Below are 54,377 nucleotides of genomic sequence, written 5' to 3'. Positions count from 1 at the left end.
CGAGGTCATGGACCCGCTGACCGTCAAGGTCACTTTGTCCGCACCGAACGGGAATTTCCTGTTCAATATGGCTTGGGGCGACGCAGTGATTGTCGCGCCCGAGAGTATCGACAACATCAAGACCAACCCGGTCGGAACCGGGGCCTATACCTTTGGCGACTGGGTGCAGGGCGACAGCATCACGGTGAATCGCAACCCGAATTATTGGGGCGATCAGCCCAGCCTTGAGACCGCAACGTTCAAGTTCATCTCGGACCCCACCGCAGCCTTCGCTGCAATGATGGCCGAGGATGTGGACGTGTTCGACAACTTCCCGGCGCCCGAGAACCTTCCGCAATTCGAGGCCGACCCCCGTTTTCAAGTGCTGGTCGGTTCGACCGAGGGCGAAACGATCCTGTCCACCAACAATAAGAAAGCACCATTCGACGACATAAGGGTACGGCAGGCTATGGCCCATGCGATCGACCGTCAGGCAATTATCGACGGCGCGATGTTTGGCTATGGAACCCCCATCGGCACCCATTTTGCGCCGCACAATCCGGCCTATGTCGATCTGACCGGCAATTCGGCCTATGACCCCAAGAAAGCTGCGCAGCTTCTGGCTGATGCTGGCTATGCCGACGGGTTCGAGACCACGCTGCATCTACCGCCCCCCTCATACGCCCGTCGCGGCGGTGAGATCATCGCCGCGCAGCTGGCGGAGGTTGGGATTAAGGCCGAGATCATCAATGTTGAATGGGCGCAATGGTTGGAATCGGTGTTCAAGGGCAAGGATTTCGGCCTGACTATCGTCAGCCATACAGAGCCAATGGATATCGGCATCTACGCGCGGCCTGACTATTACTTCCAATATGACAGCAGCGATTTTCAAGCGTTGATGGAGCTGTTGAACGAAACGACCGACCCGGATGAGCGGACCAAACTGATGGGAGACGCGCAGCGCCTGATTGCCACTGATTTCGTCAATGGCTACCTGTTCCAGCTGGCCAAGCTGGGTGTCGCCAAAGCAGGTGTTCAGGGCCTGTGGGAGAACGCGCCCACGGCTGCGATTGACCTGACGCAGATCAGCTGGTCCGAGTGATCAAAGCTGGGGTCGTGTCGCGCGACCCCGGTTCCCGTAAGGTCAAGGCAAACGATACCATGACGTTTTTCCGAGTTTTTCTGCTGTGTGTGTTGACACTGTGGGGACTGCCCTCAGCGACAGTTGCTCAGAATGCACTGAGCAGCCGGCTGGATGCACTGGTTGGGACCCCTGAAAACCCGTTGAACGTGGGTGTCGGGATCAAGATCGACCAGATCACCAGCGTGGATCAAAAAGCAGAGAACTATGGGGCAGTGGTCGTTCTTCGGTTCGAGTGGACGGATCCTCTGCTGGCGTTTGACGCAGAGCAGACAGGGCGGGACATTCGGGTCTTCAACCCGCCCGATCTGGCGGACCACGCGGCCGCGATCGGGTCCGTCATGCCGGCTTTTGTGATCCATAATCAGCAATCCAACAAATGGATTCACGAGGCCGCCGCCTCGCTGCGCAGTGACGGGCGGGTGGTATATGTCGAGAAATCCTCGCTCACCTTGCAGGCGCCTCACTTCGATTTCCGTAAGTACCCGTTCGACACGCAGGATTTCTATTTCGAGGTCGTTTCGGTCTTTCCCTCGGATTACGTGACGTATTACCCGCTGGAAAATTACTCGGGTCTGGGCGATCTGCTGGGCGAGGAAGAATGGGTTCTGGGCAGCGCGCGAATGGTGAAAACCCAGGTTCAGGGTCTGTCGGGGCGTGATAGCGATCAACTGGCGCTGGCCTTTCAGGGTAGCAGGCATCAAACCTACTACATGATCCGGGTGTTCATGCCCATGCTGGTACTCGTTGCAGTTGGCTGGGCGCTGTTCTTTCTGGACGAATACCGCAAACGGATCGAGATCGCAGGGGGCAACCTGCTGGTCTTTGTTGCTTTCAACTGGGCGATTTCTGCTGATCTGCCCAAGCTGGGCTATCTGACCTTTCTGGATTTCGTTCTGCAATGGATGTTCCTGATGACCGGGGCGCTGATCGTGTTCAACGTCGCCTTGCGCAGACTCAAAGTCGCCGGGCACGAAGACACGGCGCGCAAGCTTGATAATTACGCCGTTAAATGGATCTATCCGCTGGGCTATGCCGCGATCGTCGGCTACGCGGTTTCTGCTTATTTGCTGATACCTTAGACGCTGGACCAACGCCGCCTGTGACCCTAACGTGCGATCTATGCTGCGCTACGCTCTCAAACGCCTGATATCGCTGATGATCAGCCTGGCCGTTGCCTCGGTCGTGATCTTCGCAGTGATCGAGGTCGCACCGGGCGATCCTGCATCCTTCATGCTGGGCGTCAACGCGCAGGAGGACACGCTGGCCGCGTTGCGGGCCGAGCTGGGCTTGGATGGCTCAAAGCTTGAGCGCTACTTCAACTGGATCGGCGGAATGCTGGTGGGTGATTTCGGCACCTCCTATACCTATCGCACACCAGTTTCGCAGATGATTGCGGATCGGCTGTGGGTGTCTTTGCCGCTGGCGCTATACGCGTTGATCCTGTCGACGCTGATCGCGTTCCCCGCCGGGATTTACGCCGCCGCACGCCGGGGCAAACCGGGCGATCTGACGGTGATGGGGGCAACGCAGCTGGGCATCGCGGTGCCGAATTTCTGGTTTGCCATGATGCTGGTGCTGATCTTCGCCATCAACCTGCGCTGGTTCAACGCCGGAGGGTTCGCAGGCTGGGATCAGGGGCTTTGGACCGGGCTGCACTCGCTGACGCTGCCCGCCATCGCGCTGGCTTTGCCGCAAGCCGCGATTCTGGCGCGGGTGATGCGGTCATCTCTGCTGGACATTCTGGGCGAGGATTTCATGCGCACCGCCCGCGCGAAAGGCCTGTCGCGCCGTCAGGCCCTGTGGCGTCACGGCGTCCGCAACGCGCTGATCCCGGTGCTGACCATCATTGGGCTGCAGTTTTCATTCCTCTTGGCCGGGTCGATCATTATCGAGCAAGTCTTCTATCTGCCCGGACTGGGGCGTTTGGTGTTTCAGGCGATCTCGGCCCGTGATCTGATCGTGGTGGAATCGGTGGTCATGTTGCTGGTTTTCGCCGTCATCACCGTGAATTTTCTGGTCGATCTGGCTTATGCCGCCGTCGATCCCCGCCTCAGGAGCCGGACATGAGCCGCAACCTGATCCTTGGCGCGTTGCTGTCCTCGTTGGTTCTGCTGGCGGCTTTGGTGTCCTTTGTCTGGACACCTTACGACCACGCCGCGTTGGATATTCCCGGCAAGCTCAAGACGCCAAGCGCACAGAACTGGTTCGGGACGGATCATTTCGGGCGCGACATGTTCTCGATGATCATGGTGGGCGCGCGCACGTCGATTGCGGTTGCTCTGGTTGCCGTGGGGATCGGTATGGCGTTGGGCGTGCCATTGGGCCTGACGGCGGCGGCGCGCAAGGGGTCGTGGCTGGATGAGGTGATCATGCGCGGCAATGATCTGGTCTTTGCCTTCCCATCGCTGGTCATTGCGATCCTGATCACAGCCGTATTCGGTGCCGGGGCCATAAACGCCATCATCGCCATCGGCATCTTCAACATCCCCGTCTTCGCCCGCATCACCCGTGGCGCGGCGCTGTCCTTGTGGGAGCGCGAGTTCATCCTCGCCGCCCGTGTCTCGGGCAAGGGTGCTGCGCGGATATCGGCAGAACATATCCTGCCCAATGTCGCCAATCTGCTGATCGTACAGGGCACCATCCAGTTCTCGCTGGGGATACTGGCCGAAGCCGGGTTGTCCTATGTCGGCCTTGGTGCGCAACCGCCCACGCCCAGCTGGGGTCGTATGCTGGCCGATGCGCAGACAATGGTCAGTTTTGCCCCGCATTTGGCTCTAATTCCAGGGCTGGCGATCATTGTCACGGTGCTGGGCCTGAACCTGCTGGGCGACGGGCTGCGCGATTGGCTGGACCCCCGGATCAGGGTGGCGCGCGCATGAGTTTGCTTGAGGTCGAAAACCTGTCGCTGTCCATCCACGGGACGCCGATCCTGAAGCAGGTCAACCTGTCCATTGATCCCGGCCAGATCGTCGCCGTGACAGGTGAAAGCGGCTCGGGCAAGTCGATGACCGCTTTGGCCGTGATGCAACTGTTGCCCAACGGGGCGCAGACGCTGGGCGAGATCCGGCTGGAAGGGCGCGACGTGCTGACCACTCCCGAAGTCGAGATGTGTGCCCTGCGTGGTGCCAAGATCGGGATGGTGTTTCAAGAGCCGATGACAGCCCTGAACCCGGTGAAGACCATCGGCGATCAGGTCATGGAAACGATCCTGATCCATAAGGCCATGCCTGCCACGCAGGCTCTGGACCGCGCGAAAGAAGTGTTGCGCCGCGTGGGCCTTCCCCCGGACCGCTTTCCCCTGTCTCGCTATCCGCATGAGTTGTCGGGCGGGCAACGCCAGCGCGTTGTCATTGCCATGGCCATTGCCTTGCGGCCCAAGCTGCTGATCGCGGATGAGCCGACAACCGCGCTGGACGTGACTACGCAGGCACAAATCCTCGATCTGCTGAAAGGGTTGGTGCGTGAATATGGCATGGGCCTGCTGATGATCACCCATGATCTGGCCGTGGTCGCTGACATGGCAGACCAGATCGTGGTGATGCGGCACGGCGAGGTCGTGGAAGTGGGCCCCACCGACGATCTGCTGCGCAACATGCAGCACCCTTATACCCGTATGCTGTTTGAGGCCTCGGATCATCAGGTGGCCTTGCCCGACACAGCGGGAGATCGCCCGTTGCTAGAGGTCACCCAGGTCGTCCGCGACTATCGCTTGCCGCGCAAGGGTCTGTTCGACAAGCCGGGCCACCACCGCGCGGTGGATCAGGTCAGCTTTACGCTTAATCGTGGTGAACGGCTGGGTTTGGTCGGTGAGTCCGGATGTGGAAAATCGACCCTAACGCGAGCTATTCTGGGCCTGGAAGAGGTGCAAGCAGGGGAAATCCGTCTGGATGGCGCACCCGTTTTCACCGGCCATAAACCGAACCCTGCGGTGCGTCGTAAAATGCAGGTGGTGTTTCAGGACCCCTATGGCAGCTTTAACCCCCGCCACAAAGTCGCGCGTTTGATCACTGAGCCGTTTCACTTGCTGGACACGCCGCCCACCGGTTCAGAACGTCAGGACCGCATTGCCGAGATGCTGACCGCCGTGGGCCTCAGCCCCGATGACGCAGGGAAATACATCCACGAATTCTCGGGCGGGCAGCGTCAGCGTATCGCCATCGCCCGCGCCCTGATCATCCGCCCCGAATTGATCCTGTTTGATGAGGCCGTCTCGGCCCTTGATGTCTCGGTCCGCGCGCAAATCCTCGATCTGCTGGCCGAGTTGTGCGCCGCTTACGACCTGACCTATCTGTTCATAAGCCACGACCTGAGCGTCGTGCGCACGATCACTGATCGGGTGATGGTCATGCAGGCGGGCAAGATCGTGGAACAGGGCAAGACCGAGCAGGTCTTTGCCAATCCGCAGCACGCCTATACCCGCACCCTGATCGACGCCGCGCCGGTGCTGCCGGATATCGGGGCGCTTGCTGGCTGAAATGTCTGATTAGAGCCTGAATGGAGAGAAACATGCCCAATCCGCTTTGGTTCAACCCCGCACTGTGTTTGATCGGTGGAGAGTGGATCGCGCCCTCTGCTGGCGTCGATCTGCCTTTGATCAACCCCTCGGACGGTACGGAAATCTGTCGCATCGCGCGGGGGGATGCGTCCGATATCGACGCGGCGGTCGCAGCCGCGCAGGCGGCACTGGATGGGGATTGGGGCCGCAAAACCGCACTGGAACGCGGGCGCATCCTGACGCGATTGGGTCAGTTGGTGCTTAAACGCGTGGACGATCTGGCCGCGTTGGAGGCAATGGATGTGGGCAAACCGCTGACCCAGGCGCGCGCGGATGCGGTGGCCTTGGCGCGGTATTGCGAATTCTACGGCGGTGCAGCGGATAAGGTGATGGGCGAGACGATTCCCTATCTGGACGGCTACACCGTTTATACCCTGCGTGAACCCCATGGGGTAACGGGACATATCGTGCCGTGGAACTACCCGATGCAGATCATCGGGCGTTCGGTCGGGGCGGCACTGGCGATGGGCAATGCCTGCGTGCTGAAACCAGCCGAGGAGGCGTGTCTGACCGCGCTGGCCTTTGCGCATCTGGCCCAACAAGCGGGTTTGCCGGCTGGTGCGCTAAACGTTGTGCCGGGTTTAGGGGCCGAGGCCGGGGCTGCGCTTTCGGCGCATCCGGGCGTCCACCATATCTCGTTCACAGGGTCAGTCGCGACAGGGGCCTTGGTGCAGCAGGCGGCGGGGCGCAACGTGGTGCCTATAACGTTGGAATTGGGCGGAAAATCCCCGCAGCTGGTGTTTGATGACGCCGATCTGGACGCGGCCCTGCCGTTTCTGGTGAATGCGGGTATTCAGAACGCGGGGCAGACCTGTTCGGCCTCGTCCCGCATTCTGGTGCAGCGTGGGGTTTATAGCCAAGTCAAGGCGCGCATGATTGCGGCCTATGCTGATCTGACCGTTGGGCCGGCGGCACAGGATCTGCGAGTGGGGCCGTTGATCTCGGCCCGTCAAAAAGAGATCGTTGAGGGGTTTCTGGCCAAGGGCAAAGACTTGACCATCGTGGCGCAGGGACAGATCGTGGAGGACGCCCCGACGCAAGGCGCGTATGTGCAGCCCACATTATTCGCCGATGTGCCGCCTGATCATACGTTGGCGCAGGAGGAGATTTTCGGCCCGGTGCAGGTGCTCATCCCTTTCGACACCGAGGACGAAGCCGCCCAGATCGCCAACAGTACCGACTATGGGCTTGTCGCCAGCATCTGGACCCGCGACGGCGCGCGGCAGATGCGTTTGGCAAAACGGCTGCATGCGGGGCAGGTTTTCGTCAACAACTACGGGGCTGGCGGCGGGGTCGAGCTGCCCTTTGGTGGCGTCGGTAAATCTGGCCATGGCCGCGAAAAAGGTTTCGAGGCGCTATACGGCTTTTCACAACTTAAGACCGTGGCGACTTACCATGGTTAGGGTCTAAACGATGACCTCGATCGCTTTTTGCGTGCCAACGCCGAAGACGCGTTTGTAACGTTCGATCTCGTCCGCCGGTCCCATCGCCTTTTCAGGGTTGTCCGACAATTTCACCGTCGGACGGCCATTGGCCGAGACCGCTTTGCACACCAGCGAAAACGGCGCCAGTGCGTCATTCGGGACCAGCCCGCGGAAATCGTTGGTCAGCAATGTACCCCAACCAAAGGACACTTTTGTCCGTCCGGCGAATTGGTCATGCAGCTCTCGGATCTTGTCCACATCCAGCCCATCCGAGAAGATCACGCGTTTTTCACGTGGGTCCTCGCCGCGTGATTTCCACCAGTTGATCGCGGTTTCCGCCCCCGTTGCCGGGTCGCCACTATCGACACGGATACCAGTCCAGCCTGCAAGCCAGTCGGGCGCACTGTCCAGAAAGCCCTGTGTTCCATAGGTGTCCGGCAAAATGATGCGCAAGTTGCCGTCATGTTCTTCATGCCAGTCGCTGAGAACATCATACGGAGCCTGCGCCAGTTCCGCGTCCGTATCGGCCAGCGCGGAATAGACCATGGGAAGTTCATGCGCGTTGGTGCCGATGGCTTCAACCTCGCGCCGCATGGCGATCAGGCAGTTCGAGGTGCCGGAAAATGCAGACCCTAATCCTTCGATCATGGCTTGTACGCACCAGTCCTGCCACAGGAACGAATGACGCCGCCGGGTGCCGAAATCCGCAATGCCCAGCCCATCAATATCACGCAGTTGCTCAATCTTTTCCCAAACGCGGGTCATTGCGCGGGCATAGAGCACCTGCAGCTCGAACCGGCGCATGTCGTTCAGCACGGCGCGCGAGCGTAGCTCCATCAGTACGGCAAGCGCGGGAATTTCCCACAGCATGACCTCGTGCCATTTGCCCTCGAACGTCAGCTCGTACTGATCGCCCTTGCGTTCCAGATGATAGGGGGGCAGGCGCAGATTCTCGAACCACTCCATGAAATCGGACCGGAACATCTGTCGTTTGCCGTAGAACATATTGCCCCGCAGCCACGTGCTTTCGCCGCGGCTGAGGCTGAGTGAGCGGATATGATCCAGCTGTTCGCGCAGTTCGCCCTCGTCGATGAGCTTGGCCAAAGGGATGTGATTCGACCGATTGATCAGCGAAAACACAACATCCGTTTGGGGCCGATTTCGAAACACTGACTGGCACATCAGCAGTTTGTAGAAATCTGTGTCGATTAAAGACCGTACAATCGGGTCAATCTGCCATTTATGATTGTACACACGTGCCGCAATATCGACCATGAGGAACTCCTGCGATTTCCGTTGTTAGATCAATCGGTGTGTGGAATGGCAAGAGTCGCTGGTTTGGTGACAATGACAATGTCAGGTCACAAAGCGAGCATATTGTGTGTTCTTTTCACCGGTTAGTGAGAAGAGAGGTCGAAGGACGAGGTTAAGTTGGTGAATGGTTCTCGAGTACGATTTTGACATTGTGGTCGTCGATCCGGGGGAAGGGGATTCAGATTCGGGCCCGGATGGTTTTTCGAAGAAACCAGTGCTGCGTGCGATGTTTCGCAGTGTGAAGACTGCGGATGCTCTGAGGGCGGCCTCTCCAAAAATTCGCAAGATTTTTCAGGATGCAGGCTTTGGTCTGGATGCAACCGGCAGCGATCTTGTGCACGGTCTATACCGGCCAAGGGATGAGGCTGAACGGGAGCGGATCCTACGCGCTCTGTTTGCCAATATTCGCAAGAGGGGCGTTCAGGGCGAATATTGCGGCGAGTTCGATTTCCGAAAGTTCCTTCGGGACATTAAAAACGCCCGTCCGCGCAATGGTCAGCGCCGTACAGTTGCGGACTGGACGCCAAACCCTCGGTACAAATCCCCTGCATCGCCCGAACGCCGTACCTTGCCGGGACGGATCGGCGTGGCGCTGGGGCTGGCCGTAATTCTGTTTGTTATTGTCAAATACCTGGCCGAGCGCGGCGCGACCCCTTAGGACAGTGTTACACCGGCGTCACGCATCGCGGCTTCAGCCGTCGCCAGTGAACCATCCAGATCAATAGCGCGGCAAACGTCCAACCGAACTGTGACCTCGAATCCCAGCCGGGCTGCGTCCACGGCCGAGAAGTGTACACAGAAGTCTGTTGCCAACCCTACCATCGTCAGTTTTCGTATGCCGCGCGTGTTCAGGTATCCTTCCAACCCTGTTGGGGTGGTCTTGTCGTTTTCGAAAAAGGCAGAATAGCTATCGATAGTTGGGCGGAACCCCTTGCGGATGATCAGGTCCGCATCTGTGCGCAGATTGGGGTGAAACATGGCGCCGTGCGTATCTTGCACGCAATGATCGGGCCATAGAACCTGCGGACCATAGGGCATTTCGGTCATGTCATAGGGGTTTTTCCCCGCATGAGAACTGGCGAAAGAAGAATGCCCGGCCGGGTGCCAGTCCTGCGTCAGGATCACGGCGTCGAAGTCGTCCATCATCGCGTTGATAGGGGCCACGATGTGGTCGCCTCCGGGCACGGCCAGTGCGCCGCCGGGGCAGAAATCGTTCTGGACGTCGATTACGATCAGGGCATGGGTCATCGCGATCTCCTTTTTGCTATCGGTAAGGGCGCGGGCAGGGGGCGTCAATCCGGTCCCTTGCGACTCTGCGCGCGTGAGGCTAGACCGCGCGCATGTATACCATCGCTGCTCTCTATCACTTCACCCGTTTCGCCGATCACGCCGCCTTGCGCGAACCCCTGTTGGACCTTTGCCGCGCGCAAGCGGTCAAAGGTACGCTGCTGCTGGCGCAAGAGGGCATCAACGGCACCATCGCTGGCCCCCGCGCCGGGATTAACGCTGTGCTGGCCCATATCAAGGCGCTGCCGGGTTGTGCCGATCTGGAGTGGAAAGAGGCCACCGCCGATCATCCGCCTTTTGGAAAGATGAAGGTGCGGCTGAAGAAAGAGATTGTGACTATGGGCCAGCCGGATGTCGATCCGCGTGCCCGCGTCGGCAATTACGTCGAGCCTGAGGAATGGAATGACCTGATCCGCTCGGACGATGTGGTGGTGATCGACACGCGCAACGATTACGAGGTGGCGATTGGTACGTTTGAGGGCGCAATAGACCCTGAAACAGCCAGTTTCCGCGAATTCCCGGCGTGGTGGGAAGAAAACAAGGAGCGCTTCCACAACAAGCGCGTGGCCATGTTCTGCACCGGCGGTATCCGCTGTGAGAAATCCACCAACTTCCTGCTGGGGCAAGGGGTCGAGGATGTCTATCACCTCAAGGGCGGTATCCTGCGTTACCTTGAGGAAATGCCCGCCGAGGACAGCACCTGGCAAGGTGAGTGCTTTGTGTTCGACAACCGCGTTTCTGTGGGGCATGGGCTGGTCGAGGGGCCTCATAACCTGTGCCACGGCTGCCGCCGCCCGATCCTGCCCGAGGATATGAAACGGCCCGAATACGAACACGGCGTTGCGTGCCACCAATGCGTGGATGAGACCTCGGAAGCGGACAAAATGCGCTTCCGCGAGCGGCAAAAGCAGATAGGTCTAGCACGTTCGCGCGGGCAGGAACATCTGGGCGCAGAATAAGCCAATTCCGGTTGCAGGCCCCGGTGCAAACCGGGATGATCACACGCAGACCCTGTGACCGGAGGCCCAATGTCCCGCAAACCCACCACTCTGGCGGAATGGAAATCAACCCTGTTGGCGGCGGGTGGCATGGTTGTTGCCAGTTTCGTCGCGTGGTTCGGCCTGTCCCGCCTGAGCGAAGCCACCGCAGGCGATACGATCGGAACCCTCGCCTCGGTCGGGTTGCTGCTGTGGATCGTGTCGCAGTCCTGGTTCTACATGACCCAAGTGAAATCGCCGCGTCGTGTGCTGTTCTTGATGGGCGTTTCCTTTATTCAGGTCGTCCCGTTCCTGTTCGCCGCCGTCTATGGTGCGTTCGGCTATAAAGACAACTGCGTGGTCGGTGCCAGCGGACCGGGGGACATCCTGTATTTCTCATATGTCACCTTCACCACCGTTGGATATGGCGACATGGCCCCGACCGGCCTGTGCCGCGCGTTGGCCGTGTCCGAAGCGGTGACAGGCTACATCCTGCTGGGCCTCTTCGTCGCCGCTGCCGTGGCACTTTATGCCCGAAATCACTCGGATTAGAGCCTATTTGTTGGTGTCAATCCACCGAGACATCATGTGCTTGTCGCGGAAACACTCAGACGGTATCGGCCTGCGTTTGGAACGCGAGATCCGTTCAGCAAAAGCGACCTGTTTGCCAGTGGGGTAATTGGCAAATGGCGACGGGTCATCCTGTTTATGCGCCGAAATCCACTGGGACATGGCCCTGCGGTCGCGTTGTGCCTCGACCGGGATTTCAAGCGCCGATTGCTGGGCAATCGCGCGCGCATAACGCATCTGCCGGTCTGTGACGGGCAGCATGTGATAATCGTTGCTGGGTGCGTCGTACCAGCTTTGACGGGCAGCGTTGGCCATAGCTCGAATACCTCCGTTCCACCTCAGACATCACGATGGAACAAATATAGAACATTTTAGGAACTTTTTCAAGATTTCCGCTGATCCACACGGTTTGCACCGCGTTTCAAACCAGCCTGTCCCGTCGCGTTTCGACCTGTTCGGCACGTATTTTCGTGCTTCCTGAGTTAATCAAAGAATCAGTGCGTTTCATTTCAAGACACAAACGCTCACGACATCGCGTGTTTGGTGTCACCAAGCAATGATCCGCCGGTGCGGTGTTTGTTTCCGGCGCTTTGATTGTCGTTACCGACATTTTGCGTCGGGAACAGAGCATCAGTAGCCTCTGACCTGTGGCTGACTTTCGTGCAAGCTCTGTAGGAGGTGCGCCAATGAAAACCCATGCTCAGGCCGTTGTCATCGGAGGGGGTCTGGTCGGCTGCTCGATCCTGTATCACCTGGCCAAGCTGGGCTGGACCGACGTGATCTTGCTGGAACGCGATGAGTTGACCAGTGGATCCACGTGGCACGCGGCGGCCAATATCCACGGGCTGCACGACAACAACAACATCACCCGTATCCAGCACTATACGATGAACCTGTATAAGCAGCTGGAGGCTGAAACCGGGCAGGGCTGTGGCGTGTTTCAATCCGGCTCGCTCTATTTGGCGCAGACCAAGGATCGCGAACACCAACTGCGCCTGCAAGAAGCCAAGGCGCGTTTCTACGGTCTTAACTTCCACGAGATCAGCCGCGAAAAGGCCATGGAACTGCACCCTCTGGCGCAATTCGATGATATCCGCTGTATCATGTTCGAACCCGATGGTGGCAATGTTGACCCCTCGGGCGTGACCCATGCCTATGCGGCCGGAGCACGCGCGATGGGTGCCAGTATTGAGCGGTTTTGCCCTGTGTTAGGCGCTGAACAGCAACCAGACGGATCATGGATCGTACGTACCGCAAAGGGTGATATACATACGCAATGGGTGGTGAATGCCGGCGGGCTGTGGGGGCGTGAGGTGGCCGCATTGGCGGGTATTGAACTGCCCCTGCAACCAACCGAACATCAGTATTTCGTCACCGAAGCGATTGATGAAGTCGCCGCGTTAGGCCGTCGCCTACCGTCCATCGCCGACCGGGATGGCGAGTACTACTTCCGGCAAGAAGGCAACGGTTTGCTGATCGGGGCCTATGAGAAAGACATGCGGTTTTGGGCCGAAAACGGCACGCCGCTGGATTTCGCCCATGATCTGTTCCCCGACGATTTGGATCGCATCATGGAGAACGTCATCCGCGCAACTGACCGTGTACCAGTAGCCGCGACCGCCGGTGTAAAGCGGGTGATCAATGGCCCGATGATCTGGTCGCCGGATTCGAACGCGATCTGGGGACCGGTGCCCGAGCTGCAGAACTATTTCTGTTGCACCGGAATCATCCCCGGATTTTCGCAATCGGGCGGGCTTGGCCTGCTGTCGGCGCAATGGATGATCGAGGGCGAGCCACAATACGACATGTTTGCCTGGGATCTGGCGCGGTTTGGCGACTGGGCCGACAAGGCCTTCACAAAAGCGCGGGTGCAGGACGTTTACACGCACCGCTTCGCTATTCACTTCCCGAACGAAGAACGCAGCGCGGGCCGCCCCGCCCGTGTGCGCCCAGCCTATCAGATGCAAAAGAACATGGGCTGTGTCTTTGGCCTGAACTGCGGGTGGGAGCACCCCCTCTGGTTCGCCGATCAGCCTGGTGTGATCGAGACTGCCGGCTTCACCCGCCAGAATTGGTGGGAACCGGTTGGCCGCGAGGTCCAGATGCTGCGGGACAATGTGGGTGTGATCGACATCTCGAACTTCGCCAACTACGTGATCAAGGGGTTGGGGGCGCACGATTGGCTGGATCGTCTTGTTGCCAACCGGGTACCGACCGAGGTTGGACGCTCCTGCCTGACGCCTCTGATCTCGGTGCGTGGTGGCGTGGCGGGCGACTTTACCATTACCAAAGTCGCAGATGACGAATACATGATGATCGGTTCAGGCATGGCCGAGCGGTACCACCAGCGGTTCTTCAACATGGTTGATCTGCCAGAAGGCACCAGTTTCGAGGTTGCCACAAACCGCATCGCTGGCTTCAACGTTGCCGGCCCCAGATCGCGCGATCTGTTGCAACGGCTGACGAATGCAGACCTGTCTAACGAGGGGTTCCGTTTCATGCGGTCTCGTCAAATCGAGGTGGCGGGCGTTCCGTGTTTAGCCATCCGTGTCAGCTTTACCGGGGATCTGGGATGGGAGCTGCACTGTGCCGAAAAGGATCAAGTTAGGCTCTATACTGCGCTTTTAGACGCTGCAAACGATCTTGGCGGAGGCCCTGTTGGTGGTCGCGCGCTGGGGTCTTTGCGCATCGAAAAAGGGTATGGGTCGTGGGGTCGCGAGTATTCACAGGAATATTGGCCGCACGAGGTCGGCCTGTCAGGATTGATCAAATTGGATAAGGACTTCCTGAACAAAAGCGCCTATCTCGCGATCAAGGACACTCCGCCCCGAGAAGTACTGTCGATCTTTGAGATTGATGCCAAGACAGCCGATGCGTCGGGGGGAGAGCCCATTTTCACGCCTGACGGGCGCCCGGTCGGGCGCGTCACATCGGGTGCTTATGGGTATTCCGTCGGCAAGTCGCTCGCCATTGGATATGTGAACCCCGAGGCTGCGCAACCCGGCGACAAGGTCGAGGTATTCATTCTGGGCACTCGACACAGCGCAACTGTCTTGGCAGAGCCTCCGTTCGATCCGTCCGGGCTTCGATTGCGCGGCGTCCATCAACCCGCTGCAGAGCCCGCCGAATGACCAATGCTTTCACCCGTGTTGCTGAGTTTACCTTGGACCGGCCAGCGGCGGATATGCCAGAGTCCGCCAAGGAAGCGGCTGCGCTGATGATGCTGGATACGATGGGTATCCTGATCGCGTCCGCCCAGATGGAGGCTGGTGGGATCGCGCGGGATACCGCAGCGCTGCTCTATGCCAGTTCCGATCCTGGTTTCAGCGCGCGGATGATGTTTGACGGGCGGACCGTAAGCCTGGCCGGCGCGGCCTATGCTGCTGCAACGCAGATTGACAATCTGGACGGCCATGACGGCTACAACCCTACCAAAGGGCATATCGGCGTGGTGGTTTTACCGGCTCTGGTCGCTCTGGCTGAGCATTGCCCGGACCTGACCGGCCCCGAAGCACTGGCAGCCGTCATCACAGGGTACGAGGTTGCCGGGCGTGCCGGTATGTCACTGCACGCATCTGTCAGTGATTATCACACATCGGGCGCCTGGAATGCGTTAGGCGTCGTGGCCATGGCATCCCGGTTGCGCCGCCATTCTCGCGAACAGATGCGACACGCCATGGGTATTGCCGAATATCACGGCCCGCGCAGTCAAATGATGCGCGAAATTGCGAACCCTACCATGTTGCATGATGGCTCGGGCTGGGGCGCATTGGTCGGGCTCTCTGCCGCCGTTCTGGCCGAACGCGGTTTTACGGGCGCTCCAGCGATCACAGTCGAGGCCGAGCCGGCCGCGCAGTACTGGGCTGACCTGGGCCAGTTCTGGCAAGTCGAGCATCAATACGTGAAGCCTTACCCTATCTGCAGATGGGCCCACGCTGCCATTGACGCGGTGCGAATGCTGATGCTGAACAATGCACTACCGGCGGATCAGATCAAAACGGTGCAAATCAACAGCTTTCATGAAGCCGCCCGTTTATTCGCAGGAATGCCCGATACGACGTCTCAGGCACAATACTCGCTGCCTTTTGCGGTGGCTGTTCAGGCTATTTACGGGCGGATCGGGGTCGAACACATTTCTGGCGCGGGTCTGTGCGATCCAAAAGTCGCCGCCTTCATCACCCGTATTGAGGTATCCGAGGATCAACGTCATTCCCTGCGGTTTCCCGAAGGACGTTGGGCGGATGTGCGTATTACTACAACTGACGGCCGTGTCTTGGCGTCGGGCGACGTTCACGCGCGAGGCGGGCCCGAAGATCCGTTCAGCCGCGCAGATGTGATCGCAAAGTTCAAAGACTTTGCCATGCCTGCGATCGGTGCCGAGCGCGCAGAAACCATCGTTGCCGCTATTTTGGGCTGGACGGGTGAGTCTTCACGGTTTTCCGATCTAAGCTCGCAACTTTTTGCACCTGCTTATAGAAAAGCACAGTAAATTTTAGAGACTCAAAGAGTTAGTCTTTCAACGTTTCAAGAAGCGTTGAGATATTTTCCCGTGTGTCCGCACTGTCCTGCAAAAGGCCCTCTGCATCTGCCAAGGGTTTTCCGGGGCGTCGTTCAGGCGAACTGGTGAGAGTCTGCGTCAAGTCGTTGACTGTTCCATATTTGGCTTCAAGCTCTTTGGTGATTGCGTCGGATTGACCAGCGAGCCAGAATAACCTGTTGGCTTCGTCATGGTCGTTAGCATCGCCCAAAAGTTGTCCCGCTTGTACGAAATCCCCGATGTCCTGCAAGGCCCGCGTCTTAAGAGCCAACGCGTCTTGGGATATGTCTCCCTCCAACTCCAGCAAAGCTTGATGTGGACGTCCCTGCAGTATCGATGAATGCGCCCTGAGCCTTGCTCTTTTGGACCTAAAAGACGTGTCCTGAGGCCGGTTCGCTAGCGCAAATGCCCGGCTGGCGAACCCAAGTTCTACCAACCGCTCTGCGACAGAGACAGCGGTTTCCGTGGTCAAAACCTTCGAGACATTGCCGGATAGGCCGATTGTATGGCGCAGAAATGTTATGTCATCGGACCGCTCAACCAGAATTTGCACAACGCGGTTAACGGCCCCCTCGTGGTCTTGCCCTTTGGGTACATGCAGTGCGGTGTCCATCGCCTGATCGAAATCATTACTTAGGCTTAGTGCAACCGCATGCGCACGCTGTAACATTGGATGCATCTCGGACTCGCGATACTCTATCTCAAAGGCCGCAGCCAAACCCAATTCCTTGGGCGAAACCGCACCGCGTTCAGACCAACGTTTTTCAATAAGGCGCGCCAACGAAAGGGGCGCTTCGGAACCCGCATCTTCCGCTTCGATTGCTTCTTTCAGACGGAGCTCTGTTTCTTGACCGTCGCCTTCCGCCTTAGCTATCGCTGCTTTAGCTATGGACGTATCGGCGCTGCTGGCGTTCTCAACCCGATCAACGGATCGAAGCACCCGTCTTGCGGCTTCCAATTGGCCGCCTTCCACCATAATTTCCGACAGTCTGGGGCCAATTTGCTTGCGCAAATGATCAGGTAGACGAGCAAATGCATGTTCGATTGACGGCAGTTGCGCATCTTTTGCTAGTACGTCTTCCGACAATACAGACCAAAAGGCTGCGTCACTGTCGCATCGCTGTTGCCCCTGAAACGGGTTCGGCTTATCCACCGAGCGTTCGTCAAGAATCTGGGCGATTGTTGCAATCATTTGCCGTTCGCTTTCGTCAGGCGTCGCAAGGTCCAACACGGCGAGCGCCTCAACGCCAAACCCGTGATAGGCATAGAGCCTTGCAAGCCCTAACGCGCGTGCGCGATCGACGCGGTCAAATTCATGAAACAGAGCGGCGCGGGCGCTTGCCACTTGTTTCGAGAACGGTCGCAGGTCAGACCAGGTGTCAAACCCAATCTCGGCATTGGTAATGCAGGACGGCTGACGTTCAAGTTCAATGAGATCTGGGCCAAGCAGATCGTTCAATTCGTCAAGAATTGAGGTGACGTTGATATTCGCCTCCAGATCTGAAGGCAGAAGAGGCGCGTTTTGGAATCCGGTTGATCTTGGGCCAGCAGGAGTAAGGTTCAGATCGACGATAGAACGATCTGCACCTTGCAGCAGTTTTGTGGATAGCTGATTTTCAAATTGCCGCGCGTTCAAATTAAGCAAGGGAAGCGCCACCACCTCGGTTTTCTGGACTGTCTCAAGCGGGTTTTCCTGCACAGCCGCTTTGGGGAGCAAAGGCGGTGGGATATCTTCGCTGAGCGGTGGAAGGGAGGCAGCGGGCGCAATGTCCACCACGATCATCGTGTCTTTGTAAAGAAACGAGGACGCCACACAGTCGCAACCAAATTGCAACTCTAGCGCATCCCCCGGTTTCTTTTGTGATAATGCCGACAGGCGGTTTTGCGTTAAACGACGGAACACAGACCCAGTTTCGAAGGTCACGTCATCGAGTGCCACGTTGAGGCGGGCACCATTTTTCGTTTGAGCCAGAATCCAGCCGGTATCTGGCGGGATCTGTACAACCAATCGGGTATAACCGTCATGTTCACCCGTCCGGACGGTCAATTCCTCGGCGGAAACGGCTTGAGCCGCCCCAAGCAAGATGGCCGCTATGCCCCAGGACTTTTTCATGCGGCTGCCTGCTTAAGCTCTTTCAGCGCCTCTTCAAGTTCCGAGAAGCCGGGGCGGTTATGCGTCGGTGTATTCTGTCGGCCAACCTCGATACACATCGCAGCATTATGGTTGTGTAAATTGGCGACCAGAACTTCTTTGATCAATTGGTAGAAATGGTTGTCCTCTTCAACCACGGCCTTCAGCTTGCCAGCGAAAGGTCCGACCAAACCATAAGCCAGAAAAACCCCTAGAAACGTACCGACCAGAGCACCACCGATCAACTTACCCAATACCTCGGGTGGTTGGTCAATCGAACCCATTGTCTTGATAACACCCAGAACGGCAGCAACGATACCCAACGCGGGCAGGCCATCGGCCACCGTTTGCAAAGCATGGCTGGAATGCATGGCGTGATGGAAATTCGCCTCCATCCGCTTTTCCAGAACTTCCTCGACCTGATGCGGATCGTCGTAATTCATCGACGCGGATCGCATTGTGTCGCAAATCAGATCAACGGCTTCCTTATCCGACTGGATCTTGGGATAGGCGGAAAAAAGAGACGAATTCTCTGGATCTTCAATGTGCTGTTCGACCTCGACCGGGTTCGCCTTGGCAATACGGATCATCGAAAACAGAAGACAAAGCAGATCGCGATAGTCTTCGGGTTTCCACTTGGGACCTTTGAAAACCTTGCCCATATCCTTGATGGTGTGTTTCACGGCGCTCATGTCGTTGCTGATCAAAAAGGCGCCCACGGCCGCGCCTCCGATCATCATCATCTCGAATGGCAATGACTTAAGGATGATCGTCATTTTGCCGCCCGCAGCCAAATAGCCGCCGAACACCATGGCGAAAATGACGACGATTCCGATTATTCCGATCATGTGGGCTCTCCGACGAAGTCAAATGCGGGATTAAAGGACATAGAGTTTATTCCTGAGGGGCGGCAGCATTTCGCCCCGCCATGATGACGCTGATTGTATAGGCCACCTCGGGGCTGAGCCCGGCAAGGACGCCGGCAGCCGCGTCCGGCGGCATGCGTGACAAAAAACCTGCTGCGAAACCCGGATCCATTGTCTCAAACAAGGCTGCTGCGTCTTTCGGTTTCATGCTTTGGTACACATCGGTCAGCCGCGTCAGATCGGTCTCTGCTGCTTTTTGGGCATAGGACAACGTTTCCCGAAGGCTCGTTTCGGCGTCCTGTAACGCAACAAGGCGTGTCTCGATCGCCTGATCAGCGATAGCGAGGGCTCTTTCCTTTTCCAAAATCGCCGCCTCACGCTCTTTTAATGCTTGTTCGCGGCGCAACAAAGCAGTCAGCAATTCTCGGGTTTTGGGATGGTCGTCCATCACCGGCTTCGCGGCAGTGACCGACGGCTCAGCGGCCTTGGCCAAGGCAGGTCCGGCTTCAAGTCCCACGCGGATTGCTGCAGACCCGACCATCAACAACGAGATCACTGTAAGAACGCCGCCTTTGGGCCGATTTGAAGCCTTGCGAGTCATGCCGTTCCCTCACCGATTTTGCGCGTATGTCGCATAAACATGAGACCCATCGCGCGTTTGGGCTCGGGCTTTTCTGTCAGCTCGGTCGTGGATTCGGGTTCTGTTGGAACCTCGTCCTTCGGTAAAAAAGCGGTTTCGGTCGCCCCTGCTGAAACTGTTTCTTCAACCTCGTCTTTTTCTGGAATGACGTCGTGCATCGACGCCATCATCAACTCTAGCTGCTGGGCCACAGATTCCGCCCTGAGAGTTAGCGATTTGAGTTCATCACCGGCCTGATCTGACGTCGCACGGGCCGAATCCAGTGATTTCTTGAGTTCGTCTGCCTGCGAAGACAAAACGGCCACCGCCCCGCCAACACCTTTTTCAAGATCCGTGAAACGCCTGAGGCGGCGCGATAGAACAAAACAATACAGGCCTGCACCAAGAGCGCCGGCAACCAGAAAAATATCTGCGATCAATTCCAATTTCGCCTCCTAGTTCAGTACGAATTCCATCACGAGAACATCGCGCACGCGGTCTTCTCCGACGACGATCGCGATTCGACGCAGCAGATGGCCGCGTATGCGCATCAGCGCCAGGGAATCTTCCAGATCCCCAACTTGAACGGCACGCAAATATCCATTCAGGACGTCCATGATTCGCGGCTTCATTTTTTCAACGTCGCTCAGGTGTTCTGGGTTCACCTCAAGCTGCGCATGAAACTTCAGGTGCCGCGAATCGCCCGACTTGATCGAAACGATGACCGGTGACAGATCGACAAAAACCACGTCGGGCAGGGCCTTGAGAGGTTTTTCCATACCTTCTTTCATGGGTGCGTCAGCGGTTGGTTTCGGGCCAAAGGGCAACATTCCCGACGTGGTCAGGTAGTATCCGCCAGCTGCCCCGGCCACGGCTAGAATCGCACCGATAATAAAACCACTTTTCCCTGATTTTTCAGGCTCTTCTGCCTGTCCTGCAGTCGCGTCGGTCATGACGTCCTCATTCATCCATTCCGCAACTGTCATAACCCGGCAGGGACTAACCGATTGTTAAGGGCAATCGTTCAAACAAGGGATGTGCCGGGCAGAATGCCGGCGAGTCGGAGGTGAGCGTGCAGCAGATCGGAACTGTCTGGGCAAGTTTGGACAGGCGTAAACAAATCATCGTTGCCGGTGCAGTCGTGCTGGTGTTTCTTGGGGTTCTAACGATGTCGCGACTGGTAGGCGCGCCGTCGATGACCTTGCTTTATGCCGGGCTGGAAAGTGGCGCAGCTGGCGACATCGTACGGTCGCTGGACCAGCGTGGCGTGCCGTATGAGATTCGCGGCGGCTCGATCTATGTACCGGGTTCGCAGCGTGACGAGCTGCGTATGACCCTGGCCAGTGAAGGGCTGCCTGCGAACGGAAACAGGGGATACGAGCTGCTGGATTCGCTGAGCGGCTTTGGCACGACGTCCCAGATGTTCGACGCTGCGTACTGGCGCGCGAAAGAGGGGGAATTGGCACGTACCATTGTCGGTGGCCCGCACATCAGTCAGGCACGGGTTCATATCGCGAACGGATCCTCGAATCCGTTCCAACGCAGCGTCGCTCCGACGGCATCGGTCTATCTGGTATCCTCAGGCGCCGACATTACTTCGGATCAGGCCAAGGCAATCCGCTTTCTTGTGTCGTCCGCTGTCAGTGGCTTGGCGCCGGAAAACGTCGCGGTGGTCGACTCGAATGGTGCGGTCATTGGTGCGCAAGACAATCCTGTGGCGGGCGATACGGCCGACGACAAAGCCCAACAGCTGCGCGAGCGTGTTCTGCGCCTGGTTGAAGCCCGCGTCGGGATCGGAAACGCCGTGGTCGAAGTCAGCGTGGACACCGTCACCAAAACCGAATCGATCCGTGAGCGTCGATTTGACCCTAATGGCCGTGTCGCAATCAGTACCGATGTCGAAGAACGATCGGATAGTGCCCGTAACCAATCTGCAGATGTGACCGTTGCATCGAACTTGCCGGATGGGGACGGGGCCGGTGGCGATGAATCGAATTCGAATGCAACCCAAACACGCGAGCGGGTGAACTACGAGGTTTCGGAAACCGAGCTGGAGGTCCACAACGCGCCAGGAGCCATCAAACGTCTGACGGTCGCTGTTCTGGTAAACGGTACGACATCGTCAGACGCAAATGGCGTCGAGAGCTTTGTGCCCATGCCGGAAGTCGAGATGGAAGCACTGAAAGAGCTTGTCGCTTCGGCTGTTGGCTTCGATGCCGAGCGTGGTGATGTCATTACACTGAAGTCCATGAATTTGCCAGTGGTTGAACCGCAGGGAACTGTGGCTTCGTCCTCGATTTGGGGGAGTATCCATCTTGATGCGATGTCGTTGATCCAGATGGCCATTCTGGCAGCGGTTTCGCTGATCCTTGCCCTGTTTGTCATTCGACCCATTCTGATGAAACCGGCCGCCGCGCCTGCCTTGTTGCCGGCAGGTTCCGCGACAGAACCCGAAGCATATCTGACCGGAGAGATCGCGACCGATGAAGCTGGCCAATACCAGTCGCTGCCTGGACAGGCTCCGGCAGGTGATGTTCCGACCCTCGCCAACGCGCCCGGCGCCGATCCTGTGGACCGGTTGCGAACGATGATCGGCGACAAGCAGGAAGAGACCGTGGAAATCCTGCGCAGCTGGCTTGAAGAAGGTGAGGAGCGTGCTTGATGTCGATAGCCCATCTTCTTGAAGATTTCACTCTGCAAGCCGGTGGAGGACAGCTCCACCTGTTGGATGAAGACGCCCTTGAAGAACAGCGGTTGGCCTCGTTCGAACAAGGCTACAGCGCAGGTTGGGAAGACGCTCTGCAAGCGCAAGAGCAAAGCCGCAAGCAAGTCTCAGCCGAGCTGGCCAAGTCGTTGGAGGACATGTCCTTCACCTATCATGAAGCCGTGACGCGTATGACTTTGTCGCTGGAGCCCATGTTCAACAGCCTTGTGAACGCGGTTCTGCCCGACACACTGGATCGCGGGTTCGCCGCACGGTTGGTCGAACAGCTCAGCGAGATGGCACAGGAACAGATCAGACAACCGATGCAAGTGTTTGTTCCCAAGGGGCGCGCGGTTGAGGTTCAGAAGATGATCCCACCCAGCCTGTCAACGGCGGCGAATGTGATCGAAGATCCCTCGCTCGAAGCCGGACAGGCAAGGCTGCAGGTCGGCGTGGCCCAGCGTGAAGTTGATACTGATGGGCTGCTGGCATCGGTCGCCGGGGCGTTCGACGCGTATGTATTTGAGGCAAAAGAGGCAATGAGCAATGAGTGATCCCCAAACCCCAAAACCAGAGAAAGCCAATCCGTTCGAGTCTGTTCCGATCGAAGTCACCGTATCGGTGGGGCGCGCCCGACCTTTGATCCGCGACCTGTTGAACATGGGTGAGAATGCGGTGCTGACGCTGGATAAACGTATCGAGGACCCGGTCGACCTCTATGTCGGCGACCAGCTTGTTGCACGGGGTCTTCTGGAAGAGTTGGAAGGGGATCAGCCGGGCCAACTTGCCGTACGCCTGACCGAGATTGCTGACCTGCAGAACGGGATCGGCTGATGCGCGTATTGCCGTGGCTTATCGTTGCGCTGATAGGGATGACTCCGTCCTTTGCCATGGCGCAGGAGCTATCTTTGTCGCTGGGCGATGGGGGCTCGATCTCGGCTCGGACGGTCCAGTTGATCCTGTTGATCACCGTTCTCAGCCTGGCACCCGGATTGGCGATCATGATCACCTGCTTCCCGTTTCTGATCACGGTACTGGCAATTCTGCGGCAAGGGATCGGGTTGCAACAATCGCCCCCCAACATGCTGATCGTCAGCCTGGCTTTGTTTCTGACCTATTTCATAATGGAGCCCGTCTTTACCGAAGCCTGGACCACTGGCATCCGCCCCATGGTCAATGAAACGATGGAGGTTGAGCCCGCTTTGGAACGGGCGTTGCAGCCATTTCGCGCCTTCATGGCGGCACGGCTGGACCCCGATACATTTCACGCAATGGCTGCGCTACGACCAGAAGGCATTACAGTCGATGTGTCACCGGATGCGCCGTTGTCGATCCTGATGCCATCTTTCATGCTGTCCGAGATCGCGCGCGCTTTTCAGATCGGCTTTCTCATCTTTCTGCCGTTCCTGATCATCGACCTTGTCGTTGCGGCGGTGCTGATGTCGATGGGTATGATGATGGTACCGCCGGCCACGGTCTCACTTCCGTTCAAGCTGGCGTTTTTTGTAATTGCGGACGGATGGTCGTTGATCGCAAGCGCCTTGGTCCGAAGTTACATGGCCTGACAGATCAGTGCCGTGTAATCGTCAATCGGGCGCGCAACCCCTGATCTCCGGCCTCGAACCGCAGCGCGCCGCCATGCTGTTCCGCGACCGTCGCGGCAATGGTCAGACCCAGGCCGAACCCGTCTGACGACCCTGTATTGGTTCCACGCTGGAAAGGGGCCATCAGAGCTTCGATATCCTGAACCGACAGATCGGTACCCTTGTCCTCGACCGTGATCGTGGCAGAATGCGCGTCGGTTTCAAGCTGGACCTCGGCATGGCGGCCGTATTTCAGCGCGTTGTCGATCAGGTTGGTCAAGGCGCGTTTCAGCGAAATCGGTCTGGCGGTGACCAGCATGCGCCGCGCTTCCTGCAAGGTGCCGTGCCCGCGCCGGGACATGAAAACGGATGGCGCACCTTCAACCGCAACAGGATCAATGTTCTGCAAGGTCACGGGGCGATCCATATCCTGGTAGTCGTCGACAACCGACTCGACCAGGGATGTCAGTGAAATCTGACGAGGCTCTTCGACACTCAGTTCGGAGCGCGTGTATGTCAGGACACTTTCGATCATGCCTGTCATCTGATCCACATCCGCTTCGAGCTTTTCACGCAGTTCATCATCCGCGATGAGCGCAGCGCGCAATCGGACTCGGGTTGCGGGGGTTCCCAGATCATGGCTGACGCCCGAAAGGACAGTGGCACGTTGTTCCAACTGAGCGCGCTCGGCATCGAGATGGGCGTTTACGGCAGACACGATGTCCCGCAGCTCGGTCGGGCCATCCGCGTCGTAACTGTCGGGGCCTCCGCGCCTCCGACGGTCGCGCAGGGCATGGGCAAACCGGGTGAACGTATCGGACACGTTGCCGACCGAGGTCAGGATCACCGCCAGCGCTACGATTGCCAGCAATATCGCAGGCAGGCGCAGATCGGTCGGCGCGGCATCACAGCCCCAGATGTCGGTGCCATCCACACGGTACCACGACCCGCGCCCGAATTGCGCAATCAGGATCGGTTCGCTGCAATAGGTAGCCAGCAACCGGGTCAGGTTGCCCATCTTTTCAGGCCCGGTCTGATCACTGCGCGAGACGATGTCCGACACCGGATAGACCAGACGATCGGACAGGATCGCCAGCGTCAATTCACGCCCGTTGAGCGGTGCTGAACTGTCCGTCAGGATCGACAGATTGGTCAGGAACCGACGGCCCGAAGACCCAGGCAATTGTTGGAACTCTCCCATATCGGCCAGGGCAGCATCTGCCGGTGACAAGGGCGAAATGGACAGCGGGGCAGCCGGGGCCATTCCGGTGCGCAGGTCTTCGTAAACGCTAAACCCTGCGACGAAGGATTGCGTCAGGAACTGATTCCAGGCGCGGGCCGAAGCAAACCAGAGGCCGGCCGAGACCAGCCCGGTTGCGAAGGCAGAGATCACCCAAAGCCAGCCTAAATTGCGCAGGCGCAGTGTCATTCCTCTTGCACCGCCACGTCAGCGGCAAAAACATAGCCGACGCCGCGTTCGGTGCGCAGCATCTGCGGGTCCTTCGGGTTGACTTCGATCTTTGACCGCAACCGCCCGACCAGCATGTCGATGGCGCGGCCCTGTGCCTCGGGTTTGTCAGTGCCGCCGGTGACATCCAGCGCGGCGACGATCTCATCCCGTGTCAGGGGGATATGCGGATTGGCCAGCAAAACCTTGAGCAACGCCGTCTCACGTTGTGACAGCGCCACCAAATAGCCCTCGGGCGAATGCACCTCATCGCGTTTGCCATCATAGAGCCAGCCGTCAAAGCGGAAGCTGTGGATGCGGCGGCGGTAGGCCAGTGACGATGACCGCCGCGCCCGTTGCATCACCGCCCGCACGCGGGCCAGCAGAAGCTGAGGGTTGAAGGGTTTGGCGATATAGTCATCGGCTCCGACCTCATACCCCGCCATGCGCTGATGGTCGGCTGAGAGGGCCGAGACCAGAATGATCGGCACATCCTGTTCGGCGCGCAGGCGGGCGCAGATCTCGACGCCGTTTTCATCGCCCAGCATCACGTCCAGCAGGATCAGGTCGATGCGGCCGGTGTTCAGGTGGCTGCGGATTTCATTTTCAGAACTGGCGGGCAGGGCGATGAACCCGTTCTGCTGCAGGAACTGGGTCATCATCGCCCGCATCTCGGGGTCGTCATCCACCACCAAAAGTCGCGGGATACTCACGCAGTTTGTCCTCCCAGTCACTGTTCCTCCGATATCGTCAATTGTAACGAACGGAAACAGATTCAATGTCAACGTAACACGCGGTAACAGAAGCGGTGAAAAATTGGGCTGATGCACGGGTTTGGCGCGGATTCCAAGTTGCCAGACAGCCCGTGCGCCCCAGTATGGCCGACATCGCTGCTGCGGCAGCCTCTTAGGTTCTCAGGGAGGAGACAAGAAATGAAGCGTTTTGCATTTGCCACCGTATCGACGCTGGCTGTTGTGGCCGGATCGTCGGTGTTGGCGGGCCCCCAGGCAGAAGTTCTGCATTGGTGGACCTCGGGGGGCGAGGCCAAGTCGGTTGCCGTCCTGCAAGAGGAATTCGCGGCCAATGGTGGCAGCTGGACCGATATGCCCGTGGCTGGCGGTGGCGGTGATGCCGCGATGACCGCGCTGCGCGCCCGGGTTCTGTCGGGCAACGCGCCGACGGCCGTTCAGTTGAAAGGCCCGGCCATTCAGGAATGGTATGAAGAAGGCGTTCTGGCCGATATCTCATCCGTGGCCGAGGCCGAAGGCTGGGCCGATGTTCTGCCCGCTTCGATCGCGGGTCATATGAAATGCGAGGGCACGTGGTGCGCCGCGCCGGTGAACGTGCACCGCGTTGACTGGATCTGGGCCAACGCAGACGTTCTGGCCGCAAATGGCATCGAGATGCCGACCACGTGGGACGAATTCAACGCCGCCGCGGACAAGTTGCAAGCCGCAGGTGTGATCCCGCTGGCCCATGGCGGTCAGGCATGGCAGGACGCGACCGTGTTTGAAACCGTGGTTCTGGGCATTGGTGGGCCTGAGTTCTTCCAGAAAGCGCTGGTCGATCTGGACCCTGAGGCGCTGACCTCGGACACGATGGTGCAGGTGTTTGACCAGATGCGCACCCTGCGTGGCTATGTGGACGAGAACTTCTCAGGCCGTGACTGGAACCTTGCCACCGCGATGGTCATGAACGGCGAAGCGGCGTTCCAGATCATGGGCGACTGGGCCAAGGGTGAGTTCCTGGCGGCAGGCAAGAAGCCCGGTGAGGACTTCCTGTGTGCCTCGACCCCCGGTGATGGCTATCTGTACAATGTCGACAGCTTTGCCATGTTCGACGTGGACGGAGATGACAAGAAAGCCGGTCAGGACCTGTTGGCCAAGCTGATCGTCGCGCCGAATTTCCAGAAAGTGTTCAACCTGAACAAAGGCTCGATCCCTGCACGCACCGACGTAGCATTGGATGACTTTGACATCTGCGCCAACTTGTCGGCCGAAGATATGGGTTCGACCTCGGACGCCGGTTCACTGCTGCCGTCTTATGCCCACGGCATGGCGCTGCGCGGGTCGCAGTCTGGTGCGATCACGGATGTTGTGACCGCGCATTTCAACTCGGATATGTCGTCGGCTGACGCGGTTCAGCAATTGGCGGCGGCAGTGGCCAACAGCTACTGATCCAAATCGCTCTGCCCCCTATACTGACGGGGCAGAGTATCTTTCCCCGGAGGAAATCATGTCCGAATGGCTGGAAAACCACCTGCCCAAGGTGGTGCTGGCACCGTCGTTCATTGCCGTATTGATCTTTGTCTACGGCTTTATCGGATGGACGGCTTGGGTGTCGCTGACCCGATCGAAACTGTTGCCGAAATACGAAATCAAAGGCTTCATCCAGTATGAACGCCTGTTTGAATCTCCCCGTTGGGATACGGCAATCAACAACCTGTACCTGTTTGGCACCCTGTTCATCGTGATTGCGATGGTGTTGGGTCTGCTGCTGGCCATTCTGCTGGATCAGAAAATCCGGGTCGAGGGCGCAATCCGCACGATCTACCTGTATCCTATGGCGCTGTCTATGATCGTGACCGGCACCGCGTGGAAGTGGATCTTGAACCCCGGTCTGGGGATCGAATCCATGGTGCAGGGCTGGGGTTTCACGAATTTCGAGTTCGACTGGCTGGTGAACCCGGACTACGCGATTTACACCATCGTGATGGCCGCGATCTGGCAGAGCTCGGGCTTCGTGATGGCGCTGTTTCTCGCTGGCCTGCGCTCGGTCGATGGTGAGATCATCAAGGCAGCCCAAGTCGATGGTATCCCAACATGGCGCATCTATACGGCGATTATCATCCCGTCGATGGCCCCGATCTTCCTGTCGGCTTTCATCGTGCTGGCTCACCTCGCGATCAAGAGCTTTGACCTTGTCATCGCCCTCACGGGTGGCGGTCCCGGATACGCAACCGATCTGCCGGCCACCTACATGTACGCCATGGCGTTTTCGCGCGGCGATATTGGTCAGGCGGCCTCGTCCGCGATGATCATGATGCTGGTCGTCTTTGCCATCGTCGTTCCCTATCTTTACTCAGAGCTGAGGGCGAAAAATGACTGATCTGTCGATGCCCCAATCCCAAACCGAACCCCGTAGCCAAAGTGCCCTTGGCAAGATTGCCCTGCGTTGGTTGCTCTATGTCCTGCTGGGCCTGTTTGCGCTGTATTACCTGATGCCGTTGTTTGTGATGTTGACCACATCGCTGAAAAGCCTTGAGGAAATCCGTACTGGCTCCCTGATCTCGCTTCCGAGAGAAGTCAGCTTTGATGCCTGGAAAACCGCATGGTCGGGTGCCTGTACCGGTATCCAGTGTGAAGGTCTGCGGCCTTATTTCTGGAACTCGGTTCTAATCGCGGTGCCTGCAGTGGCCATCTCGACCCTGCTGGGCGCGTTGAACGGCTATGTCGTGGCGCAATGGCGGTTCAAAGGCGCGAATATCATCTTCTCGCTGATGCTGTTTGGCTGCTTCATCCCGTTTCAGGTGGTTCTGCTGCCCATGGCGCGCCTGCTGGGCATGATGGGGATCGCCGGCACCATTCCGGGCCTGATCTTTGTCCATGTGATCTACGGGCTGGGTTTCACCACGCTGTTTTTCCGTAACTACTATGTCACCATCCCGTCCGAGCTGACCAAGGCCGCGCGCGTCGATGGGGCTGGGTTCCTGCGGATTTTCTGGTCGATCTTCCTGCCGCTGTCGCTGCCCATCATCGTTGTGACCGTGATCTGGCAGTTCACGCAGATCTGGAACGACTTCCTGTTCGGCGTGTCGTTCAGCCAGGCGGGCACGCAACCCGTGACCGTGGCACTGAATAACATCGTAAACTCCACCACCGGCGTCAAAGAATACAATGTCGACATGGCCGCCGCGATCATCGCGGGGCTGCCGACGCTGCTCGTCTATGTCGTTGCCGGTAAGTATTTCATCCGCGGCCTGACCGCCGGTTCTGTGAAGGGATAAGACCCATGGCACCCATCCTTGATATCAACAAACTCTACAAGAATTACGGCGCGACCGAGATTCTGAAGGACATCAACATCTCGATCGAACCGGGCGATTTCCTGGTGCTGGTCGGCCCCTCGGGCTGCGGCAAGTCCACCCTGCTGAACTGCATTGCGGGGCTGGAGGAGATCACTGGCGGCACCCTGTCCATTGGGGGCAATGACATGACCCATGTCAGCCCCAAGGACCGCGACATCGCGATGGTGTTCCAATCCTACGCTCTGTACCCGACCATGACAGTGGCCAAGAACATCACTTTCGGCATGAAAGTGCGCGGCGTTGATCAGGCGACGCAGGATGCCAAGCTGAAAGAGGTGGCTTCGCTGTTGCAGATTGAGCCGCTGCTAAACCGCCGCCCCAGCCAGCTGTCAGGTGGACAGCGTCAGCGTGTGGCCATGGGTCGGGCGCTGGTGCGCGATCCCAAGCTGTTCCTGTTTGATGAGCCGCTATCCAACCTAGACGCCAAGTTGCGGGTCGAGATGCGGACCGAGATCAAGAAGCTGCACCAAACGCTGGATGCCTCGATCGTTTACGTGACCCATGACCAGATCGAGGCGATGACACTGGCGACCAAGATCGTCGTGTTGAAAGGTGGGGTGGTGCAGCAGATCGGCACCCCGGCCGAGATCTACAACAACCCGGCCAACCTTTTTGTGGCGGATTTCATGGGCTCACCTGCGATGAACCTGATCCCGGCACAGGCGCGCAAGAATGGCTCGGGCACCCAGATCGCCATCGCGCGTGAGGGTGGCGACCTGCTGTTGACAGAATCGCGTGATCTGGCCCTTCCGCAGGACGTGATCCTGGGTCTGCGTCCCGAGGACATCGCTGAGGCCGGGTTCCGCGCAGGTGACGGTGTGCAAGAGGCTGAATGTCTTGTCGATATGGTCGAGCCTGCAGGGGCCGACACCTATGTGGTGTCGGAGCTGGGCGGCAAGCAGGTCACGGCGCGTCTGCACGCGGAAACCAGCGCGCAGGCGGGGAAACCTCTGAACCTCGCCTTCGACATGAGCAAAGTGTCGTATTTCGCCAAAGAAACCGGCGAGCGCTTGAACTAAGGGCGTTCAAGCCCCAACAAAAAAGCGCCGCGCGATGAGGGTCGCGCGGCGCTTTTGTCATGTGAACCCGATCAGCTCAGCTTGTTCTGCTTCATGTCCTTGATCAGACGGTTCAGATCGCCTCCGCGCGCGTCCAGCAGCGCGCCAACTTCGGTGCGCTCGGTCAGCAGCATGTTCACCCCTTCGATGAACATGTTGAAAAACCGGTCACGGCCCGATTTGTCCGACACCAGGAACGTCACCTCGAACGGGGACGAGCCCTGAAGTTTAACCGAGGTGCGCACCTCATACCCCGCTTTGATCTTGCGGGCGTTGCGCACGGTGACCTGACCGCCGATGAATTCACGGAAGCGGCGGCCATATTTGTTCGAGATATAGCCCTGAAAGGCGTCGGTGAATTGTCGCAGCTGCGCCGGGCTGGCAGATCGGCCATCAGCACCCAACACGTAACGTGCCATAATTGGTACGTCGGCATATTGCGCAAAAATCTTCTCGAAATCGCGGATCATCGACTTTTCGGACTTGCCCGAGGCGATCACGCGGTTGATATCGTCCACCACACTTACCACCAGCGCCTTGGCGCTGGCTTCGGTCTGGGCGTAGGCGGGTAGGGCGGCCATCAAAACACCGGCCAGGCCAGTGGCGACAAATCCGCGTCGATTTATGTGGTTATTCAGCATAGGGGTCCTCGTAGGGGTCTAGGTAGGGGTCCCTGACAGGGTCGGTTCCGATGTCTGCATAGGGGTCGTCATATAGGCCCAGATAGGCGTCTTCATCGTCTCGCGCCAGTTCAAACCGGCGGTTTTGCAGGTAGATGGTCTGTGACTGCGCATAACTGTCGGCGCTTTCATACAGGATCGAGTCGACCGTATCCGAGAACCGGCCCCGATCCCCGGCGCGCCGTACGACCTCGGCATAGACGCCGATATTGTCGATCGGGCGCACAGGCGAAAAGTTGATCGGGTTCGAGAAAAGATTGACCACAACACCAATCGCGTCACGCTGGGTCGATGGGCCGTATAGCGGCAGCTCCACATAAGCGCCTTCTCCGACACCCCAGACATGCAATGTCTCGCCAAAGTCGGTGTCAACCGGCGGCAGGTTCAACTCGTCCGCCGGTTTGGACAAGCCTGCACCGCCAACGGTCGTATTGATTGCAAAGCGCAGCAGGGCATTGCCCGACTGTTTCAGATTACCCTGCAACAGATAGTCCAGCGCCTGCCCCGGCATGGTCAGGTTTTCCGCGAAATTGCTGAAACTGGTCACAACCGGATCGGGAAAGATCTTCACATAGCCTTTCGAGGCAGGGCGGAACAGAAACCGGTCAACGCCCAGATTGAAGTTGTGAATACCCCGATTGTTTCTTTCGTAAGGGTCAAACACCTCACCCGGAGGGGTGCCTTCCGGTGGGCGTGTAGCGCAGGCGCCGAGAGTTGCCACAAGGGACAGGAGGATAAGGGGCTTCAAGCGGATTTTGCTTAGCACGGTCTTTGCCACTCCAACACGTCAGGAACGAATGCACCTGAACGTTCAATCAATACTGCCTTTGGCCGTTTCTAACGGCGCAATTCAATGTCACATAGGTGTTTCACAAATCTATTGAAACAGCCAGCGTGTAACCCGGTTAAGAGGTCAAGGTAAAGTGACACGAGTTCAACACTAAAGAATAAGAGAAGTTATGCTTACAGCACCACTGACGCTTAATTCGGCGGTTTGGTGCTTTTCGAACCGGTCTTTCCCGGTTAGCGTCCGACCGACTCGAATTTAGGTGAGGACCATGACATGAGCATTGCAGCAAAACTGGGCAGCATGGGCGTTACACTACCCGACGCGCCGGCACCGGCGGCCAACTATGTGCCTTTCGTGCGCGTTGGTAACATCGTCTATGTTTCGGGGCAGATTTCGAACGATGGTTCGATGATCATCGGCAAGCTGGGCGATGACATGGATGTCGAAGCTGGTGCAGCAGCCGCCAAAGTGTGTGCGATCAACCTGCTGGCGCAAGTCAAAGCGGCCTGTGGCGGTGATATCGACAAGCTGGTGCGGGTGATCAAACTGACAGGGTTCGTGAACTCGACCCCTGATTTCACAGCACAGCCACAGGTCATCAACGGCGCGTCGGACTTTCTGGTCGAAGCGCTGGGTGAGTCTGGTCGCCATTCGCGCTCGGCTGTCAGTGCTGCGGCGCTGCCTCTGGGCGTCGCTGTTGAGATCGAAGGTATTTTCGAGGTCGCATGACACCCGCCTTGCCTGACGTGTTCCTGCAGGCTCCGATCGCGCATCGGGCATTGCACGACCTCTCGGACAACCGCCCGGAAAACAGCCGGGCGGCCATTCGCGCGGCTGTCGAGGCCGGATATGGTATCGAGATTGACCTGCAACGCACCAGCGACAACCGGGCGATGGTGTTTCACGACTATGACATGACCCGTCTGACGGGCCGGTCTGGCCCGATCCAGCAAATCTCGGCGGCCGAGGCGCAAGCGACTCAGCTTTTGCATGCCGCAGACGGTATCCCGACGCTGGACGAGGTGCTTGAGATCGTGGCCGGGCAAGTGCCTCTGCTGATCGAATTGAAAGATCAGGATGGCGCGATGGGCACTGATGTTGGCCCTCTGGAGCAAGATACCGTGCGTGCTTTGCAGGGCTATGACGGGGCCGTGGCGCTGATGTCGTTCAACCCCAATTCCGTCGCCGAACTGTCACGAATTGCCCCCCATCTGCCGCGCGGCATCACAACTTGTTCGTATCAGCCCAAGGTCGAACATCTGCCACAAGCAGTTTGCGACCATTTGCGTGGCATTCCCGATTTTGACCGGGTCAGCGCCAGTTTCATAAGTCATGAGGCTGCAGACCTGGCGCGTCCCCGTGTGGCCGAGTTGAAGGCGCAGGGGGTGCCGATCCTGTGTTGGACCATCCGCTCGCCCGAACAAGAGGCAGAGGCCCGCAAGGTTGCCGATAATGTGACCTTCGAGGGGTATTTGGCCGACCACCCGGGTTGAACCCCACCCCATCCGTCACAGATAAAGACAAGACGCGGAGGGCACATGGATCAGGCGCAAATCGAGGTTCGGGTACTGGGGTCGCTGTCGCAAATCCCTGCTGCAGAGTGGGACAGTTGCGCCTGTCCCGAGGCTGCGGATGGCGGTCGCCCACTTGATCCGTTTACCACGCATCGGTTTTTGCTGGCGCTGGAAAACAGCGGCTCGGTCGGGCGCGGCTCAGGCTGGCAACCGCAATATCTGACCGCGTATCTGGACGGAATGCTGATCGGCGCGGCCCCGATGTATGCCAAGTCGCATTCGCAAGGCGAGTACATCTTTGACCACAACTGGGCGCATGCCTACGAAAACGCGGGCGGTCGCTATTACCCCAAGCTTCAAATTGCGGTGCCCTTCACACCCGCCACGGGGCGACGGTTTCTGGTGCGACCGGGGTACGAGGGTGTGGGCCTGTCGGCTTTGGTGCAGGGCGCAGTGCAACTGGCCGCTGATAATCAGGTCTCATCTATCCACGCGACCTTTTGCACCGAGGCCGAGGCTGAAGCCGGCCAGGAAATGGGTTTGATGGTGCGTCATTCGCAGCAGTTTCACTGGCTCAATCATGACTACGCGGATTTCGACGGGTTTCTGACGGCGCTCTCGTCGCGCAAACGTAAGAATATCCGTAAGGAACGTGCACAGGCCTGTGGATTTGGCGGCCAGATTCGCACCTACACGGGCGATGACCTACGACCTGAACACTGGGATGCGTTCTGGCGGTTTTATCAGGACACTGGGTCACGTAAGTGGGGGGTCCCCTATCTGACCCGTCAGTTCTTTGATATCGCTCATGAAACCATGACCGACGACATGGCGTTGGTGCTGGCTGAACGGGATGGATATCCAATTGCGGGTGCGTTGAATTTCATCGGGCGCGAGACGCTTTATGGCCGCTATTGGGGCTGCATCGAGCATCACGCCTGCCTGCATTTCGAACTGTGTTACTATCGGGCAATCGATATTGCAATTGCGCAAGGCTTGTCACGGGTCGAGGCGGGCGCGCAGGGGGAACACAAGCTGGCCCGCGGTTATCTGCCAACGCGCACGCACAGCCTCCATTGGGTCAACGACCCTGGCTTTTCCGACGCGATCCGAAAATATCTGGACGCCGAGGCCCGCGCAGTGGGAGAAGAGATCGAGATTCTGACGGATTACGGCCCGTTCAGAAAAGCGAACCCGGAGGAACAGCAATGACCGAACTTTTGTCAACGGAAACGCGCGGCCCCCTTCTGGACCCTCTGTTTCAAAATGGCTGGACCATGGTGGAAGGCCGGGACGCAATCACCAAGACTTTCATCTTCCAGGATTTTGTCCACGCCTTTGGCTGGATGACCCAAGTGGCCATCTTTGCCGAGAAATGGAACCATCACCCCGAATGGTTCAATGTCTACCGTACGGTCGAGGTGACCTTGTCCACCCATGATGTGGGTGGATTGTCGGCGCTGGACGCAAAGCTGGCCCGAAAGATGGACAGTCTGGTTTAACCCCGGTCGCTCGCCGAGCCGACGCCACCCGCCAGCGAGGCGGCCACACCCATTTGCCGGAATTCATCAGGCGTTACGGTGCCACTGCTCACGTCGATATTTTTCGGGATGCGAGTTTCTCGAAGGCCATTCGATCGCACCGACCGCGCCGCCGGGTTAATGTCTAGACACCGCGTGTCATAACAGGTCAGCCCGCTGGTGTTTATTTGTATCCGCTGCTGACCATCCGGTCCGGTTACAATCGGCGCTTGCGGCACGTCACACGCTGCAAGCAAAGCCAGAACACCCAGCGAAATCCATTTGTTCATAGCGCGCTCCTGTCGGGTTGGGGCGGTCCTAGTCCAACTGACCGTTCCTGTTTTTGTCGGCAGATGAGAAATCCTCAGTCATCTGTGCATCATATTCTGATCGAGAGATAACGTTATCCCGATTGCGGTCAACGCTTTGGAATTGCTTTATGTCCAGAAAGGGTTTGGCTTCCTCCAGACCCAGCGTGCCACTCTTGTCCTCATCCATCGCCTGAAATGCATAGTCTGAAAAGGCGTTGAACTCGTCTTTGGACAGAAATCCGTCATTGTTGGCGTCGATGGCTTTCAGTTCGTTCTCATGCAGCTCTGCCACGGTTTCGGCCACACTGGTGTTGGCCAACAGGGTTGCACATAGCGTCACTAAACCAAGTTTCATGATCTGTCCCCTCAGCATGCGAATTTCTGACCTTCGATCCCACCAACAGCAGCGCCGGCTGCTGTCAGGATCGTTTTACCAGATCCGCCGCCGAATTGGTTGCCGATGACGCCGCCCAAAAGTGCGCCTCCGACGGTGCCACTGAGGCATGCGATCTCATGCTGTCGCGCGGTTTGTTGCTGTGGGGTAGCTGCCGGGCTGCACGCAGCCAAAGCGGCTGCCGAGCCCAGACATAGGGTGATAGTTATGCCTTTCATAAATGGATTCCCTGAACAACTGGGTCAAGTATTTGCGGTTCAGAGCGGTCTATCAAGTGAATTTAGGCGAAAAGGCCCCGACTTTGCCGGGGCCAGACAGGGTCAGATGACGTCCAGCAGACCTTCACCAGCGGAAATTTCACACGCGCCGGGGCTTTCTTCCAGGTTCAGCGCGGTGACCTTGCCGTCTTCGACCAGCATTGCATAGCGTTTCGACCGCGCGATCAGGCCGGCGGGCGGGGCGTCGAAATCCATACCGATGGCCTTAGTGAACTCGGACGCGGCATCTGCCAGCATGGTCAGACCCGCATCGGATGCGCCGGTGGCCTCGCCCCAGGCTTTCATCACGAAGGGGTCGTTGACCGAGACGCAGATGATTTCGTCCACGCCTTTGGCGTCGAACTGGTCTTTTGTACGCATGAAGCTGGGCACATGGGCCGAATGGCAGGTCGGCGTGAACGCGCCGGGGACGGCAAAGATAACCACTTTGCGCCCGTTTGTCTTGTCGGAAATCCGAACCTCTTCAGGGCCTTCTGCGCCCATCTGGGTCAGCGTGGCGTCGGGCAGCGTATCACCTGTTGAAATCATTTTTGTGCTCCTGTCGTTTGGATTTGCAGAGTCGGGCTCAGCCGCAATATAGGTGGTCGCGTGGAGGAGACCACGGGAATTCGACAGGGTGAGGGGAAGATGAGCCATATTGTCGTAATCGGTGCCGGGCAGGCGGGTGCATCGCTGGTGGCGCGGCTGCGCAAAGACGGATTTGAGGGCGACATCACCCTGATCGGGGCCGAGCCGCATTTGCCTTATCAGCGCCCGCCCCTGTCCAAGGCTTACCTGCTGGGCGAGATGGAGTTGGAGCGCCTGTTCCTGCGCCCCGAGAGCTTTTATGCCGAGAACAACATTGCCCTGCGTCTGGGCCAGCGCGTGACTGCGATTGATCCGCAAGCCAAGACCGTTTCGCTGGGTGATGAAGTCATTTCCTATGACGAACTGGCCCTGACCACCGGGTCGGACCCGCGCCGCCTGCCTGCCGCGATTGGCGGCGATCTGGCGGGTGTGCATGTGGTGCGCGATCTGGCCCATATCGACGAGATGGAGCCGCGCGTGACCGACGGCGCTCGCGCGCTGATCGTGGGCGGCGGCTATATCGGGCTCGAGGCGGCAGCGGTTTGCGCCAAGCGCGGCGTCAAGGTGACTTTGGTCGAGATGGCCGACCGCATCCTGCAACGGGTCGCAGCGCCCGAGACCAGCGATTACTTCCGCGCGCTGCACACCGGATATGGTGCCGATATCCGCGAAGGCGTTGGGTTGGACCGTCTGATGGGCGAGGATGGCAAGGTGGTGGGCGCGGTTCTGACCGATGGTTCCGAGATTGCCGTGGATTTCGTCGTGGTTGGTGTGGGCATCGCGCCCGCGACCCAACTGGCCGAAATGGCGGGGCTGGAGCTGGAGAACGGCATCAAAACCGATGCCCATGGCCGTACATCTGATCCGTCGATCTGGGCGGCAGGGGATTGCGCGTCTTTCCCGCATGCCGGGGGACGTATCCGTTTGGAAAGCGTACCCAACGCTATTGATCAGGCCGAGATCGTGGCCCAGAACATGCTGGGCGCGGCCAAGGATTATACCGCAACACCGTGGTTCTGGTCGGACCAATATGACGTCAAACTGCAAATCGCCGGTTTGAACACCGGCTTTGATCGCGTCGTGACCCGGCAGGGAGAGGGCGCAACCGTCTCCTTCTGGTATTACAAAGGCGACCAGCTGATCGCGGTGGACGCGATGAACGACCCGCGCGCCTATATGGTCGGTAAACGCCTGATCGACGCAGGAAAAACTGCCGATCCCGCCGTGGTGGCCGACCCAAATGCGGACCTGAAACCGTTGCTCAAAGCGTGAGGATCATTGCTGGAGATTTCCGGGGCCGGGCCTTGGCCTCGGTCGGTAAGGGGGATGCGGGGGCGCATTTGCGGCCTACGACAGACCGGGTGCGCGAAAGTCTGTTCAACGTCCTAAGTCACCAGATTGATTTTGACGGGCTGCGCGTTCTGGACCTGTTTGCAGGCACCGGCGCATTGGGGCTTGAGGCACTGTCGCGCGGTGCGGCTCATGTGACCTTCGTGGATGATGGGCGCGTGGCGCAGGGTTTGATCCGAAAGAATATCGATCTGACCCGCAGTGTTGAACGAACCCAGTTGATCCGCCGCGACGCGACCCGGTTGGGTGACAATCCCGGCGCGCCTTATGACCTGATCTTTCTTGATCCGCCTTACGGTAAGTCCATGGGCCAAAAGGCCATCGCCGCGCTGCCCGGCTGGATCGACGATGACGCCCTCATCGTGTGGGAGGAAAACGCCCCCATGCAGCCGCCCGAAGGGTTCATCCTGCAAGACAGTCGGAAATATGGCGACACGCATATCACGCTGATGTGGAAGGGTGGTACAGATGCATGATCTGGTGATCTTTGACTGCGACGGCGTGCTGGTGGACAGTGAGCCGCTGTCCAATCAGGTGCTTGTCGAAAACCTTTCACGTTATGGGCTGGACCTGACGCTTGAAGACAGTGTGGGGTTCTTTCTTGGCGGGACGATGACCGGGGTGCGTGACAAGGCTCGTGCGCTCGGCGCGGACCTGCCCGCGGATTGGGTCGATGAAGTCTATGCAGAGACCTACGCGCGTCTGCGCGGCGGAGTGGACCTGATGCCGGGTGTTGCCGATCTGCTGGCCACGCTGGACGAGCGCGGGGTTCCGTTCTGCGTCGCCTCAAACGGCAGCCCGGACAAGATGCAGATCACGCTGGGCCAAAACGGGCTGTGGGACAGGTTTCGGGATGTCGCCTTCTCGGCTCATGTGCTTGGGGTGGCAAAACCCGATCCAACCCTATTCTTGACGGCGGCTGAACAGTTTGGGGCGAAAGCTCCCGTCGTGATTGAGGACAGCCTTAGCGGCGTCACCGCCGCGATGCGCGCCGATATGCGCTGTCTGGCCTATGCGCCACATAGCGGAGGGCAAAAACTGGCTGATCTGGGGGCCGAGCTGTTTACGGATATGGCTCAAGTTCCGGTGATTTTGGGACTCTGACCCGGATGTGGTAAGCTGCGGTATGGATCGCGCACTCACCCCTCCGTTCTGGGCACCTTCGCAGGATGCCGAAACCTCAACCAACCCCGAGCGCAAGCCCTTGCGCGCTCCGGTGTTCATCCATGACACCGTCATCCCTTGGCGGGATGAGACTTTGTTGCTGAAACTGCTCCGCGATCAGGCGCTTGATCAGGACGAATAGGTCGGGTGGAACATATCGCCCGGTGACAGGGTGAAAATCTCGACCCCATTGGCCGTCACACCCACCGAGTGTTCAAACTGAGCTGACAACGACTTGTCGCGGGTCACGGCGGTCCAGTCATCGGCCAGCGTCTTGGTCTCGGGTCGGCCCAGATTGACCATCGGTTCTATGGTGAAGAACATGCCCTCTTCCAGGACGGCACCGGTGCCGGGACGGCCGTAGTGCAAAACGTTGGGCGGTGCGTGGAATACACGCCCCAGACCGTGACCGCAGAAATCGCGCACGACGCTCATGCGGTGGGCCTCGACATAGGCCTGAATGGCGTGGCCGATATCACCGAAGGTGTTGCCGGGCTTGACCATCTCGATGCCCTTGAAGAGGGCGTCATGGGTCACTTGAATCAAACGTTCGGCTTTGCGGGGCAGCTTACCGGCCACATACATGCGTGAGGTGTCGCCAAACCAGCCATCCACAATAACCGTGACGTCGATATTCAGGATATCGCCCTCTTTCAGCCGCTTGTCGCCGGGAATGCCGTGGCAGACAACGTGGTTGACGCTGATGCAGCTGGCGTGCTGATAGCCCTTGTACCCAATGGTTGCCGAGGTCGCGCCCGCGTCCTCGACCATCTGGGTGATCAACCCGTCAATCGCGCCGGTGGTCTGGCCCGGGAACACATGCGGGGCGATATCATCCAGAATCCGTGCAGCCAAGGCCCCTGCCGCATGCATGCCGGCAAAGTCACCCTGTTCATAGATGCGGATACCGTCCTTGGTCAGGCGGCCACGATGCTCTTTCATCGACGCTAGGCTCCAAATGTTTCGCGCAGCACTTTGTTTACGCTGCTTGTGCAGAAAGTTCCAGAGGGCGATGGGTCGCGGGTTTGCAGATGAATAAAAATGGTTTGATACTGCAGAAATTCAAGCATGCCTGCAGTTTAGATGCAATTGGGTTGTCAGTTGGCGGGTAATTTCGCGCGATCTTGTGATCTGCGCACCCGCAGAATGACGATAGAGTCGGGCTGCGCAACAAAGGACACGACGTTTGAGAAGAAACCTGATCCTTGCCCTTTGCGTCCTTGCCGGGTGCCGAGAGGAGGTGCAGATGCTGTCCGCGGATGACCTGTCCGCTTTGTTGACATCGGACCGCAAAATCGCGTTTCAGCGGTTTCATATCACTGGATCCGCCCGGATACATAGCGACGGCGGATTTCAAATCCGTGTGCCGCAGCTGGGGCAGGACACTGGCGATTGGTGGTTGGAAGGGAGTGAAATTTGCAGCCGTTGGGCCACTTTCCGACAGGGCCGCAAGCTGTGCGCGGTCGTGGGACTGGCAGAAGATGGCACTTATCACGGGTTCAATCCGCAATCCGGTGCATATCTGGGCGAATTCCGGTTCTCTGGCTAAGTTATGTGATTTTCCAGTCTTTGCCTGCGTCGACCCATACACCTTGGGGCGAAATCGTCGTGCCGCAGATCAGCCGCTCCACTCCTGTAGCGGCTTCAAACGCTGCCACATAGGCAGGATCGATGTCTTCGGCCAGAGTAAACCTGCCGCAATCGGTGCGCTGAACCAGATACAGCATGATTGCCCGATGTCCTTGTGCTGCCATCTCAGCCAACTCGCCCAAATGTTTGGTGCCACGCGCCGTGACGCTGTCGGGAAACTCGGCCAGACCGGGTTGGCGCGATAGGGTAACGCTTTTGACCTCGACATAGGCATCGGGCAGGCCGGGTTGGGTCAGTAGAAAATCAATGCGGCTGTTTTGTCCGTATTTGACTTCGGGTCGGACGGTTTCATAAGCAGCCAAAGCCGGGATGTCCCGAGCCTGCAGTGCGGCGCGCAAAGCCTTGTTGGGAACGGATGTATCCACCCCGGTGAAATGCCCGTTTTCATGGTCGACCAGCCGCCAGCCGTATTTCAGCTTTTTCTTCGGATCGTCATTGGGTTCCAGCCAGATTTTCTGGCCAGGTTCCGCTAGCCCCATCATCGAGCCCGGATTGGCACAATGGGCTGTCACCTCGCGCCCGTCCTCCAGCTGGCAATCGGCCAGAAAGCGTTTGTAACGGCGGATCAGGCGGGCAGGGACAAGAGGGGTTTCAAATCGCATGTCCCACGGCCTATACCTGCCCGTAGGGTCGATCAAGAGAGGGTATGCGTCATGGCCAATCCAACCGCTGCAATGCTGGTGATCGGGGATGAAATCCTGTCGGGCCGCACACGCGATGCCAATATGCACTATCTCGCCGGTGAGCTAACCAAACAAGGCATCGACCTGAAAGAGGTGCGCATTGTCAGCGACGACGCTCCGGCGATCGAGGCAGCCATCAAAGCGTTGGCGGACGCACATGACCATGTTTTTACCAGCGGTGGCATCGGGCCGACACATGACGATATCACAGCCGATTGCATCGCACGGGCCTTTGGCGCGGCCATTGATGTGCGCGCTGACGCCCGGGCTCTGCTTGAAGCACATTATAAAAACTCCGGGTTAGAGCTGAACGCGGCTCGCTTGCGCATGGCACGCATCCCGGATGGCGCGACCCTGATCGACAACCCGGTATCGACAGCACCCGGTTTCACGATCGGGAACGTGCATGTCATGGCCGGGGTGCCTTCGGTGTTTCAGGCCATGGTTGCCAGCGTTTTGCCGGGCTTGACAGGTGGAAGCCCGCTGTTGTCTCAGACGCTGCGCGTCAATCGCGGCGAAGGCGACATCGCGGGGCCTCTGGCCGTCTTGGCTGCTGATTTTCCAGATTTGGCGATTGGCAGTTATCCATTTCAGGTCAACGGTGTCTTCGGTGCCAATATTGTGGTCCGAGGTACCGATGGGCCGCAAGTCGATGCCGCAATTACCCGGTTGGCGAAAGAGCTTCAGCTTTGACGCACTGGGCCAGTATCGTTGATGGCACATGGCCTGCCGCACGGTACGTACGGCTTGGGCCGTTTCAACTGCGCGAAGGGCAGGGCGGTGGTTCTCGTGTGTCGGCGGCCAGTGCTCTTGGACCGGCGACCGAGGCACAGATCGACTCGGCCGAGACGGCGATGCTGGCGATGGGTCAGAAGCGCATCTTTTGTTTGTGGCCCGGCGATGAGGTGCTTGATCGGCAACTCGAGAACCGAGGCTATGAGGTTCTGGACCCCGTCAATATCTATTCCTGTCCGGTTGGTCATTTGACGGATATCCCGATTCCGCGCGTGACAGCCTTTGCCATCTGGGATCCGCTTGCCATCATGAATGAGATCTGGGCCAAAGGTGGGATCGGACCTGCGCGATTGGCCGTGATGGCTCGTGCCGCGGGGCCGAAAACGGGTCTGCTCATGCGGCGTTCGGATCAACCCGCAGGTACGGGTTTTGTCGCGATGCATGACGCTATTGCCATGGTCCATGCGTTGGAGATCCTGCCCGATCATCGTCGCCACGGGTTGGGAAAATGGGCGATGCGTGCAGCTGCGTTCTGGGCACAGGAACAAGGCGCGCAAACCCTGAGCGTAATCTGCACCAAGGCAAATGCTGGGGCCAATGGTCTCTATCAGGCACTTGGAATGGAGATCGTCGGAGAATACCATTACCGTCAGTGTATCTAAGGAGAACAGCCTGACGTGACCGAACATCCTCTGCCGACTGCGCTGAATTTACCGATGGCTGATCCTCTGCCACCCGAAACACAGAGGTATTTCGATATCTGCGTCGAAAAGCTGGGATTTGTGCCTAACGTGTTGCGGGCCTATGCCTTTGATGTCGAAAAGCTGAACACCTTTACCGCCATGTATAACGATATGATGTTGGCCGATAGCGGGTTGTCCAAGCTTGAACGTGAGATGATTGCAGTGGTTGTTTCGGCCATCAACAAGTGCTTTTACTGCCTTGTGGCGCATGGGGCTGCGGTGCGGCAGATGTCGGGCAACCCCCAACTGGGCGAGATGCTGGTGATGAACTACCGGGTCGCGCCTCTGGACGCGCGGCAACGGGCGATGCTGGACTTTGCGGTCAAAATGACAACCGCCAGCGCCGAGATCGAGGAGCCCGACCGCGAGCTTTTGCGCGACGTGGGATTCAGTGATCGTGATATCTGGGATATCGCCAACGTCACAGGCTTTTTCAACATGTCAAACCGGGTCGCCAGCGCAACAGCGATGGCTCCGAATGACGCGTATCACGCGCAGGCCCGATGATCCGCCGCGCGGTCCTGATATCCATGTTGCTGGCGGGGTCGGCTGCGGCGCAGGAAGTTGCTTTGCCGTCGGGGTCGCGTCTGGTGAGCGATCGCACCAGTGCACTGGACAGTTATGACATGCCCATCGGTCGCTTTGAATCGGGCAAAGTCCCAGATCGCGTGATTGAAGGCCGGGTTGAGCGGTTGACGTGGCGATTGCAGTCCGGGTCCAGTACGACGCTGCAGATACTGGCGCCACTGCGTCAACAAGTCGTGGATCAGGGTTTTGACATAGCATTCGAGTGCGAGGCGATTACCTGCGGTGGCTTCGATTTCCGTTTTGGCACCGAGGTCGTCCCCACGCCCGACATGTATGTGGCCATTCAGGACTATCGCTTTCTGTCCGCCACACGCGGCGAAGAGGCCCTGAGTCTGCTGGTCAGCCGTACCCCCCCCGATGGCTATGTGCAGATGATCCGCGTGACGCCCGTGGATGCACTCGAACCGCCTGCGCTGGTTGTCGAAGAAACGGTAAATCAGGCCGGTGGTCTGCTGTCCGAGCTGGAGCAGAACGGTCATGTCATTTTGGACGACCTGCATTTCAGAACCGGAGAGATCACGCTGGGCGAAGGCCCGTTTCCGTCGCTGGCGTTGATTGCGGCCTACATGTCCGAAAATCCTGATGTTCGGCTGGCGCTTGTCGGGAACACCGACGATACCGGTACGCTCGAGGCGAATATCTCGGTCAGCACAGGGCGCGCGCAGGCTGTCCGGGTTCGATTGATTGAGGGTCATGGCGTTGCGGGAAGTCGTCTTGAGGCCCGCGGGATTGGGTATCTGGCACCGATGACAACGAACGCGACGCCAGAAGGCCGTGATCAAAATCGAAGGGTCGAGGCAGTCCTGCTGGTGAACTGAAAAAAAGGCCCGCACTTTCGTACGGGCCGTTCAGTCTTCACCGGGGAGAAATTACCAATCCATTGGCCCTCTGTCCTTGAAGGACTCGACCAAGAAATCAATGAATGCACGTACTTTGGGTTGCGTAAAGCGACCAGGCGGATAGACCGCAAAGACACCCTGAACCTCGTCTGGCAGCGATGGCATCGCGTCCAGAACTTTGCCGGATTTCAACGCACTGGCATAAAGGTAGCTGGGCAAATGCGCGATCCCAAGGCCCGAGATCGCCGCGTTCAGCAGGGACTGCCCGTCATTCACGCTCAACCAGCCGGCGGTCCGAACCTGACGCTTTTCGCCCGAGGGCGCGGTCAGCTTCCAGACATTGCCCGAAGACTGGCTGGAATAGTGCAGCAGCTTATGTTCGTTCAGGTCATCAATCTTCTGCGGCAAGCCGTATTTTTCCATATAGCTTGGCGCAGCAACCATGCGTTTCACGGTTTCTGTTAGTTTGCGTGCGCGCAAGGTGCTGTCTTCCAGCTCTCCGATACGCACTGCGACGTCGAAACCTTCCGAGATCAGTTCAACGTAGCGGTTGTTGAGCACCATGTTGACGGTGATATCGGGATAAGCTGACAAAAACTCGGACAGAACCGGTGACAGGTGATTGACGCCGAAATCGGTCGCCACACTGATCCTGAGCAGGCCGGACGGAGCAGACTGCATTGACGTAACCAACGCATCGGCTTCGCCTGCGTCATTGAGCACCCGACGGGCACGGTCGTAATAGGCAAGGCCAATCTCGGTCGGTGAAACACGGCGCGTAGTACGGTTTAAAAGGCGTGCGCCCAAGCGCGCCTCCAGGCTCGAGACGTGCTTTGACACGGCCGATTTGGAGATGCCCATTTTTTTCGCCGCATCAGTGAAGCCACCCTGGTCCACCACGTTGGCAAAGGCTTCCATTTCGGTCAGTCTGTCCATTCTCGTTCCCCAGGTCTTTCCGTTTCGGCCAATTTGGTCTGCAATCTGGGCGGAAACAGGGCATATTCGGGATAATAAAAGGGATTTAAAATGGATCGTTCAAGTATGGGAAACGTGGAAACGGTGGTTTCTTAATTCGCCACAAACCCAATAAACGCTGGGTTTTATGGGGATCGGAGCAAATATGCTAAGATGAGAATGGCAAATTTGTGACCAAGGAGGAGATTATGAAAGCCTTTTTTTCCATCGCTGCTCTGATGTTTTCTGCCAGCTTCGTTCTGGCCGCAGGAGAGACACCATCGAACCCGGATGCCGAGGTTTATTTCGTTAATCTGTCCGACGGTGATTCCGTGCAATCCCCAGTAACAATCGTCTTTGGCCTGAACGGCATGGGTGTGGCACCTGCCGGGACAGAGGCCGAAAATACCGGCCATCATCACCTTTTGATTGACCGTCCGCCTCTGGGGCAGGGCGAGGATGGCGCGGATGAGCTGGCCTATGGTCTGCCCGCAGACGACAACCACATCCATTTTGGCGGCGGCCAGACCGAGGTGACGCTTGAGATGGCCCCTGGTGAACACACGCTGCAGCTGGTGCTGGGCGATGCGGGACATGTACCCCATAATCCGCCCATCGTCTCCGAGGTGATCACAATCACCGTCGAATAAATGCAAGTCGGGCCCCGCAACGAGGCCCGGCTTGCCGCTTTAGAAACCAGCCGCCAGTCGAGTACCCTGATTGATTGCGCGTTTGGCGTCCAGCTCTGCCGCCACATCCGCGCCGCCGATCACATGCGGGGTGATGCCGCGTTCGATCAGCGTATCCGCAAGGCTGCGGTCCGAGATCTGACCGGAACACAAAACAATCGTATCCGCCGCGATCACGGTCGGGTCGGCACGCTCTTCGCCAAAGCTGACATGCAGGCCGTCGTCGTCGATGCGTTCATAATTCACGCCGCCTACGAAATTGACGTCCTTCATCTTCAGCGTGGCGCGGTGAATCCAGCCGGTTGTTTTACCCAGACCCTTGCCATGCGCTTGCTTCTTGCGCTGCAGCAGCGTGACCTGGCGCGCAGGCGCGGCGGGTTGCGGGCCTTCGGGGGCCAGACCGGCGCGATGCTCGGCGGGGTCGGTGACGCCCCATTCCTTCATCCAGGCCGGCAGATCGGTGGTGATACTGTGGCCGTCCTCCAGCAGGAATTCGGACACGTCGAACCCGATACCACCCGCGCCGATCACGGCGACGGATTTGCCGACCTTTGCCTTGTGGCGCAGCACGTCGATATAGTCGATCACATTGTCCCGATCCTGCCCCGGAATCTGCGGGTCGCGCGGGATGACGCCGGTGGCGATGACCACCTCGTCAAAGCCCGTCAGGTCATCAGCCGTGACTTCGCGGTTCAGTTCGACCTTTACCCCAAGATCAGCGATCATGGTGCGGAACCAATCGACCAGACCCCAGAACTCTTCCTTGCCGGGCACCTGTTTGGCCATGTTCAGCTGGCCACCGATCTCGGACGCGCGGTCAAACAGGGTCACGTCATGGCCGCGCTGGGCGGCGGTCATTGCGGTGGACAGACCTGCGGGGCCTGCACCGACGATGGCCACGGTTTTGCGGGTCTCGGCGGGTTCGATCACCAGCTCGGTCTCGTGACAAGCGCGCGGATTGACCAGACAGGATGTCAGCCTGCCGCTGAACGTGTGGTCCAGACAGGCTTGGTTACAGGCAATACAGGGCGCGATCTTGGCCGCGTTGCCGTTCATCGCTTTGGCGACGAAATCCGCATCCGCCAGCATCGGGCGCGCCAGAGACACCATGTCGGCGCAACCGGTCGACAGAACTTCTTCGGCCACTTCGGGCGTGTTGATCCGGTTCGAGGTGATGACCGGAATGCTCACCTTGCCCATCAGCTTTTTCGTCACCCAGGCAAAGGCCGCGCGGGGAACGGATGTGGCAATGGTCGGAATCCGCGCCTCGTGCCAGCCGATACCGGTGTTCAGGATCGTGGCACCGGCCTTCTCGACCTCTTGAGCCAGCTGCACAACCTCATCATGGGTCGAGCCGTTGGGCACAAGATCGATCATCGACAGACGGTAGATGATGATGAAATCGGTGCCCACGGCCTCACGCGTGCGGCGCACAATCTCAATCGGCAGGCGCATCCGGTTCTCATATGATCCGCCCCAACGGTCAGTCCGTTTGTTGGTGTGGGTCACAAGGAACTGGTTGATGAAATACCCCTCGGACCCCATGATCTCGACCCCGTCATAGCCTGCTTTTTGGGCCAGCTTGGCGGCGTTGACGATATCGCTGATCTGCTTTTCGATCCCGTCTTCATCCAGCTCATTGGGCGGGAAGGGCGAGATGGGCGATTTCACCGGGCTGGGGGCCACGCATTTGGGGCCATAGGCATAGCGGCCCGCATGCAGGATCTGCATGGCGATCTTGCCGCCCGCCTCATGCACGCGCTGGGTCACGATGGAATGCTTGGCGACCTCGTCGTCATTGGTCATCATCGACGCGCCCGGCAGAACCGACCCTTCAAGGTTCGGGCCGATCCCGCCCGTCACCATCAGCCCAACTTCGCCGCGGGCGCGGTCGGCATAGAATTCGGCCACGCGATTCCAGTCGCCCGTTTCCTCGAGCCCCGTATGCATCGAGCCCATCAGGACACGGTTTTTCAGAGTGGTAAAGCCCAGATCCAGCGGGGCCAGCATGTTTGGGTACGCAGTCACGGCGAACTCTCCCTCTCGGTTGTGTGAGCGTTAGATTGACGTTCACGTCAACGTTGTCACGTGAAACCTAACGTCAAAGTCTTTGCTGTTAGTCTGGCAGTTGATACAGAACCTGCATAGGAAAATTACGAGGCCCAGCATGACCCCCGACCAGATCGCGAAACTGCCCTATCGTCCCTGTGTCGGGTTGATGCTCATGAATGCAGAGGGCAAGATTTTCGTCGGGCAACGAAATGACCGCCACAAGGACGCCTGGCAGATGCCGCAGGGCGGTGTGGACAAAGGTGAAGACCCGCGCGATGCCGCCCTGCGCGAGTTGTGGGAAGAAACCGGTGTGACCGCAGATCTGGTCGAGGTGGTGGCCGAAACCCCCGGCTGGCTGCCCTATGATCTGCCTCATGACATCGTGCCGAAGATCTGGAAGGGGCGCTACCGCGGGCAGGAACAGAAATGGTTCCTGCTGCGTTTCACCGGGCGAGATGATCAGATCAATATCGAAACTGAACACCCGGAATTCACGCAATGGAAATGGCAGGAGCCCGCACATCTGGTGGACGAGATCGTACCGTTCAAACGCGCGGTCTATGAGCAGGTGGTGGACGCGTTCGCGGACTATCTAAGCTGAAGATCGATCGCCCATAGTTTCTATCGCATCGACCAGTCGCAACAGGTCGGCGGCGTAGAATCCGGCGGCGTTGATGCAATTCGTCTCCAGCATCTTCAAGCCATCTGTCGTGCGGCAGATGTCGATCACGAATGCAGGGGAGTAATCGGGATTCAGGTCCACCAGCCGCTGCGCAAAAGCCAGTGCATCCTCATCAATCCCGGGCCGATAAACGACACGGGTGCCTTCTTTGTATAGGGAATAGGTGACGACTTTCCCGTCCACGACCCAAAGTCGCCACTCTTTGAGGATACGGATTGGCTGGCTGAGCATCAGCAAAGTGTCATGGCGCAATGATCCTTTGGGGATCTCATCTTCACCCAGTCCTAGAACGTTTTGGGCAAGGGCAATGATCTCTTGGGTCGTCTTGACGGTTCCCGGCACCTCTTTGCTGTCATCGACGGGGCGCAGAAACCAGCTGCGCCCGTCATTGGGCAGGTTGGTGGGGATGTCTTTCAGGTGCAGGAACAAAGAGTCAGGACCATTCAGCAAATAAGGATGCCATTCGGTCTCATTTACGAAAGGGCGTAGTTTGAAGACACCGGGCTTCAGGCCACGGTTCGCCGCATACCGCCAAAGCGTATAGGAGCCGAACAAAACGACGTTGTCCGGATTGGTGACAACCGGTTCCGGGGTCAGATCGCCAATGAACGGGACAACCTTGTGCCACGAGTAGGAAATGCCGAGCCGGTCCAACGCGTCAGCCAGCTTTTGTGTGTCTTCGAATTCTTGAAGTAGCCACTGCATCCGTTTCACCCGCTTTATAACGTGCTGGCAGAGTGACGTTTGACTGAAAAATTTCAATACTGCCCCCTTCACTCACCCTGCGACAACTTGCCGTGAGGGGGCGTAGTTCACACGTCGGCCCGTCTCTAGCTTGGTGCGCATGAGAGACACCGTTCACAGCCCCCCCGCCATCGTCCCCGCCGGGCGCAAATTCTCCGGTTCCGACCGCCGCGCGCCTCTGCGCGAGGGATTGCAAAGCTGTGGGGAATTTCACGCCGGACAGACGGCAGGGCGGTTCTACCCCATCGCCTGCGTCGCGCTGGAGGTCACGCAACGATGTAATCTGGATTGCACGCTGTGCTATCTCTCGGACCGGGCCGAGATGACCTATGACCCGCCTCTGTCTGTTCTGTTCGCGCGGTTGAAGACGATCCACAGCCACTATGGTACCGGGGTGTCGGTTCAGTTGACCGGGGGCGACCCGACCCTGCGCAAGGTCGAAGACCTTGAGGCGCTGTGCCGCGAAATCAAGCGCTTGGGGATGCGGTCGTGCCTGATGACCAATGGTATCCGCGCCAGCCGGGCGTTCCTGACGCGGCTGGCCGCAGCCGGTCTGGATGATGTGGCCTTTCACGTGGACATGACGCAAGAGCGCAAGGGCTTCACCTCCGAGGTCGAGCTGAACACCGTCCGCCGTGCTTATATCCGACGCGCGCGCGGGTTGGGCCTGCGCATCCTGTTCAACACCACCGTGTTCGAGGGGAACTTCGATGACCTCCCGGCGTTGGCGCGGTTTCTGCGCGACCGGCCCGAGGTTGCTTTTGTGTCGTTTCAGATGCAGGCCGATACCGGACGCGGCGTTTTGCGCGAACGCCCCGAGATGATCACGCAGGACAGCGTCGCACGCGCAATTGAAGCGGGATACGAGGCCCCGCTGCATTTCGGTACAGCGGCTGTAGGGCATTCCAAGTGCAACAGTTATGCCAGCGTTGTCACAGCGGGCGGAGGGGCTGTTTCGTTGTTGTCAAACCAACCGCTGGTGCATCAGGTGATGACGGCTCTGGAAGAGGTCGACGATAATCAGGATGCCCATATCCGCATCTGGCCCAAGGTCAGGCGGATGATCCGGCGGCATCCGTTGCTGGCCTTGCGCGCATTGGGGCAACTTGGGCTGAGCGTCGCTCGTCTGGGTACTGGTCTGCTGCGTGGCCCGGTAGGGCGACAGGCGGTGTTCATACACAATTTCATGGCGGCGGATCAGTTGGACGAGGATCGCTGCGCCTCGTGCGTGTTTATGGTGGCCACGGCGAATGGGCCGCTGTCCATGTGCGTACACAACGCACAACGCGATATGCACTTGGCCAGTCCTGACCGTCTTGACGGGCCGACTGGCCCAAGCTGGTGGAACGCCGCCGTTCCGCGCCTGTCTGGTGGCCCGGATTTGCCTGAACTCAGTGATCCAAGCCTCGCTCCGATGAAACGGCTTAAAGGGCAGATGCGCGCCCTGCGCCAGTCCCGAAAGGATGCCTCATGAGACGTCTGCTGATCCTGTTGTTGCTGCCCTTGCTGGCGGCTTGTGCCAGTGTCGAACGTCTGGCCCTTCCCGCGCCCGAGCCGTTGACGAATAGCGCCCTGACCCGCACCGCCGAACCGCCCGGAGAGCGTGTGGATCACAGCGACTGGACCGCCTTTCTGAACCGCTATGTCGCGCCCGATGCGCAGGGGGTGAATCGCGTGGCTTACGGGCAGGTCTCGGCCGACGACCGGGCGCGTCTCGACGGGTATCTCGACGATTTGCAAGCCGTGGACCCTGCGGCGCTGACCCGAGATCAGCAATTGGCCTATTGGATTAACATGTATAACGCGGTGACGGTGGATGTGATCCTTGAGAACTACCCCGTCGCCTCGATCCGCGACATCAAGGACGGGCCGCTGTCGATCGGGCCGTGGAACCGGCCCATAGTGACGGTCGCTGGGCAGAGCTTAACCCTGAACGAGATCGAACACCGCATCATTCGCCCTGAATTCAACGAGCCGCGCATTCATTATGCCCTGAACTGTGCCGCTGTGGGCTGCCCCAACCTCATGGACCGCGCCTGGCAGGCCGACACGCTTGAGCGTGACTTTGCCGCCGCCGAACACGCCTATATCAACGACCCGCGCGGGGTGCGGTTTAATGACAATGGCGGGCTGATCCTGTCCAAGATCTTCATATGGTTCCGAGAGGATTTCGGACCGAACGAACAGGCGGTTCTAACCTATGTCCGAACGGTCGCCGACCCCGATTTGGAAGCGCGGCTGCAAGATGTGTCCCGTGTCAGTGCCTATAAGTATGACTGGGCCCTGAACGACGCGGCAGCGGGGTCGTAAAAAAGCTGCGCCAAGGTCATCTGGACGCCCTCGGCGCAACTCAGCGACTTACAGCAGCCCTTCGGCGCGCAGCAATTCCTGCATGTTCGCCTCGGGGCGGGGGCCGATATGGCTGATCACTTCGCGGGCGCAGACATTGCCGATTTTGGCGCAGGTCTCGTAGTCACGCCCCGTGGCCATGCCAAACAAGAACCCAGCGGCGAACTGATCGCCCGCGCCGGTCGCATCCACAGGCACCACTGTTTCGACCGGAATGTCGATGCGCTGACCGTCATGCAGAACCGTCACACCGTCACCTGAACGGGTACACACGACCAGAGGGCAAATCGCGGCGGTCTTGGTCAGGGCCTCATCCAGATCGTCGGTTTCGAACAGGGATTTGATCTCGGCCTCATTGCCGATCACGAAATCCAGCTCGTTCTCGATAAGCAGCAGGAAATCGACCCGGTGCCGTTCCACGCAGAACGGGTCGGAAATGGCGATCCCGGCCTTGCCGCCGCCCTTGTGACAGGTGCGCGCGGCCTCAAGAAACGCGGCCTTGCCCTTTTCCTTGTCGAACAGATAGCCCTCAAGGAACATGATCTGGCTGTTGCCCGACACGTCCTCGGATACGTCGGCAGACGACAATTCCGAGGAAATCCCCAGATAGGTGTTCATCGACCGCTCGCCATCTGGCGAGACAAAGATCATCGAGCGTGAGGTCGGCAATTCTCCACCCGCGACAGGCGGGTTGACGAAATCGACGCCATCCTCATTCATCGCATCGGCATAGAAGCGCCCCAGCGCGTCATCATGGACCCGGCCAATGAATGCCGCATCCAGCCCCAGCGCACCTGCACCCGCGATCGTGTTGGCGACCGAGCCGCCCGGCGTCTGCACCCGACCTTCCATCGAGGCATAGAGCACCTCACCGCGTTCCTGCTCGATCAGTTGCATGATGCCTTTTTCGATGCCCATCAGCTCCAGAAAGCTGTCATCGGCCTGAGAGATCACGTCCACAACGGCGTTGCCGATACCGGTGAGTTGATACGTTTTCATAGGGTCTTGTCCTCGAATTGGCAGAGATCGCGGATGATACAGGTTCCGCATTGGGGTTTGCGCGCCTTGCAGTGATAGCGACCATGCAGGATCAGCCAGTGATGCGCGTGCAGTTGGAAATCGGCGGGAATATTGTCTTCGATGGCGCGCTCGACCGCGTCCACGGTCTTGCCGGGGCAGATACCTGTACGGTTCCCGACGCGAAAGATATGGGTGTCGACCGCCTGCGCCGGTTGCCGCCACCACATATTTAACACCACATTGGCTGTCTTGCGCCCGACACCGGGCAGCGATTGCAGCGCGGCGCGGGAATTGGGCACTTCGCCACCATACTCATCGACCAGAATGCGGCTGAGTTTGATGACGTTCTTGGCCTTCTGGCGGAACAGACCAATGGTTTTGATATGTTCGATCAAACCTTCTTCGCCCAGATCCAGCATCTTTTGCGGGGTGTCGGCGATTTTGAACAGCTCACGCGTGGCTTTGTTAACGCCCGCATCGGTGGCCTGCGCCGATAGCGCCACGGCCACGACCAACGTATAGACGTTCACATGATCCAGCTCGCCCTTGGGTTCGGGGTCGGCGTCCTGAAAACGCGTAAAGATCTCGCGGATCGTGTGGTAATCGAGTTGCTTTGCCATCCGGGCCTTAATGCCGCCCAAGGGCCTGTGACACAAGCCCAAAGCCAATGCGCAGGTTTCGGGTCGCGGTGGCCGGGCGCGCGGGCTATGGTCCGGGGCAGCAGAAGAGGTGAGATATGAACGTCCAGACCCCCGAAAGCGGATACCATTACAACGTCATGCGCCGCGCGATCGAGCTGATTGATCAGGGCGGCGAATCCCTGTCGCTGGACGAACTGGCCCGCCAGATGGACATGAGTCCCGCGCATTTTCAGCGCCTGTTCTCGCGCTGGACCGGGGTATCGCCGAAACGCTATCAGCAATATCTGACGCTGGGCCACGCCAAGGCGCTGCTGCGCGAGCGGTTCACCACGCTGGAGACGGCGCATAATGTGGGGCTTTCCGGATCCGGTCGCCTGCATGATCTGTTCCTGAAATGGGAATCCATGAGCCCCGGTGAATACGCCCGCAAAGGCGATGGCCTGACGATATACTGGGGCTGGTTCGACTGCCCCTTTGGCCCGACATTGGTGATGGGCACCGACAAGGGCATCTGCGGCATGGCCTTTGGCGCGGAAACCGGCGAAGCGGCGGCGATGGAGGATATGACCGCGCGCTGGCCCAAAGCCCGCTATGTCGAGAATACCGAAAAACTGCGCCCATGGGTCGAGGCGTCGTTTGGTGCCGATCGGTCCGAGACCCCGCTGCACCTGATCGGCTCGCCCCTGCAGATCAAAGTGTGGGAAGCGCTGATGCACATCCCTTCGGGGCAGGTGACGACCTATTCCGAGATCGCGCAACGGGTGGGGTCACCGCAGGCGGTGCGGGCCGTGGGTACGGCGGTCGGGCGCAACCCGGTCAGCTGGCTGATCCCGTGTCACCGGGCGTTGCGCAAATCGGGCGGCTTGGGTGGCTATCACTGGGGCCTGCCCGTCAAACGCGCGATGCTGGCCTATGAGGCCGCTCAGGCGGATGCCTGAGATATAGAGCGAGGCACCGTTAGGTGCCTCACCACTGGATCACTAGGGATGTTTACTCGGCCGCCCAGCCGCCAACGGCTTTGACCTCAAGGAAATCCTCCAGCCCCCAGATGCCGCCTTCACGCCCGTTGCCTGATTGCTTCATCCCACCAAACGGAGACCCAGCGCTGCGCGACTGGCCGTTCATCTCAACCATGCCGGATCGCAGCGCGCGGGCCAT

General features: G+C 58.7%; 61 protein-coding genes (2 of these 61 only partly in view). 37 read left to right on the top strand and 24 right to left on the bottom strand.

From position 1 onward, the window contains the following. The 6 genes in view from J7380_RS10840 to J7380_RS10815 are tightly spaced (at most 59 nt apart) and all read left to right on the top strand, a layout consistent with a single transcriptional unit that may run on beyond the window. Positions 1–1,081 carry the 3' portion of an ABC transporter substrate-binding protein gene (locus J7380_RS10840; RefSeq protein WP_209195761.1) on the top strand. 407 nt of this gene lie to the left of the window's left edge, so the window shows 1,081 of its 1,488 coding nt (coding positions 408–1,488); the start codon falls outside the window, past its left edge; its stop codon occupies positions 1,079–1,081. A gap of 59 nt (positions 1,082–1,140) precedes the next feature. Beyond that, the gene (locus J7380_RS10835) at positions 1,141–2,202 is read left to right on the top strand and encodes a hypothetical protein (RefSeq protein ID WP_209195760.1); all 1,062 of its coding nucleotides are present in this window, start codon (positions 1,141–1,143) and stop codon (positions 2,200–2,202) included. A gap of 40 nt (positions 2,203–2,242) precedes the next feature. Continuing rightward, the gene (locus tag J7380_RS10830) at positions 2,243–3,190 is read left to right on the top strand and encodes an ABC transporter permease (RefSeq protein ID WP_209195759.1); all 948 of its coding nucleotides are present in this window, start codon (positions 2,243–2,245) and stop codon (positions 3,188–3,190) included. Next, positions 3,187–4,002, top strand: a complete 816-nt coding sequence (locus J7380_RS10825) for an ABC transporter permease (protein WP_209195758.1) — start codon at positions 3,187–3,189, stop codon at positions 4,000–4,002. The genes J7380_RS10830 and J7380_RS10825 overlap by 4 nt, the downstream gene beginning before the upstream one ends. After that, the gene (locus J7380_RS10820) at positions 3,999–5,597 is read left to right on the top strand and encodes a dipeptide ABC transporter ATP-binding protein (protein WP_209195757.1); all 1,599 of its coding nucleotides are present in this window, start codon (positions 3,999–4,001) and stop codon (positions 5,595–5,597) included. The genes J7380_RS10825 and J7380_RS10820 overlap by 4 nt, the downstream gene beginning before the upstream one ends. Before the next feature lie 32 nt (positions 5,598–5,629). Beyond that, positions 5,630–7,081 carry an aldehyde dehydrogenase family protein gene (locus J7380_RS10815; RefSeq protein ID WP_209195756.1) on the top strand — a complete coding sequence of 484 codons (1,452 nt, stop codon included), beginning with the start codon at positions 5,630–5,632 and terminating at the stop codon, positions 7,079–7,081. Between the two features lie 3 nt (positions 7,082–7,084). Here J7380_RS10815 and pncB read toward each other — a convergent pair whose 3' ends face one another. Next, positions 7,085–8,377 (bottom strand): nicotinate phosphoribosyltransferase, encoded by a 1,293-nt coding sequence (pncB, locus tag J7380_RS10810; RefSeq protein ID WP_209195755.1) that lies wholly within the window; start codon positions 8,375–8,377, stop codon positions 7,085–7,087. 163 nt (positions 8,378–8,540) lie between these two features. Between pncB and J7380_RS10805 the strand changes: the two genes are divergently transcribed. Next, complete coding sequence (locus J7380_RS10805) at positions 8,541–9,074, top strand: hypothetical protein (RefSeq protein ID WP_209195754.1); 534 nt, start codon at positions 8,541–8,543, stop codon at positions 9,072–9,074. Here J7380_RS10805 and pncA read toward each other — a convergent pair. Further along, on the bottom strand, positions 9,071–9,664 hold the full coding sequence (gene pncA, locus J7380_RS10800) for a bifunctional nicotinamidase/pyrazinamidase (RefSeq protein ID WP_209195753.1): 594 nt from the start codon (positions 9,662–9,664) through the stop codon (positions 9,071–9,073). The genes J7380_RS10805 and pncA overlap by 4 nt on opposite strands. Before the next feature lie 92 nt (positions 9,665–9,756). Between pncA and J7380_RS10795 the strand changes: the two genes are divergently transcribed. Next, a complete protein-coding gene (locus J7380_RS10795) occupies positions 9,757–10,662 on the top strand; it encodes a rhodanese-related sulfurtransferase (protein ID WP_209195752.1) in 906 nt (301 codons plus the stop codon). 69 nt (positions 10,663–10,731) lie between these two features. After that, positions 10,732–11,232: a potassium channel family protein gene (locus J7380_RS10790; RefSeq protein WP_209195751.1), complete on the top strand. Its 501-nt coding sequence runs from the start codon at positions 10,732–10,734 to the stop codon at positions 11,230–11,232. Positions 11,233–11,235: 3 nt separating this feature from the next. Here J7380_RS10790 and J7380_RS10785 read toward each other — a convergent pair whose 3' ends face one another. Then, entirely contained in the window at positions 11,236–11,565 is a 330-nt protein-coding gene (locus J7380_RS10785; RefSeq protein ID WP_170755199.1) for a hypothetical protein, read from the bottom strand. A 371-nt stretch (positions 11,566–11,936) separates the two neighbouring features. Between J7380_RS10785 and J7380_RS10780 the strand changes: the two genes are divergently transcribed. Next, positions 11,937–14,381: an FAD-dependent oxidoreductase gene (locus tag J7380_RS10780; RefSeq protein WP_209195750.1), complete on the top strand. Its 2,445-nt coding sequence runs from the start codon at positions 11,937–11,939 to the stop codon at positions 14,379–14,381. Then, the gene (locus J7380_RS10775; RefSeq protein WP_209195749.1) at positions 14,378–15,739 is read left to right on the top strand and encodes an MmgE/PrpD family protein; all 1,362 of its coding nucleotides are present in this window, start codon (positions 14,378–14,380) and stop codon (positions 15,737–15,739) included. Before J7380_RS10780 ends, J7380_RS10775 begins: the two co-directional genes overlap by 4 nt. Positions 15,740–15,758: 19 nt before the next feature. Here J7380_RS10775 and J7380_RS10770 read toward each other — a convergent pair whose 3' ends face one another. Genes J7380_RS10770 through J7380_RS10750 form a run of 5 tightly spaced genes read right to left on the bottom strand, consistent with a single transcriptional unit; the run spans position 15,759 to position 20,356 of the window. Further along, positions 15,759–17,900 carry a hypothetical protein gene (locus J7380_RS10770; RefSeq protein ID WP_209195748.1) on the bottom strand — a complete coding sequence of 714 codons (2,142 nt, stop codon included), beginning with the start codon at positions 17,898–17,900 and terminating at the stop codon, positions 15,759–15,761. After that, positions 17,897–18,766 carry a flagellar motor stator protein MotA gene (gene motA / locus J7380_RS10765; protein ID WP_209195747.1) on the bottom strand — a complete coding sequence of 290 codons (870 nt, stop codon included), beginning with the start codon at positions 18,764–18,766 and terminating at the stop codon, positions 17,897–17,899. The genes J7380_RS10770 and motA overlap by 4 nt, the downstream gene beginning before the upstream one ends. Positions 18,767–18,812: 46 nt before the next feature. Continuing rightward, a complete protein-coding gene (locus J7380_RS10760; RefSeq protein WP_209195746.1) occupies positions 18,813–19,385 on the bottom strand; it encodes a hypothetical protein in 573 nt (190 codons plus the stop codon). Beyond that, positions 19,382–19,849, bottom strand: coding sequence for a hypothetical protein (locus J7380_RS10755; RefSeq protein ID WP_209195745.1), 468 nt, complete (start codon positions 19,847–19,849; stop codon positions 19,382–19,384). Before J7380_RS10755 ends, J7380_RS10760 begins: the two co-directional genes overlap by 4 nt. A gap of 9 nt (positions 19,850–19,858) precedes the next feature. Then, entirely contained in the window at positions 19,859–20,356 is a 498-nt protein-coding gene (locus J7380_RS10750) for a flagellar basal body-associated FliL family protein (protein WP_209195744.1), read from the bottom strand. A 119-nt stretch (positions 20,357–20,475) separates the two neighbouring features. On the opposite strand from J7380_RS10750, the gene fliF reads away from it, so the two are divergent. From fliF to fliP, 4 genes are read left to right on the top strand one after another with little or no spacing between them, the layout of a single operon-like run. Continuing rightward, positions 20,476–22,065: a flagellar basal-body MS-ring/collar protein FliF gene (fliF, locus tag J7380_RS10745; protein WP_209195743.1), complete on the top strand. Its 1,590-nt coding sequence runs from the start codon at positions 20,476–20,478 to the stop codon at positions 22,063–22,065. Continuing rightward, complete coding sequence (locus J7380_RS10740) at positions 22,065–22,661, top strand: ABC transporter ATP-binding protein (protein WP_209195742.1); 597 nt, start codon at positions 22,065–22,067, stop codon at positions 22,659–22,661. The genes fliF and J7380_RS10740 overlap by 1 nt, the downstream gene beginning before the upstream one ends. Then, positions 22,654–22,941 (top strand): FliM/FliN family flagellar motor C-terminal domain-containing protein, encoded by a 288-nt coding sequence (locus J7380_RS10735; RefSeq protein ID WP_170355916.1) that lies wholly within the window; start codon positions 22,654–22,656, stop codon positions 22,939–22,941. Before J7380_RS10740 ends, J7380_RS10735 begins: the two co-directional genes overlap by 8 nt. After that, positions 22,941–23,672, top strand: a complete 732-nt coding sequence (gene fliP / locus J7380_RS10730) for a flagellar type III secretion system pore protein FliP (protein WP_209195741.1) — start codon at positions 22,941–22,943, stop codon at positions 23,670–23,672. Before J7380_RS10735 ends, fliP begins: the two co-directional genes overlap by 1 nt. Before the next feature lie 4 nt (positions 23,673–23,676). Here fliP and J7380_RS10725 read toward each other — a convergent pair whose 3' ends face one another. Both J7380_RS10725 and J7380_RS10720 read right to left on the bottom strand, forming a co-directional pair. Continuing rightward, positions 23,677–25,119, bottom strand: a complete 1,443-nt coding sequence (locus tag J7380_RS10725) for an ATP-binding protein (RefSeq protein WP_209195740.1) — start codon at positions 25,117–25,119, stop codon at positions 23,677–23,679. After that, positions 25,116–25,850 (bottom strand): response regulator transcription factor, encoded by a 735-nt coding sequence (locus tag J7380_RS10720; protein WP_209195739.1) that lies wholly within the window; start codon positions 25,848–25,850, stop codon positions 25,116–25,118. The genes J7380_RS10725 and J7380_RS10720 overlap by 4 nt, the downstream gene beginning before the upstream one ends. A gap of 219 nt (positions 25,851–26,069) precedes the next feature. Between J7380_RS10720 and J7380_RS10715 the strand changes: the two genes are divergently transcribed. Genes J7380_RS10715 through ugpC form a run of 4 tightly spaced genes read left to right on the top strand, consistent with a single transcriptional unit; the run spans position 26,070 to position 30,243 of the window. Beyond that, positions 26,070–27,314 (top strand): ABC transporter substrate-binding protein, encoded by a 1,245-nt coding sequence (locus tag J7380_RS10715; RefSeq protein WP_209195738.1) that lies wholly within the window; start codon positions 26,070–26,072, stop codon positions 27,312–27,314. A gap of 58 nt (positions 27,315–27,372) precedes the next feature. Continuing rightward, positions 27,373–28,245 (top strand): sugar ABC transporter permease, encoded by an 873-nt coding sequence (locus tag J7380_RS10710; RefSeq protein WP_209195737.1) that lies wholly within the window; start codon positions 27,373–27,375, stop codon positions 28,243–28,245. Beyond that, on the top strand, positions 28,238–29,143 hold the full coding sequence (locus J7380_RS10705) for a carbohydrate ABC transporter permease (protein ID WP_209195736.1): 906 nt from the start codon (positions 28,238–28,240) through the stop codon (positions 29,141–29,143). The genes J7380_RS10710 and J7380_RS10705 overlap by 8 nt, the downstream gene beginning before the upstream one ends. Positions 29,144–29,148: 5 nt before the next feature. Then, positions 29,149–30,243 (top strand): sn-glycerol-3-phosphate ABC transporter ATP-binding protein UgpC, encoded by a 1,095-nt coding sequence (gene ugpC / locus J7380_RS10700; RefSeq protein ID WP_209195735.1) that lies wholly within the window; start codon positions 29,149–29,151, stop codon positions 30,241–30,243. 71 nt (positions 30,244–30,314) lie between these two features. Here ugpC and J7380_RS10695 read toward each other — a convergent pair whose 3' ends face one another. After that, a complete protein-coding gene (locus J7380_RS10695) occupies positions 30,315–30,923 on the bottom strand; it encodes an ABC transporter substrate-binding protein (protein ID WP_209195734.1) in 609 nt (202 codons plus the stop codon). Next, positions 30,913–31,710 carry a VacJ family lipoprotein gene (locus J7380_RS10690; RefSeq protein ID WP_247742509.1) on the bottom strand — a complete coding sequence of 266 codons (798 nt, stop codon included), beginning with the start codon at positions 31,708–31,710 and terminating at the stop codon, positions 30,913–30,915. The genes J7380_RS10695 and J7380_RS10690 overlap by 11 nt, the downstream gene beginning before the upstream one ends. Before the next feature lie 315 nt (positions 31,711–32,025). Here J7380_RS10690 and J7380_RS10685 point away from each other — a divergent pair, with 315 nt between their 5' ends. The 4 genes from J7380_RS10685 to J7380_RS10670 are packed head-to-tail and all read left to right on the top strand — an operon-like array spanning position 32,026 to position 34,768. Beyond that, positions 32,026–32,481: a RidA family protein gene (locus J7380_RS10685; protein WP_209195733.1), complete on the top strand. Its 456-nt coding sequence runs from the start codon at positions 32,026–32,028 to the stop codon at positions 32,479–32,481. Further along, on the top strand, positions 32,478–33,245 hold the full coding sequence (locus tag J7380_RS10680; protein ID WP_209195732.1) for a glycerophosphodiester phosphodiesterase family protein: 768 nt from the start codon (positions 32,478–32,480) through the stop codon (positions 33,243–33,245). Before J7380_RS10685 ends, J7380_RS10680 begins: the two co-directional genes overlap by 4 nt. Positions 33,246–33,290: 45 nt before the next feature. After that, on the top strand, positions 33,291–34,478 hold the full coding sequence (locus J7380_RS10675; RefSeq protein WP_209195731.1) for a GNAT family N-acetyltransferase: 1,188 nt from the start codon (positions 33,291–33,293) through the stop codon (positions 34,476–34,478). Next, the gene (locus J7380_RS10670; RefSeq protein WP_170355939.1) at positions 34,475–34,768 is read left to right on the top strand and encodes a 4a-hydroxytetrahydrobiopterin dehydratase; all 294 of its coding nucleotides are present in this window, start codon (positions 34,475–34,477) and stop codon (positions 34,766–34,768) included. Before J7380_RS10675 ends, J7380_RS10670 begins: the two co-directional genes overlap by 4 nt. On the opposite strand, the gene J7380_RS10665 is transcribed toward J7380_RS10670, so the two are convergent. From J7380_RS10665 to J7380_RS10650, 4 genes are all read right to left on the bottom strand, one after another. Beyond that, positions 34,765–35,076, bottom strand: a complete 312-nt coding sequence (locus J7380_RS10665; RefSeq protein WP_170355941.1) for a hypothetical protein — start codon at positions 35,074–35,076, stop codon at positions 34,765–34,767. The genes J7380_RS10670 and J7380_RS10665 overlap by 4 nt on opposite strands. Before the next feature lie 28 nt (positions 35,077–35,104). After that, entirely contained in the window at positions 35,105–35,452 is a 348-nt protein-coding gene (locus J7380_RS10660) for an EF-hand domain-containing protein (RefSeq protein WP_247742508.1), read from the bottom strand. Between the two features lie 11 nt (positions 35,453–35,463). Further along, on the bottom strand, positions 35,464–35,709 hold the full coding sequence (locus J7380_RS10655) for a glycine zipper 2TM domain-containing protein (RefSeq protein ID WP_209195729.1): 246 nt from the start codon (positions 35,707–35,709) through the stop codon (positions 35,464–35,466). A 102-nt stretch (positions 35,710–35,811) separates the two neighbouring features. Next, complete coding sequence (locus J7380_RS10650) at positions 35,812–36,297, bottom strand: peroxiredoxin (protein ID WP_209195728.1); 486 nt, start codon at positions 36,295–36,297, stop codon at positions 35,812–35,814. A 99-nt stretch (positions 36,298–36,396) separates the two neighbouring features. Between J7380_RS10650 and J7380_RS10645 the strand changes: the two genes are divergently transcribed. From J7380_RS10645 to J7380_RS10630, 4 genes are read left to right on the top strand one after another with little or no spacing between them, the layout of a single operon-like run. Continuing rightward, a complete protein-coding gene (locus J7380_RS10645) occupies positions 36,397–37,608 on the top strand; it encodes an FAD-dependent oxidoreductase (RefSeq protein ID WP_209195727.1) in 1,212 nt (403 codons plus the stop codon). Continuing rightward, complete coding sequence (gene rsmD, locus J7380_RS10640) at positions 37,605–38,162, top strand: 16S rRNA (guanine(966)-N(2))-methyltransferase RsmD (protein WP_209195726.1); 558 nt, start codon at positions 37,605–37,607, stop codon at positions 38,160–38,162. Before J7380_RS10645 ends, rsmD begins: the two co-directional genes overlap by 4 nt. Then, positions 38,155–38,790 (top strand): HAD family phosphatase, encoded by a 636-nt coding sequence (locus J7380_RS10635; protein WP_209195725.1) that lies wholly within the window; start codon positions 38,155–38,157, stop codon positions 38,788–38,790. The genes rsmD and J7380_RS10635 overlap by 8 nt, the downstream gene beginning before the upstream one ends. Before the next feature lie 22 nt (positions 38,791–38,812). Next, positions 38,813–38,992, top strand: a complete 180-nt coding sequence (locus J7380_RS10630) for a hypothetical protein (RefSeq protein WP_209195724.1) — start codon at positions 38,813–38,815, stop codon at positions 38,990–38,992. Here the strand turns inward: J7380_RS10630 and map are convergent. Continuing rightward, a complete protein-coding gene (map, locus tag J7380_RS10625; RefSeq protein WP_170772862.1) occupies positions 38,980–39,792 on the bottom strand; it encodes a type I methionyl aminopeptidase in 813 nt (270 codons plus the stop codon). The genes J7380_RS10630 and map overlap by 13 nt on opposite strands. 304 nt (positions 39,793–40,096) lie before the next feature. On the opposite strand from map, the gene J7380_RS10620 reads away from it, so the two are divergent. Next, positions 40,097–40,399, top strand: coding sequence for a hypothetical protein (locus tag J7380_RS10620; protein ID WP_209195723.1), 303 nt, complete (start codon positions 40,097–40,099; stop codon positions 40,397–40,399). Between the two features lies 1 nt (position 40,400). Here the strand turns inward: J7380_RS10620 and sfsA are convergent, their stop codons facing one another. Further along, positions 40,401–41,102 carry a DNA/RNA nuclease SfsA gene (gene sfsA, locus J7380_RS10615; protein ID WP_209195722.1) on the bottom strand — a complete coding sequence of 234 codons (702 nt, stop codon included), beginning with the start codon at positions 41,100–41,102 and terminating at the stop codon, positions 40,401–40,403. A gap of 51 nt (positions 41,103–41,153) precedes the next feature. Between sfsA and J7380_RS10610 the strand changes: the two genes are divergently transcribed. Genes J7380_RS10610 through J7380_RS10595 form a run of 4 tightly spaced genes read left to right on the top strand, consistent with a single transcriptional unit; the run spans position 41,154 to position 44,067 of the window. Next, positions 41,154–41,876: a molybdopterin-binding protein gene (locus J7380_RS10610; protein ID WP_209195721.1), complete on the top strand. Its 723-nt coding sequence runs from the start codon at positions 41,154–41,156 to the stop codon at positions 41,874–41,876. Further along, positions 41,873–42,580: a GNAT family N-acetyltransferase gene (locus tag J7380_RS10605; protein ID WP_209195720.1), complete on the top strand. Its 708-nt coding sequence runs from the start codon at positions 41,873–41,875 to the stop codon at positions 42,578–42,580. Before J7380_RS10610 ends, J7380_RS10605 begins: the two co-directional genes overlap by 4 nt. A 15-nt stretch (positions 42,581–42,595) precedes the next feature. Then, positions 42,596–43,168 (top strand): peroxidase-related enzyme, encoded by a 573-nt coding sequence (locus J7380_RS10600; protein WP_348539096.1) that lies wholly within the window; start codon positions 42,596–42,598, stop codon positions 43,166–43,168. After that, positions 43,165–44,067 (top strand): OmpA family protein, encoded by a 903-nt coding sequence (locus tag J7380_RS10595; protein ID WP_209195719.1) that lies wholly within the window; start codon positions 43,165–43,167, stop codon positions 44,065–44,067. The genes J7380_RS10600 and J7380_RS10595 overlap by 4 nt, the downstream gene beginning before the upstream one ends. A 51-nt stretch (positions 44,068–44,118) precedes the next feature. Here J7380_RS10595 and J7380_RS10590 read toward each other — a convergent pair whose 3' ends face one another. Further along, positions 44,119–45,024: a LysR family transcriptional regulator gene (locus J7380_RS10590; RefSeq protein WP_170355969.1), complete on the bottom strand. Its 906-nt coding sequence runs from the start codon at positions 45,022–45,024 to the stop codon at positions 44,119–44,121. Positions 45,025–45,251: 227 nt separating this feature from the next. Between J7380_RS10590 and J7380_RS10585 the strand changes: the two genes are divergently transcribed. Continuing rightward, positions 45,252–45,692 (top strand): DUF4399 domain-containing protein, encoded by a 441-nt coding sequence (locus tag J7380_RS10585; protein ID WP_209195718.1) that lies wholly within the window; start codon positions 45,252–45,254, stop codon positions 45,690–45,692. A gap of 39 nt (positions 45,693–45,731) precedes the next feature. On the opposite strand, the gene J7380_RS10580 is transcribed toward J7380_RS10585, so the two are convergent. After that, on the bottom strand, positions 45,732–47,759 hold the full coding sequence (locus tag J7380_RS10580; RefSeq protein WP_348539095.1) for an NADPH-dependent 2,4-dienoyl-CoA reductase: 2,028 nt from the start codon (positions 47,757–47,759) through the stop codon (positions 45,732–45,734). A gap of 139 nt (positions 47,760–47,898) precedes the next feature. Here J7380_RS10580 and J7380_RS10575 point away from each other — a divergent pair, with 139 nt between their 5' ends. Then, positions 47,899–48,384 (top strand): RNA pyrophosphohydrolase, encoded by a 486-nt coding sequence (locus J7380_RS10575; protein WP_209195717.1) that lies wholly within the window; start codon positions 47,899–47,901, stop codon positions 48,382–48,384. Here the strand turns inward: J7380_RS10575 and J7380_RS10570 are convergent. After that, positions 48,376–49,170, bottom strand: coding sequence for an ATP-grasp domain-containing protein (locus tag J7380_RS10570; protein WP_209195716.1), 795 nt, complete (start codon positions 49,168–49,170; stop codon positions 48,376–48,378). The two genes, J7380_RS10575 and J7380_RS10570, sit on opposite strands and share 9 nt — an antisense overlap. 139 nt (positions 49,171–49,309) lie before the next feature. Here J7380_RS10570 and J7380_RS10565 point away from each other — a divergent pair, with 139 nt between their 5' ends. Beyond that, positions 49,310–50,683 (top strand): radical SAM protein, encoded by a 1,374-nt coding sequence (locus J7380_RS10565; RefSeq protein ID WP_209195715.1) that lies wholly within the window; start codon positions 49,310–49,312, stop codon positions 50,681–50,683. Then, positions 50,680–51,519 (top strand): DUF547 domain-containing protein, encoded by an 840-nt coding sequence (locus J7380_RS10560; protein ID WP_209195714.1) that lies wholly within the window; start codon positions 50,680–50,682, stop codon positions 51,517–51,519. The genes J7380_RS10565 and J7380_RS10560 overlap by 4 nt, the downstream gene beginning before the upstream one ends. Positions 51,520–51,567: 48 nt before the next feature. Here the strand turns inward: J7380_RS10560 and J7380_RS10555 are convergent, their stop codons facing one another. Together J7380_RS10555 and nth are read right to left on the bottom strand one after the other, a co-directional pair. Continuing rightward, entirely contained in the window at positions 51,568–52,557 is a 990-nt protein-coding gene (locus tag J7380_RS10555; RefSeq protein ID WP_209195713.1) for an adenosine kinase, read from the bottom strand. Next, positions 52,554–53,198 carry an endonuclease III gene (gene nth / locus J7380_RS10550; protein ID WP_209195712.1) on the bottom strand — a complete coding sequence of 215 codons (645 nt, stop codon included), beginning with the start codon at positions 53,196–53,198 and terminating at the stop codon, positions 52,554–52,556. Before nth ends, J7380_RS10555 begins: the two co-directional genes overlap by 4 nt. 116 nt (positions 53,199–53,314) lie before the next feature. Between nth and J7380_RS10545 the strand changes: the two genes are divergently transcribed. Next, positions 53,315–54,157, top strand: a complete 843-nt coding sequence (locus J7380_RS10545; protein ID WP_209195711.1) for a bifunctional helix-turn-helix domain-containing protein/methylated-DNA--[protein]-cysteine S-methyltransferase — start codon at positions 53,315–53,317, stop codon at positions 54,155–54,157. 52 nt (positions 54,158–54,209) lie between these two features. Here the strand turns inward: J7380_RS10545 and J7380_RS10540 are convergent, their stop codons facing one another. Then, positions 54,210–54,377: the 3' end of an aldehyde dehydrogenase family protein gene (locus J7380_RS10540; protein ID WP_209195710.1), read on the bottom strand. It continues 1,272 nt past the right edge of the window; only the last 168 of its 1,440 coding nucleotides appear in the window; the start codon falls outside the window, past its right edge; the stop codon is at positions 54,210–54,212.

Source organism: Ruegeria sp. R8_1 (assembly GCF_017743815.1).
Classification (GTDB): Bacteria; Pseudomonadota; Alphaproteobacteria; order Rhodobacterales; family Rhodobacteraceae; genus Ruegeria; species Ruegeria lacuscaerulensis_A.
Note: the sequence above shows the minus strand (reverse complement) of the source record. Positions and strands in the feature narration are given on the sequence as shown.

What these genes read in the sequence shown, in the direction of transcription:
- J7380_RS10675 (WP_209195731.1), top strand. Translation starts at nt 33,291, where the DNA reads ATGGATCAGGCGCAAATCGAGGTTCGGGTACTGGGGTCGCTGTCGCAA.
- J7380_RS10630 (WP_209195724.1), top strand. Translation starts at nt 38,813, where the DNA reads ATGGATCGCGCACTCACCCCTCCGTTCTGGGCACCTTCGCAGGATGCC.
- J7380_RS10610 (WP_209195721.1), top strand. Translation starts at nt 41,154, where the DNA reads ATGGCCAATCCAACCGCTGCAATGCTGGTGATCGGGGATGAAATCCTG.
- J7380_RS10795 (WP_209195752.1), top strand. Translation starts at nt 9,757, where the DNA reads ATGTATACCATCGCTGCTCTCTATCACTTCACCCGTTTCGCCGATCAC.
- J7380_RS10740 (WP_209195742.1), top strand. Translation starts at nt 22,065, where the DNA reads ATGTCGATAGCCCATCTTCTTGAAGATTTCACTCTGCAAGCCGGTGGA.
- J7380_RS10660 (WP_247742508.1), bottom strand. Translation starts at nt 35,452, where the DNA reads ATGAAACTTGGTTTAGTGACGCTATGTGCAACCCTGTTGGCCAACACC.
- J7380_RS10710 (WP_209195737.1), top strand. Translation starts at nt 27,373, where the DNA reads ATGTCCGAATGGCTGGAAAACCACCTGCCCAAGGTGGTGCTGGCACCG.
- J7380_RS10805 (WP_209195754.1), top strand. Translation starts at nt 8,541, where the DNA reads ATGGTTCTCGAGTACGATTTTGACATTGTGGTCGTCGATCCGGGGGAA.
- J7380_RS10725 (WP_209195740.1), bottom strand. Translation starts at nt 25,119, where the DNA reads ATGACACTGCGCCTGCGCAATTTAGGCTGGCTTTGGGTGATCTCTGCC.
- J7380_RS10820 (WP_209195757.1), top strand. Translation starts at nt 3,999, where the DNA reads ATGAGTTTGCTTGAGGTCGAAAACCTGTCGCTGTCCATCCACGGGACG.
- J7380_RS10655 (WP_209195729.1), bottom strand. Translation starts at nt 35,709, where the DNA reads ATGAAAGGCATAACTATCACCCTATGTCTGGGCTCGGCAGCCGCTTTG.
- J7380_RS10585 (WP_209195718.1), top strand. Translation starts at nt 45,252, where the DNA reads ATGAAAGCCTTTTTTTCCATCGCTGCTCTGATGTTTTCTGCCAGCTTC.
- J7380_RS10760 (WP_209195746.1), bottom strand. Translation starts at nt 19,385, where the DNA reads ATGACTCGCAAGGCTTCAAATCGGCCCAAAGGCGGCGTTCTTACAGTG.
- J7380_RS10545 (WP_209195711.1), top strand. Translation starts at nt 53,315, where the DNA reads ATGAACGTCCAGACCCCCGAAAGCGGATACCATTACAACGTCATGCGC.
- J7380_RS10595 (WP_209195719.1), top strand. Translation starts at nt 43,165, where the DNA reads ATGATCCGCCGCGCGGTCCTGATATCCATGTTGCTGGCGGGGTCGGCT.
- J7380_RS10680 (WP_209195732.1), top strand. Translation starts at nt 32,478, where the DNA reads ATGACACCCGCCTTGCCTGACGTGTTCCTGCAGGCTCCGATCGCGCAT.
- J7380_RS10705 (WP_209195736.1), top strand. Translation starts at nt 28,238, where the DNA reads ATGACTGATCTGTCGATGCCCCAATCCCAAACCGAACCCCGTAGCCAA.
- J7380_RS10825 (WP_209195758.1), top strand. Translation starts at nt 3,187, where the DNA reads ATGAGCCGCAACCTGATCCTTGGCGCGTTGCTGTCCTCGTTGGTTCTG.
- motA (WP_209195747.1), bottom strand. Translation starts at nt 18,766, where the DNA reads ATGATCGGAATAATCGGAATCGTCGTCATTTTCGCCATGGTGTTCGGC.
- J7380_RS10560 (WP_209195714.1), top strand. Translation starts at nt 50,680, where the DNA reads ATGAGACGTCTGCTGATCCTGTTGTTGCTGCCCTTGCTGGCGGCTTGT.
- J7380_RS10635 (WP_209195725.1), top strand. Translation starts at nt 38,155, where the DNA reads ATGCATGATCTGGTGATCTTTGACTGCGACGGCGTGCTGGTGGACAGT.
- J7380_RS10575 (WP_209195717.1), top strand. Translation starts at nt 47,899, where the DNA reads ATGACCCCCGACCAGATCGCGAAACTGCCCTATCGTCCCTGTGTCGGG.
- ugpC (WP_209195735.1), top strand. Translation starts at nt 29,149, where the DNA reads ATGGCACCCATCCTTGATATCAACAAACTCTACAAGAATTACGGCGCG.
- J7380_RS10780 (WP_209195750.1), top strand. Translation starts at nt 11,937, where the DNA reads ATGAAAACCCATGCTCAGGCCGTTGTCATCGGAGGGGGTCTGGTCGGC.
- J7380_RS10775 (WP_209195749.1), top strand. Translation starts at nt 14,378, where the DNA reads ATGACCAATGCTTTCACCCGTGTTGCTGAGTTTACCTTGGACCGGCCA.
- J7380_RS10570 (WP_209195716.1), bottom strand. Translation starts at nt 49,170, where the DNA reads ATGCAGTGGCTACTTCAAGAATTCGAAGACACACAAAAGCTGGCTGAC.
- J7380_RS10665 (WP_170355941.1), bottom strand. Translation starts at nt 35,076, where the DNA reads ATGAACAAATGGATTTCGCTGGGTGTTCTGGCTTTGCTTGCAGCGTGT.
- pncA (WP_209195753.1), bottom strand. Translation starts at nt 9,664, where the DNA reads ATGACCCATGCCCTGATCGTAATCGACGTCCAGAACGATTTCTGCCCC.
- J7380_RS10555 (WP_209195713.1), bottom strand. Translation starts at nt 52,557, where the DNA reads ATGAAAACGTATCAACTCACCGGTATCGGCAACGCCGTTGTGGACGTG.
- fliP (WP_209195741.1), top strand. Translation starts at nt 22,941, where the DNA reads ATGCGCGTATTGCCGTGGCTTATCGTTGCGCTGATAGGGATGACTCCG.
- J7380_RS10835 (WP_209195760.1), top strand. Translation starts at nt 1,141, where the DNA reads ATGACGTTTTTCCGAGTTTTTCTGCTGTGTGTGTTGACACTGTGGGGA.
- J7380_RS10770 (WP_209195748.1), bottom strand. Translation starts at nt 17,900, where the DNA reads ATGAAAAAGTCCTGGGGCATAGCGGCCATCTTGCTTGGGGCGGCTCAA.
- J7380_RS10650 (WP_209195728.1), bottom strand. Translation starts at nt 36,297, where the DNA reads ATGATTTCAACAGGTGATACGCTGCCCGACGCCACGCTGACCCAGATG.
- J7380_RS10785 (WP_170755199.1), bottom strand. Translation starts at nt 11,565, where the DNA reads ATGGCCAACGCTGCCCGTCAAAGCTGGTACGACGCACCCAGCAACGAT.
- J7380_RS10620 (WP_209195723.1), top strand. Translation starts at nt 40,097, where the DNA reads ATGCTGTCCGCGGATGACCTGTCCGCTTTGTTGACATCGGACCGCAAA.
- J7380_RS10590 (WP_170355969.1), bottom strand. Translation starts at nt 45,024, where the DNA reads ATGGACAGACTGACCGAAATGGAAGCCTTTGCCAACGTGGTGGACCAG.
- J7380_RS10685 (WP_209195733.1), top strand. Translation starts at nt 32,026, where the DNA reads ATGAGCATTGCAGCAAAACTGGGCAGCATGGGCGTTACACTACCCGAC.
- J7380_RS10750 (WP_209195744.1), bottom strand. Translation starts at nt 20,356, where the DNA reads ATGACCGACGCGACTGCAGGACAGGCAGAAGAGCCTGAAAAATCAGGG.
- J7380_RS10715 (WP_209195738.1), top strand. Translation starts at nt 26,070, where the DNA reads ATGAAGCGTTTTGCATTTGCCACCGTATCGACGCTGGCTGTTGTGGCC.
- J7380_RS10695 (WP_209195734.1), bottom strand. Translation starts at nt 30,923, where the DNA reads ATGCTGAATAACCACATAAATCGACGCGGATTTGTCGCCACTGGCCTG.
- J7380_RS10790 (WP_209195751.1), top strand. Translation starts at nt 10,732, where the DNA reads ATGTCCCGCAAACCCACCACTCTGGCGGAATGGAAATCAACCCTGTTG.
- pncB (WP_209195755.1), bottom strand. Translation starts at nt 8,377, where the DNA reads ATGGTCGATATTGCGGCACGTGTGTACAATCATAAATGGCAGATTGAC.
- J7380_RS10670 (WP_170355939.1), top strand. Translation starts at nt 34,475, where the DNA reads ATGACCGAACTTTTGTCAACGGAAACGCGCGGCCCCCTTCTGGACCCT.
- J7380_RS10565 (WP_209195715.1), top strand. Translation starts at nt 49,310, where the DNA reads ATGAGAGACACCGTTCACAGCCCCCCCGCCATCGTCCCCGCCGGGCGC.
- nth (WP_209195712.1), bottom strand. Translation starts at nt 53,198, where the DNA reads ATGGCAAAGCAACTCGATTACCACACGATCCGCGAGATCTTTACGCGT.
- J7380_RS10735 (WP_170355916.1), top strand. Translation starts at nt 22,654, where the DNA reads ATGAGTGATCCCCAAACCCCAAAACCAGAGAAAGCCAATCCGTTCGAG.
- J7380_RS10645 (WP_209195727.1), top strand. Translation starts at nt 36,397, where the DNA reads ATGAGCCATATTGTCGTAATCGGTGCCGGGCAGGCGGGTGCATCGCTG.
- sfsA (WP_209195722.1), bottom strand. Translation starts at nt 41,102, where the DNA reads ATGCGATTTGAAACCCCTCTTGTCCCTGCCCGCCTGATCCGCCGTTAC.
- map (WP_170772862.1), bottom strand. Translation starts at nt 39,792, where the DNA reads ATGAAAGAGCATCGTGGCCGCCTGACCAAGGACGGTATCCGCATCTAT.
- J7380_RS10815 (WP_209195756.1), top strand. Translation starts at nt 5,630, where the DNA reads ATGCCCAATCCGCTTTGGTTCAACCCCGCACTGTGTTTGATCGGTGGA.
- J7380_RS10830 (WP_209195759.1), top strand. Translation starts at nt 2,243, where the DNA reads ATGCTGCGCTACGCTCTCAAACGCCTGATATCGCTGATGATCAGCCTG.